We start from the raw sequence: 46,875 nt of genomic DNA on the forward strand, positions 1-46,875 counted from the left end.
ATTATACCGGTGGTTTTGATTTAGAAAGCAAAGCAAGTACAACCAATACCCCATTTAGTTCCATCTTTTCCTATTACGGTATGAGTGTGTTGATGGAGAGGGTTACTGCAACTATGTAACTTGTTATCATGGGCATCGTGAGAAAGTATAGTGTTGGCTAGGTTAGCACCGCCATAACCATAAACTCCCGTCGGTGACCAGTCAGGTGATGCTGGCGGCAATTCAGGTGATAAATTTTTAAATTCATCATTTCCATACACAACCTGTCCGCCCATAATTGTGAGTAATGATTCAAGGTTTTTGATTTCTTCTTCTGGCACAGTAAAGTAGTCAGCAGACAATACAGCAAGATCAGCAAACTGACCTACTGCAAGGGTTCCTTTTTTACCTTCATCACCAGAGAACCACGCACTTCCTTTTGAATATAATTCCAGGGCTACTTTTCTATCCAGTTTATTTTTTCATCGTATATCGAAAGTCCACCAATGGTTTTTCCGGCAACCATCCAATAAAGAGCGACCCAAGGGTTATAGCTGGAAACTCTAGTTGCATCACTACCGGCGCCAACAGGTATACCAAGGTCTAACATACGATAAATCGGAGGAGTACACTTTGCAGCTTCCTTTCCGTATAAATCAACAAAGTATTCACCTTGAAAAGCCATGCGGTCTTGGATGGCAATACCGCCATTTAAAGCCTTAACACGTTCCATGCTACGATCTGAGATTGTTTCTGCATGATCAAACCACCATCGTAGACCATTAAAAGGAATTTCACTGTTAACTTCCTCGAATACATTTAAGAAACGTGTGATTGACTCATCATAAGTTGCATGTAAACGGAAGGGCCAACGGTTTTCCACCAATAGAGAAATTACTTTCTTTAAGTCAGCTTCCATCATCGTAGCTAGTTCAGGCCGTGGCATTTGAAATTTTTCAAAATCGGCTGCTGAGAATACTAACATCTCTCCGGCACCATTCATTTTATACTTATCAGTTCCTTGACCTGGAGAAACAATTTTTGCCCATGAAGCAAAGTCTTCATATTCATGATTTGGATTCTGCGTAAATAGATTATAAGCAATACGCAAAGTTAATTGTTCCTTCTCGGCTAAATGTTCAACAACTTTGTAATCATCAGGATAATTTTGGAATCCACCACCTGCGTCAATAGCACTTGTAATACCTAATCTATTTAATTCGCGCATAAAATGGCGAGTTGAATTAATCTGGTCGTCAAAATTAAGTGCTGGTGCTTTACCCAAACTTGAATAAAGAATAGAAGCGTTAGGATTCGCAATTAAAAGGCCCGTTGGATTACCTCGTTTATCCCGCTCAATTAAGCAGCCTGGAGGGTCTGGTGTATCTTTTGTATATCCCAGTGCATGCAGCCCAGCACGATTTACAAGTGCTCTATCGTAAAGATGTAGCACAAATACAGGAGTGTCTTCAGAAACGGCATTAATTTCTTCCAAAGTTGGCAACCGTCTCTCTTTAAATTGAAATTCAGACCAACCTCCAACTACCCTTACCCACTGAGGAGCAGGTGTACGCCTTGCCTGTTCTTTGAGCATTTCTAGAGCAATAAAAAGTGATGGCACGCCTTCCCAACGTAATTCCATATTATAATGTAGACCACCACGAATAACGTGTATATGAGAGTCATTCAGGCCTGGAATAGCTCTCTTTCTTTTAAGGTCTATTTTCTTTGTTTTTTCCGTGGCACTATTAAGAAGCTCATCTCCACCTACTGCAGTGACTAAACCATCAGTTATGGCGATAGCAGATACCTCAGGCTGAGAAGGGTCAAGGGTAGTAATTTTTCCGTTATATAAGATCATATCCGGTAAAGTCATGTTCACACCTCGTCTACTTTCTATTATTTTGTAACCATGGATGAAATAATTTACCGAAAATCGGCATGACTACCCATGATAGCAAGGACACTGTACATACAGAAACGAAAAAAGCGGACATAATAGGATTCATATGTTTTATAATAGGTCCTATCACTTTAGGAACTAACATGCTAAGAGGCCATACACCCAGAAGGGTAACGATAGACATTTTCCATTTTGGCGGTGGAACTGGCGTTTTCGGAGTAACAAACCAATAAGCCAAACTACTTTCAGTTTTGTAACTTGGATTAGTAGCTTGAAATTGTTCTGCCGTTTTTAACAAATCCCGGCGAATGTCTGATTCTTGCCAAGCACGTAGATGCTCATACGTATCAAATCGAAAAATAACAGTATACTCTCTCGATTCGTTATTTGGAACTATTAGATTTACACCTAAATGCCCTGGGAATTTAGTAGCGGCAGCTTCGATTTCATGTCTCCATGTTTCAAACTGTTTTTCTTTACCTTGTTGAATTTCCCATGTAACAATCGTTGTTACTGGATCAGCAGCATCCATCGTGTTCCCTGTATAAGTCTCTTCGACAGCTACTCCTTCTTGTTTCATATTTTCCTGCTTGGAAGCGCGCCGTGCACCATAGTATATGCGTATTCTACTCCTTGACCATAAGCGCCAGTGTGCTCCTTTACAATTTCCATTACAGCATCATAAGTGTCTTTGTGTGCCCAGTCACGTTGGTATTCAAGTAAAACTTGAATTGCTGTCACTGGAATTGCACCAGCTTGTTCTACACGACGCATAGCAGCGTTATGTGCTGTCAGACTAGTACCACCTGAAGCATCATCAACTGCATACACTTCATAGCCAGCTTTCATTGCTTCAAGCACAGGGAATGCAAGGCAAACTTCAGTCCAAAGTGCTGCAAATATTAATTTCTTTCTACCTGTTGCTTTAACTGCTTCAACAAATTTTGGATCTTCCCAAGAGTTCATTGAACTGCGTTCTATAATTTCATGGTTTGGGAATATATCAAGAATTTGTGGCCAAAAATAACCAGAAAAGCTGCGTGTCTCAACTGTAGTAAGAATAGTAGGTACGTTAAAAGTTTTTGCTGATTTAGCAAGTAGCATAACGTTATTAATTAATGTTTGTCTATCAATACTTGCAACTCCAAAAGTCATTTGAGGTTGAAAATCAATCAAAATTAATGCACTGTTCTCCGGATTTAACAATTCTAAATTACTCATAATAAAACGCTCCTTTTTTAATTGTTTAAAATTGTAATCGTAAAAATAAAATTTTTGCTATACCTTTTAAATTAAAAGAGAGTGCTGATTTAATCAGCACTAAATGTATACTATCCATTTTTTTGAAAGTGATTTAAAGCTATTTCTTTGAAATACATTTATCCCGCATTAACGGGCAGTAAGACCCCCACCTCAAAATTCAGCGGAAGCAAAGAAGTTAGGTGGGGGATCAACTGCCTGTAAAAGCCCGATTGGTTCAACTAATAATCAGTGGGGGATGAACAAAACCCCCACTGATTAAAGTTTCACTTTATGCATTTTGTTTACTAAGATCGCGCTGAGCTCCCATATAGCTTCCAATTATATTTTGATAGCCTGGAAGATTGCTAGCAAGCAAATTGCCAAAACCTTCGACATCGTTGCGCCAATCGCGTTGTAATTCGCAAGCTACGCTAAACCAGTTCATAAGTTGCACACCACTATGTGCCATACGAGTATTGGCAGCATCTGCAACTTGTTTACTGAAAGTTCCTGAAGCATCAGTAACAGCAAATACTTCATATCCAGCTTTTATAGCGGACAGTGCCGGGAAAGCAACACAAACGTCCGTAACTACGCCTGCGATGATAAGTTGTTTTTTTCCAGTGTCTTCGATTGCTTTTACAAAATCATCATTATCCCATGCGTTAATTTGTCCAGGTCGAGCTATTTTTGGTGCATGAGGAAAGAGATCAACCAATTCTTGCATTAAAGGTCCATTAGGCCCGTTTTCAAAACTTGTTGTTAAAATAACTGGTAAATCAAAAAACTTAGCAGTATGAGCAAGAGCTAAAACATTGTTCTTGAATTCATCAACACCATAGTCACGTACTAGTCCAGACATAAGACCAGTTTGATGATCTACTAAAAGCACGACAGCATCATCTTTGTTAATACGAGAATAGAGATCAGTCATTATGTATTCCTCCTAAAAATTAAGTAATCGAAGAAAGTTTTATTATAAGTTTCTTCGTTTATAACTAAGCTGACCAATAATATTGGTTATAGTAGCATTCACAGAACATGAAGTGCTATACAAATTTATAGTATTTGAAAATCGAATCGTTAATCAATTCTAAATTATCTATAATTTGTATAGGTCGTAACTATAGTTGTTTTCACTATAAAATAGATTGGTTTTACCTATACATCCTATAGATAGAACAATATTGATAGTCACCTATTTTTGTTATTATAATTGAATATGAGGAATGTTCAGAAATTATATTGTGGTGAAAAAGGTATTAGAGGGGGAATTGTCCAAAAGGAGAAAATGAATGCATTGGGACAATAGAGTTTCATACTTAGAGTTCACAACATAAACGTGCATGAATAGGTTATGACATTCATCCGGATTATTGAAGAAAAGGATACATATTAGAATATTTTTTGGAGGTAGAAGCATGGCTAAAATTACTGTAGGAACCGAAAATCAAGAACCAATTGAGATATATTATGAGGATTATGGCACAGGAAAACCAGTTGTACTAATTCATGGTTGGCCGTTAAGTGGTCGATCTTGGGAATACCAAGTTCCCGCTCTTGTTGAGGCTGGATACAGAGTTATAACATATGATCGTCGAGGATTTGGAAAATCATCTCAGCCGTGGGAAGGGTATGAATATGATACCTTTACTTCTGATTTACATCAACTATTAGAACATTTAGAGCTTCAAAATGTCACACTTGTTGGTTTTTCTATGGGTGGAGGCGAAGTAGCCCGGTATATTAGTACGTATGGAACAGATCGTATTGAAAAGGCTGTTTTTGCTGGAGCAGTACCTCCATATTTATACAAATCAGAGGATCATCCTGAAGGGGCATTAGATGATGCAACAATTGAAGCGTTCAAAAGTGGTGTGATTAATGACCGCCTTGCATTTCTTGATGAATTTACTAAGGGATTTTTCGCGGCTGGTAATCGAACAGATTTAGTTAGTGAGCCATTCCGTTTATATAATTGGGATATTGCAGCCAGTGCATCACCTAAAGGAACACTTGATTGTATTACCGCCTTTAGTAAGACAGATTTTAGAAAAGACTTGGAGAAGTTTAATATACCTACTCTTATTATTCACGGTGATTCTGATGCAACTGTACCCTATGAATATAGTGGGAAATTAACACATGAAGCAATTCCTAATTCTAAAGTAACGTTAATAAAGGGTGGTCCACATGGGCTAAATGCAACGCATGCCAAAGAATTTAATGAAGCACTCCTATCATTTTTAAAGGACTAATTACAACTATATAATTGTTAATTAATAAATTATAAACAAGTAAAAAATAAAGCTTTATAAAAGATGCTCTTGGATAAATCCAGGAGCATCTTTTTAATGGTGATATTGAGATGTTAGGTTGATAAATCTCCATTAATTTTAGATTGAATACTCTTCTTAACAGCTAAAATATATTGATTAGAGTTTTTTAGATTTCTTAGAAGTATTGTTATATTACTATCAAGATAATATTTTGAATAATCCTCAAAATAAAGAAATGTTTTGTCAGAAAACAATAAAATCTTATTAATTTTTATAATTAGTTGAATTTTTATAGAAATAATTCTCTTAATATATTAAAATAACATCGTATTATGTCAGATTTTAATTAGGGGAGAGAAATTTTATGTTGAAAAAAATCATTCCAGTTGCTTTAGCATTAAGTACAGTTACTTTTACTAGTGTATTTGCTATGCCTTCAGCCCAAGCAAGTACAGAATCAAACCGCTACATAGATGTACAAATGCTCGGTATTAACGATTTTCATGGGCAACTAGACACTGTAAAAAAAATTAACAATAAAGATGCAGGGGGAATTGAGTACTTAGGGGCTTATTTACGTGATCGTGAAAAACAAAATCCGAATACATTAAAGGTACATGCTGGAGATGTTGTTGGAGCAAGTACTCCTGTTTCAGCATTATTACAAGACGAACCTACGATTGAATTTCTAAATGATTTGAAATTCGATGTTGGAACGATAGGGAATCATGAATTTGATGAAGGTGTTGAAGAAATGAACCGCCTTATTTATGGTGGATACCATGAGAAAACAGGGAATTTTAAAGGAGCAAAATTCCCATATGTTGCTGCAAATTTCTATAATAAATCCACCGGTCGTTTATTTTTACCACCATTCACTATAAAAAAGGTACAAGGAGTTCCTGTTGGATTTATCGGAGTCGTAACAACGGATGTTCCTAACCTTGTTATGCCTACTATGCTAAAGAATGTAGAAATTACAGATGAAGTTGAAGCTATTAACAAATCCGTAAAGCAATTAAAAAAACTAGGCGTTAAATCTATCGTTGTTCTTGCACATAACGGAGGTATAACAGATGGGAACGGCGTAACAAATGGTGATATCGTCCGATTAGCAAATGAGACTGATCCAGAAGTCGATGTTATTTTTGGTGGCCATAGCCACACTTATGTAAATGGAACTGTTAATAATAAACTTGTCGTACAAGCAAATTCATATGGTATGGCTTTTGCTGATGTTGATGTAAAGATTGATCGTAAAACACAAGATATTGTTGAGAAAAAAGCAGAAATTGTTACAACTTATCATGAAGGCATAGAGCCTGATAAAAAAATAAAGAAGAAGATGGAGAAATATCAAGCAAAAATCGCACCTCTTGTTAATGAAGTTGTAGGTAAGTCTATTGCGCCACTAGATCGCAAACTCAATACGGCTGGTGAATCTACTCTTGGAAATTTAGTTGCTGATGCCCAGCGTACAACAATGCAATCCCAAATTGCACTTATGAATCCTGGTGGTATTCGTAATGACTTAGATGCTGGTGATATTACATGGGGAGAGATATATGGTATTCAACCATTCGGAAATCAATTAATAAAAGTAAATTTAACAGGTCAAGACATTCGTGATATTTTAAATCAACAATGGCAAAAAGACATAACAAGAATGCTTCAAATTTCAGGAATCCAATACACTTGGGATGCGAACAAGCCCAATGGAGAAAAAGTAACAAGTATTCGCTTAACGAATGGAGAAGAAATTATTCCTTCTAAAACTTACAGCGTCGTTGCTAACGCATTTTTAGCTTCAGGGGGAGATGGATTTGTATCTTTTAAAAACGGTAAAGATGCTGAAACAGGACCAACTGATTTTGAAGCATTAGTAGATTATATAAAAAAATCAAAAGAACCAATTCAGTCTATTATTGATGGAAGAATCCAAAAGATAAATTAGGTTTTTATTAATCTCAAAAACAACTAGATTACCTGTGCGCTATACTCTTTAGTGTGCAGGTAATCTATTTTTTTTGATTTGAAATAGTCTAACTGTGGCCAATGGGTATACCGTCTAGATGCAGAGTGCCGAAAAAAATGAAGTGAACAAAAAATAACCCCTAAATTAACTCTATGATAAAGAGACTACAAACAATCAAAATTTGGAACTTCATATTAACCATATATTAACTACGTTAATAATACATACTGAAATTGAATACTTTAGATAACATCATTTATAACGGATATCTGTACATTATAATGTTATGCAATGAGGAATTTACAATACAATGAATTGAAGCTTATTTAGTTTTATATTTGTATAAGTGAATTAAGAATTTCTTAAGAACCTATTAAGAAATAAGTGAGTTTTAGGAACTAGAATAAATGTATCTTAACAGTAATAAGAAAATGAATGTTTTAAACGGAAGTTGGCAGAGTATGTCAAAAAGCTATAAGTAAATATTTCAGGAGGTTTTTTATGAAAAAGAAAATAATTATTGCAATTGTTGCTTCTGCTATAACAATGACTCATTTTGTAGGAAATACTTATGCAGATTCGAAAACAGAGGTTTCTGTTACAGCTCCCTATAATACAAATCAAATAGCGAAATGGTTAGAAGCACATGCAAAGCCTTTAAAAACAACTAATCCAACTGCATCTCTTAATGATTTGAAACCACTTAAGGATATGGTAGGTTCAGCTTCAATTGTAGGTTTAGGTGAAGCTACGCATGGGGCTCATGAAGTTTTTACGATGAAACACCGCATTGTTAAGTATTTAGTATCTGAAAAGGGCTTTACCAATCTAGTTTTAGAAGAGGGATGGGACAGGGCCTTGGAACTTGATCGATATGTTCTTACTGGTAAGGGAAACCCAAACCAACATCTAACACCTGTATTTAAGACGAAAGAAATGCTAGATTTACTTGATTGGATTCGGCAATATAATGCTAATCCAAAACATAAATCGAAAGTACGTGTCATCGGGATGGACATTCAATCAGTAAACGAAAATGTTTATAATAATATAATAGAATATATTAAAGCGAACAATTCAAAACTGTTGCCTAGAGTAGAAGAGAAGATAAAAGGGCTTATTCCTGTAACAAAGGATATGAATACTTTTGAAAGCCTTACGAAAGAAGAAAAAGAAAAGTATGTTTTAGATGCTAAACAAATTAGTGCTTTATTAGAGGAAAATAAAAGTCATTTAAATGGGAAATCTAAAGAGTTCGTATGGATAAAGCAAAATGCTCGTATTATTGAACAGTTTACTACAATGTTAGCGACACCTCCTGATAAACCAGCGGATTTTTATTTGAAACATGATATTGCATTGTATGAAAATGCGAAGTGGACTGAAGAACATTTAGGAAAAACCATTGTATGGGGACATAATGGACACGTTTCGAAAACAAATATGCTTTCTTTTATATACCCTAAAGTAGCAGGGCAGCATTTAGCAGAATATTACGGAAAACGGTACGTATCTATTGGAACGTCAGTTTATGAAGGACAATACAATGTGAAGAATAGCAATGGTGAATTTGGCCCCTATGGAACATTAAAATCGGATGATCCAAACAGTTATAACTACATTTTTGGACAGGTCAAAAAAGATCAATTTTTTATTGATTTACGTAAGGCGAACGGCGTGACAAAAACTTGGTTAAACGAACAACATCCAATTTTCGCTGGAATAACTACCGAAGGGCCTGATATACCAAAAACTGTTGATATATCATTAGGTAAAGCGTTTGATATACTTGTTCAAATTCAAAAAGTGAGTCCATCTCAAGTACATCAATAAATTTAGAATCATGTGCCGTAATGACAAATTTCATAGTGTGTCATATAACACAATGAAATTTGTTTTATATAACAAGAAGAATAATCGCATTAGAAAAAATCAGCAGTTTAACCTGTTAAGAGTAAAACGAATCTTACAATATGTAAAGCGCAAAAACACTGAAGCGAAAAGCATCGGTGTTTTTTGCGCTTTCGGGCACAGATGCTACTTCAATCCTATTGTAGAAGTGATTTTGTATGTAAGGAATTTGTAAGGAATAGGTAAGAAAAAAGAGATTTTCATTGTGTAGGATAAAAATATAAGGAGGCATGAAGGGGGGAACAAGTACGGCCTACATATAAAACAAATAATCAGTAACAAGAGTGTTTTAAGGAAAAGAAGTAATTTCTATGGTTAATATGTATGTGGAAAAAGAGTGATTTAGAGATTGTTAGAACACAATGGTGTTTGTGAAAATAATGATTAGTACGTTGATTGCAAATTCAGTGTTGACTTTTATCATTGGGAGAGTTGATAGCTGTGTGATTAGTATATGAGACAGCTATCAGCCATCAATACAATTTAAATAGAAAAGAGGAATTTTTTATGAAAACACGCAGTAAAATTACATCTGCAAGTCTAGCACTTTTAATAGGTGGAAGTTCCCTGTTATACATAACACCAACATCAGTTGTAAAAGCAGAATCTACGCAAAATGTATCTAGTTCGTTACAAACAAGTACGCAAAGCGATCGTACTTCCGTTAAGAAAGCAATGCGAGATGAACTGCAACTTGGATACCCGGGAATACTCGCTAAAATTTCTAAGGGGGGTAAAACTTGGAGTTATACAGCTGGGGTAGCGGATCTGAAAACTAAGAAACCAATGAAAGCAGATTTTCGCTTTCGCATTGGCAGTGTGACGAAAACGTTCATTGCAACAGTTCTACTTCAATTATCTGGAGAGAACCGTTTGAATCTAGACGACTCCATTGAAAAATGGTTACCTGGTGTTATTCAAGGAAATGGATATGATGGTAACCAGATTACGATCCGGCAAATATTGAATCATACAAGTGGTATTGCTGACTATATAAATTCAAAAGACTTTGATATTACGGATATAAAAAAATCGTATACGGCTGAAGAATTTGTAAAGATGGGGATTTCACTTCCCCCAGACTTTGCCCCAGGAAAGGGTTGGTCTTATTCAAATACAGGATATGTAATACTAGGAATCCTTATTGAAAAAGTAACAGGAAACAGCTATGCGGAAGAGGTTGAAAATCGGATTATTGAACCGCTTGATTTGTCAAATACATTTCTACCTGGTAATTCAAGCGTGATTCCAGGCACCAAGCATGCCCGTGGCTATTTGCAACTAGACGGAGCGAGTGAGCTAAAAGATGTTACTTATATTAACCCAGGTAGCTCGGATGGAGATGTGATTTCTACTGCTGACGACTTAAACAAATTCTTCTCTTGCTTACTAGGTGGCAAATTACTGAAGGAACAGCAGTTAAAACAAATGCTTACTACAGTTCCTACAAATAGAGAGGGAACCGGATATGGTCTTGGAATACTTGAAATTAAGCTTCCGAACGGTGTCTCGGTATGGGGACACAGGGGGGCCGTTCCAGGGTTTTCCACTTTTGCTGGTGGAACACTTGGAGGTAAACATACACTCGCTATCAATTCGAACAGTTTAAACCTTAATAACCCAGAAGTTTTTAAAAACATTTTACTTGCTGAATTTAGCAAGTAGGAAAAACGGATAAATTTTGTCATTTGTAATTTCTATCGGAATGGATTACCGCTTGAAAGAGTATAGAGGGATTAAGTATCTATAATTGTGTAGGAGCAGCATTTGCAAAATTAGAAATTGAACTAGATTCAACCATCAAAGATAATATTAGCGGGAAAAAATTGAGGGACATTAAGGATTTTGTGAAGAAGACTTCAAAAATGAACTGAAATCTAATAAACAACGTAAAAGCTAAAAGATTTTCACTGTGAGAACATCTCAAAATATTAAATTGATGGTAACTTTGTTGTAGCTCTTTAAACATACCTATATTAAAACCCAAATTTCTCAATTTAATGCTGAGAAATTTGGGTTTTTCTAAAGGAATCAATTTTTTAAAAAATTTTTAGAAATTTAAAGATAAAGTATTGTATACATGTAAGTATGATTAAAAATGCAAAGTTGTAAATGCTAAATTTAATTAAATACGCCTTACTCTCTTTAACATTGGCCTGAATGAATAGTTTATAGGAGATTACACTGGCTAAAGATGCGATAATTGTTCCAAGCCCTCCAATATTTACTCCTAGTAATAAAGCTTTCCAATCAGAAGTAAAGTTTGATAGAAGAATTGAAGTAGGAAAATTGCTAATCAATTGACTCAAAAATATGGAACTAAAGAAGACTGAAGTATCTCCTCTTAAATTAGCGCGAGCAAATGTCCCCAGTGCATCGGAATGGGAAATGTTTCCGATAAAAATAAAAAACAGACAAAGGTTATTAGAAGAAAGTAATCGATCTTAAATAGTAAGTTTCTATCTAACGTAAATGCTGCTATCAGTGTGACTATTAGCGCAATGTAATAATTAATAACACCAAAAATAGATGCAATGATAGTAATAAGTATCAAAATCCAGACGGTAGCTTTTTTTCGATTTTTCACGGTAATAACAGGTAGTTCTATTTTCAAATCTGTTTTTTGAAGTTTTTGAGTAAATATAAATAACAAACTAATTCCAAGTACAGCTAAAAGCAGGATTGAACCTAAAAATGGGATGAGCTTAATTCCATAGTAAGAATATAGGTATAAATTTTGTGGGTTTCCCATAGGCATCAAGCTACTACCGATGTTTGCCGCAATTGTCTGCAGGATGATTGTATCCATCATGTTCATTTGTGTTTTTTTACTAATGACAAGTGTTATTGGTACAAAAGTGAGGAGAGCAACATCATTTGTTACAAACATGGAGCAAATAAAGCATAACAAAATTAGAATAATAGATATTGACCTGCTGTTATTGCATTTATTTAAAATCGCAACGGCAAGTTTGTCTAATATCTTTAGCTGTTCCAAGGCCTTAATGGCTACCATCAGATTAAATAAGCTAATTAACACTTCAAAGTTAATATATTCGATCTTTGGCGAATGTATTAAGCAGCTGACAATTGCTAGTATCAGTGAAATGGTAAGTACTAAATCCTTTTTTAAAAATTCGAATTTCATAAGGAGTCTTTTTTTATTTTGAACAAATACTATTTCTTTCACAATACACCACCTGTAATTTATGTTAGTAAATATACGTTTTTTGGGATAACTCGATATTGCTAGAAAAGAGGGTGACATAAGGTCCTAAATAAGAGTTTTGTAATGTTTCATCCCTTCAACAAAATCCTTTTTTTCTTAGTGTCTTTCATGTTGTAAATATGTGCAATATAGACGAATCCAACTAGGGGGATTAATTGAGAAAACAAATGTTTTTTGTATGATACCATAAATAAATTAAATGTTTTATTTTTTAAATATTCCTATAATATTCCGTTGATTCTTGATTTCAAATAATTTATATGAACTTCTAAAAGAGAAAAAGTATGCATGTTTATATGAAGAAAATAGAGACTTGTCAAAGGATAGATAGAACAAAATCTGCGACGTTTGGATACTGTATAAAATTCACAAAATCTCACTGTTTTTTTAGATGAAAAATCTTAAAAAATTTTTTGTTTTTATAAAAATCTGTACTTTTTCGTAACATTCTGTACTTTTAATTATAAATTAAAGACAAACTTCTCTTAGTTAAAGATTGAAAGCGCTTTATAGATTTTTCGTGAAATTTTTACCTAGCCTATTTTTGAGATTAGTAGTAAGAAAGGAGATATTTCCATGTTCTTAAGAAAATTAACAAAAAACCAGTTAATCACTATTGATTATTATGATTAAAATGTAAATCACCGGTAAACGAAACAAACATAATAGTACAACAACATTAGTGGATAAGAATATTAGTTTTGCAGAAGGGGATAGAGCATCTTGTGTATAAATGGTAAGTTTTTAGAAAATTCAGTTTTGTAGTTGCGTGTTGCGATGTTTGTTTAAACAGGCCAATTCTATTAATATAGAAAATTTTTATCCTTGTTGTATTTGAATATGAATGAGGTATTTATGCCAAGGAATATAGGTGATTTTATATAGATTATGATAGATAAATTTTTGGTATGGAGTGATAATATGGAAAGATTTTTTGTAGAGTTAGTCGGATCAACAAATGATTTTTTATGGTCTAAATTGTTAATTATTATGCTTGTTATTTGCGGAATTTATTTTACATTTAAATTGAATTTTGTACAGTTTCGAATGTTAAAAGAGATGGTCCGTGTATTAATGGAGGGGAAAAGTGGTTCTAAAGATCAAATCTCTCCTTTTCAAGCGTTTTGTATTGGTATGGCAGCCCGCGTTGGAACAGGGAATATCACAGGAATTGCGATTGCAATTGCATTAGGTGGTCCTGGAGCTGTATTTTGGATGTGGATTATTTCTATTATTAGCTCGGCCTCCAGTTTTGTCGAAAGCACATTAGCACAGATATATAAAGTAAAAGATAAAACTGGTTTCCGGGGTGGTCCATCCTATTATATGGAAAAAGGGTTGAATAAACGTTGGATGGGAGTATTATTCTCTATTTTAATCACAATTACTTTTGGTCTTGTATTCAATTCAGTACAATCAAATACAGTTACAATTGCTTTTCAAAACTCATTTGGTACAGATCGTCTAACAGTTGGGATAATCATGGCTATTGCTTTCGCTGCGATTATTTTTGGTGGTGTACAACGTATTGCAAAAATGGCTGAATACAAGGTGGTATTTTTAGCGGTATTATACATTGGAGTTGCATTATTTGTTGTAGTTACCAACATATCAAAAATGCCGGAAGTTCTTTCTCTTATTGTTCAAAACGCATTTGGTTTTAAACAAATAGCAGGCGGTTCAATTGGTGCAGCACTTATGAATGGAGTTAAACGCGGTTTATTCTCAAATGAAGCTGGTATGGGAAGTGCACCAAACGTTGCCGCAACAGCAACAACAAGTCATCCGGTGAAACAAGGACTGATTCAAGCATTTGGTGTATTAACGGATACACTGATCATTTGTACTAGCACTGCCTTTATTATTTTACTGTCTGATGCATATAAACAACCGGGGTTAAATGGTATTGCACTTACACAAGCAGCATTAAGTGAACACATAGGTCCTTGGGCATCAGGTTGTCTTGCTATCTTTGTTTTTTTATTTGGATTTGGTGCGTTGATTGGCAACTATTATTATGGTGAAACAAATATTCGCTTCTTACATACAAGTAAAGTGTGGTTAATGATATACAGAATAAGTGTGTTGGCTATGATTGTATTTGGTTCTGTTGCAAAGATTCAAATTGTATGGGATTTAGCGGACTTATTTATGGGCTTTATGGTTATTATTAATTTAATTGCTATTACCTTACTTTCAAAAGTAGCATTTGCGGCGTTACAAGATTATATAAACCAGAAAAAAGCTGGTAAAGATCCTATTTTTTATAAAGAAAACATTAAAGGGCTTAAAAATATTGAATGTTGGGATAGTTATGAGAAAACTTCAAAAAAGAAAAGTGTGTAATAAGAAGGATATTCAGACTGCAATATGTCTGAATATTTTTCTTGGTTCTAGTGCAAATATTATTGATTATAGTAAAGAAAAAATCATTCTATATAAAGTTAATAGTACGGGGGAATATGATTAAATGATAAAGGATTCTAGCGTTCAAGTTGAGGGTCAAGAAAAAGTTTGCTTAGATCAATGGGTAGCTCATTATCGAGCGTATGCAGCTAAGGGACGAAGCGCCAGTTATATTCCCGCTCTGGGGGAAATAAATGTATCGCAGTTAGGTATTTGTATAGTAAAGCCAGATGGAACAATGATAAAATCAGGAGATTGGGAGATACCTTTCACATTACAAAGTATATCAAAAGTAATCGGTTTTATAGCCGCTTGTTTAAGTCGCGGTATTTCTTATGTATTAGAACGAGTTGACGTAGAGCCAACTGGAGATGCCTTTAATTCAATTATTCGTTTAGAGATACATAAACCAGGAAAACCTTTTAATCCTATGATCAATGCTGGAGCGATTACGATAGCTTCACTTTTGCCAGGGACATCGGTGCAAGAAAAATTAGAATCTCTATACGTATTAATTGAAAAAATGATAGAGAAGCGTCCCGCTATTAATGAAATAGTATTTCAATCAGAATGGGAAACGGCTCATCGTAATAGAGCATTAGCATACTATTTAAAGGAGAATGGTTTTCTAGAATCAGATGTGGAGGAGACACTAGAGGTTTACCTAAAACAATGTTCGATTGAAATAAATACAGAAGATATTGCCTTAATAGGGCTTATACTAGCACATGATGGATATCATCCTATTCGCAAAGAACAAGTGCTCCCTAAAGAAGTAGCTAGGTTAACAAAAGCTTTAATGCTAACTTGTGGAATGTACAATGCTTCTGGAAAATTTGCTGCTTTCATTGGATTACCAGCTAAGAGTGGGGTATCGGGCGGAATTATGACACTTGTTCCCTCAAAATCTAGGAAGGATTTATCGTTCCAAGATGGATGTGGTATTGGTATTTACGGACCAGCCATTGATGAATATGGGAATAGTTTACCAGGAATTATGTTGTTAGAACATATTGCAAAAGAATGGGATTTAAGTATATTTTAAAAAGGAGCACAGATATTTTGGTGTTAGAGCGAGTCCAAAAGTGTTCAGACCTTATATTGTGTCTGAACATTTTTGAGTTATAAAGTATCTTTCTAAAGTAGAAGGGTGTAATGAATACTCACAATCTATAATGCTTTCGTTTATATCTTATTTATCAGTTTTTGAAAAAAATAGAGTAAGTATTGTATTAATGCAAATAGGTTTGTATACTGACTGTTAGGCGAAAGTGAGAAGTGATTATTTTGAATCTTAGTAATTTAGTAAAAAAAGACATCTATATTCTCGTTTTAATGATAGTTACAGTACCCTTAGTAGGTGAAATAAAGTCATTTCCTTTAAATGAAACATTTAGAATGAGCTTTGGCGCACCAACATTTTTCTTTTTTTTGTTATTGTTTCGACGAATTCCAGCATTTTTACCGGGTTTTTTAACAGCGATAGTCGTTGTAGTATTTCGTATCTCAATGGATGTCATTATAAAGGGAAATATGGATTGGCTAGCCGCTTTTCATACTCACTATCCTAGTTTTTTCTTTTATTTTACTTATTCGTATCTCTTTCATTTAGCAAAAATCAAACGTTTTTATCATCAACCACTAATGATTGGTTTTATTGGTTGCATGATTGAAATACTGTCAGACTGTGTGGAATTAATGATTCAATATTTCGTATTAAAAACATCGATCACATCCGAGGCAATAAATGAGATTATTGTTATCGCATGTTCCCATAGTTTTATAGTTCTAAGCTTTTTCAATATGATGAAATTGTATGAAGCGCAATCAAGGGAGAGACATATAAAGAAGCAAAATGAACACATGCTCATGCTTATCTCTAATTTATATGAAGATGCTGTTCATTTAAAAAAAACATTACAAGATGCTGAGAATATAACAAAAAAATCCTATGATTTATATAAAACCTTAGACTCTTTTGAGCACAAACAGATGGATTTTCAGTTTGGGGATTTAAGGCAACAGGCATTACAAATTGCTGGTGAGGTCCATGACGTTAAAAAGGATAACCAACGTATTTTTGCGGGACTTTCAAAACTAATTTCTGATGAAAGTTTTACAGATTATATGTCTGTACATGAACTAGTAAATATCATTATACGGGCAAATACGAAATATGCACGGTTGCTAGAGAAAGACATCCAATTTGTGTGTAAAATTGATGGTGTGCATTCTCATTATCATATTTACACAATCTTATCTATTATAAATAATATCGTTACAAACGCTGTAGAAGCTATCCAAGGTATGGGAACCATCACAATTGACATTAATAAAGACCACCATTTTGTTGAATTTCAAATAGGCGATAATGGTCCTGGTATTTCTTCAAAATATAAAGATTCAATTTTTGAGCCTGGGTTTACTTCTAAATATGATGATTTAGGCAACCCATCGACAGGTATCGGATTATCGTATGTTAAAGAAATGGTCGAACAACTTGAAGGTGATGTTACGCTTGAGGACAGAACCGAAGGAAAAGGATCAATTTTTATAATTAGATTAGGGATTGATCATATAATTTCGAAAGGGTGATTCTATGTATTTTTATATAGTAGATGATGAAAAAGCGGTTCGCTCAATGTTGGCTCAAATTATCGAGGATGAAGACCTTGGGGAGGTTATAGGAGAAGCTGAGGATGGTTTATCTTTAGAGCAACAAATGCTAATCCTTAAAAATATAGACATTTTATTTATCGATTTGTTAATGCCGATTCAAGATGGAATAAAAACAATCCGTCAAATAAAACCTTTGTTTAAAGGGAAAATCATCATGGTCTCTCAAGTAGAATCAAAAGAATTAATTGCTGAAGCTTATTCGCTTGGTGTTGAATACTATATTATTAAGCCAATTAACCGGATTGAAGTATTAACAGTTGTTCGGAAAGTCATTGAACGAATTCGTTTGGAAAAATCGATAAAAAACATTCAAGAATCGCTTAATATGGTACTAAAATTGGATAGTAATTCAAGTGCGCAAGAAAAATACCGTAATGAAAAACATTTAAATACTTTTAATCATTTTCAAAATTCCATTCATTTTCTTTTGTCTGAATTAGGAATAGCCAGTGAAAGTGGAAGTAAAGATTTAATGGATATGCTAGATTATTTATATAAATATGAACAAGATAACACGTTGGAACAAGGCTTTCCCTCACTAAAAGAGATTTTTATGAATTTGGCTCAAAAAAAACTTGGGGATTCAGCTGAAGATGCCGAATTAAAAAGGTTCATAGAAGCTTCCAAACAACGGATTCGGAGAGCAATTTATCAATCATTAAACCATTTAGCATCCCTTGGACTTACTGATTTTTTAAACCCGAAGTTCGAAAATTATGCTTCTAGATTTTTTGATTTTACTACCGTAAGGAGAAAGATGACAGAATTGAATAATGAACCAACATTACCTGCTCGTATTGATACGAAAAAATTTATTCAAGTTCTTTATTTTGAAGCAAAACGAATACACCTGGAATTAAGATGATAAATGCTTGCTAATTATTATTTTCGATTAATAGATTGATAATTGTTTTCATGTTATTGGTTTTATATAGTTTTTCTAAGAGAGGATTTTCCTTTATTTCATATTAGTTTTAAAATCAGAAAATTCCGTATCGATTTGGTAGAAGTGTATGAACTTAGAACAAAAGAATATGTATTTTTTACACATTAATATTCATTTAAAAACGAGTATTTCCAAAATAAAATATAACTACATAGTAAGTTGAATTTAAAAAAAAGATGCTATCTTCTAGCATCTTTTTTTCTTTAAGAGGAAATATCATTGATCCTTATATTATTTGAAATTCAAATGCGGGCATATAAATAAGGGAAAAGGAGATAATATTTAACAAATTATAATTGGAAATGGTATTTTAGGTCAGAAATGTTTTTATACTAACTAGGTTATTGGTGCTAAATAAGCATAATGTCTCGCTTTTCTGCTCTTTAATCTTATAGTTATTTTTTATTAAGTACATATCGTTTTTTAGAAATCTCAATCCTAGCAGAGTATATAAATTGGGTGATAAAAATGTGGAACATAATTACTTCTTATCTTCCAGATTGGAAAGTCTTTGTACAAGCTTTTATCTTGTTTTTAATTCCGTATACTATCTCAAGATTTTTTCATTGGGTTCGTATGTCAGAGAAAGAGTGGGAAGAATGAGTTGGTGGAAGTCAAGAGACAAACAAGTGAAAAAAAATAATATTCAAAGTAAAACGAAACAAGAGCATAAACCATCTCAAAATGCAATCGTTCATTTCACAAATGATTTTGCCTCTAACTTAGAACTTATAAAGCAACAAATCGGACATAATTCTGATGTTCGCTTTCGGAAGTTTAATATTGGACGCACAGATATTCAGGCTGGGATCGTTTTTGTTGATGGCCTATCAGATAAAGAGATAATTGACAAACATATTATGAAATTACTAATGGATGATTTTTCTGATGAATATAAAAATGAATCTTCTTATGTGGAGGGGACTGTTTCAAAAGAATATATTAAAAATAAAGTTCTTACAATTAGTGAAGTAGCAGAAGTCCATTACATAAAAGATTTAATACCCAAAGTATTGATAGGTTCAACAGCTCTTTTAATTGATGGTTTAGCAGATGTGTTTATTCTTGGTACAACAAAAGCAAATAAACGAAATATTGAAGAACCAGTATCGGAGGCATTAGTCAGAGGGCCACGGGTCGGTTTTACTGAAGTATTGAGTGATAATACCTCACTTTTGCGACGACACTGTGCGGATGAGAACTTATCATTAGTAAAGCTACCAGTAGGAGAACGTGCAAAGAAAGAGTTAGTTGTCGCATTTATTAAAGATCTTGCTAGTACAGAATTGGTGGATGAAATAAAAAACAGAATTCAGAAAATTGACATAGACAGTGTACTCGAATCTGGTTATATAGAGCAACTTATTGAAGATAATTATCTCAGTCCTTTTCCGCAGATTCAAAATACAGAACGACCTGATCGTGTTATTAGTGCTTTAATGGAAGGTCGAGTAGCTATTTTGTTAGATGGAACACCATTTGTTTTAATTGCTCCAGTTACATTTAGTATGCTGCTGCAATCACCAGAAGATTATTATGAAAGGTGGCTTCCTGGTACGCTTCTCCGCTTATTACGCTTCATGACAGCTTTTGTTTCATTATTTGCTCCAGCACTGTATATTTCTTTTATTTCATTTCATCTAGGATTAATTCCCACTAAGCTCGCTATTTCTATTATCGGATCGCGAGAAGGAGTCCCTTTTCCCGCTTTAATAGAAGCGTTAATTATGGAAGTAGCTATCGAAGTTTTGCGAGAAGCAGGTTTACGTCTGCCTAAACCAATTGGACCTGCAATGGGAATTGTGGGCGGTTTAATAATTGGTCAGGCTGCCGTAGAAGCAGGAATTGTTAGTCCAATAATGGTTATCGTTGTTGCGGTAACAGCTATTTCTTCTTTTACTATTCCGCAATACAGTGTAGGAATTACGTTACGCATTCTTCGTTTTGTAGCTATGTTTTGTGCTGCGATATTTGGTTTGTATGGAGTTATTCTCTTCTTTCTTTTACTTTGCAGTCATTTAGTGAAACTGAAAAGTTTTGGCGTTCCTTATACCAGTCCTGCTGTTCCATATCAATTCAGTGACTGGAAAGATTTTATGGTTCGCATGCCATTAAAAATAATGAGACGTCGACCGAAAATAATGCATACCAAAAAAAATATCCGCAAAAGGTAGCTGATGACGAAAGGAAGTGGCCTTCAGTGATTACTAAACTTAAAGACCGAATAACAACTTCACAGGCAGTTGTTATTATTGTAAATTACATACTTGGGACAGGAATTCTCACTCTGCCCAGAGCATCTGTGGAAAAAGTGAAAACACCAGATGTATGGATAAGTGTGATATTAGGTGGAATACTGGCAATGGTTTCAGGAGTAATTATGGTCAAATTAAGTCAGCAGTTTCCAGAAAAAACATTTTACCAATACAGTCAAGATATTGTAGGGAAATGGATAGGCAGATTACTTAGTTTTCTTATTATAGGGTATTTTCTTACAACTTCAGCATTTCAAATTCGTTCAATGGCAGAAGTAATAAGCTTTTTTTTGCTCGAAGGAACCCCCACATGGACTATTGTTATGCCTTTTATGTGGATAGGTCTCTATTTGATTATGAGTGGTATTAATTCAATTGCACGGATGTTTGAAATAATATTTCCTATTACTGTTTTTATTTTTTAATCATTTCCTTTATGAGCATCGGAATATTCGAGATAGATAATCTCCGTCCCGTATTAGGTTTGGGAATTAAACCAGTATTAGATGGGATAAAAACAACGTCTCTCGCATATACAGGTCCTGAAATTATGTTAATTCTTTTGGTATTTATGGAACAACGAAATAAAGCAGTAAAAGCTATTTTAGTTGGAATTTCTATTCCGTTAATCTTTTATGTAATAACTGTTGTAATGGTCATTGGTGCATTATCAATTGATGGGGTTGTAACAAGAACATGGCCGACAATTGATCTTATGCGCAGTTTTGAAATTTCTGGATTGATATTTGAACGTTTTGAATCTTTATTGCTTGTAATATGGATTATGCAAATATTTGCTACCTATACGATTAGTTATTATGCAGCTGCATTAGGATTAGCACAACTCTTTAAAAAGAGAATTCATCCGTTTATTTTTGCTTTGATTCCAATCATTTACATCATTGCTATGACTTCGAAAAATATAAATGACTTGCTTAAATTGGGGGATATGCTCGGTAATGCTGCTTTATTTTTATTTGGTTTACTGCCACTGCTTCTTCTTATTATTACGCGATTAAAAGGAGGAGTAGTGTGAAAAATAAATTTAATTATATGCGGTTCTATTTGACTTTGTTATGGACGCTTTTGCTTCTATTTTTAACAGGATGTTGGAGCAGTAAAGAAGTAGAAGAGTTGAGTTTAACTGCAGGTATAGCACTAGATAAAGGGAAGGATTCAACAATTGAGAAAGAGGATGAGGAAGGAGGTTATCCTAAAAGAAATCTTATAACAGCTACTTATCAAATTGTTAGTTCGCAAGCACAAAGTAAAGGAAATGGACAACAAAAACGTTATATAAATGTTTCTGAGACCGGTGATTCCATTCATCAAATTGTTCGTGAGTTTTCATTGAAAAGAGAGAGCACAATGTTCAGCCCACATTTAAAAAACATTGTTATTAGTGATAGTCTTGTACGTACATTCAGTTTAGAACAATTACTTGAACAGTATCTCCGTGACAATGAAGTTCGGCTTAGCTGTATGCTCTTAATTAGCAAGGGTCTAGCGAAGGAGGTACTGGAATCAAACAAAAAAGGAGAAATCCCAGCATTTCGTTTGTCTGGAATTGCAGATAATAGAAATAGAACAACAAGGATTTTACCTCCTGTATCGCTCGCTAAATTGGAAGGAAAGATGCGGTCAGGGTCCAGTTTTCTTTTGCAAAATGTAATCTCGATAAAAGGGGAAACAAAATTTGCAGGAGCTGCTGTAATTAAAGGGAAGACAAAAAAGTTGATGGGCTTTTTAAATGAACAGGAATTGGAAGGAGTAGTATGGATAAACGGAAAAAGGAATGGTGGTGTGGTAAAAACTTTTGATAAAGAATCAAAGAAACTCATTATATACGAAATAAAGTCAATAAAAAGCAAAATCATACCACATGTTAATGGAAATAATATTTCCTTTGATGTAAACATTGAATCAGAAGGACGTTTGTCTGAAAATTGGATGCAATCAGGAAAAAAATTTAAAAATAAATTTTTAAAAAGGGAAGAAAAAGCTATTGAAAAAGAAGTAAAGCACTTAGTACATCATGTTACAAAAAAAATACAAAAAGAATATCAAGTCGATATTGCGGGTTTTGGCAACCAATTAAGAATTAAACACCCGAGAACATGGGAGAAAGTTAAAAAAGATTGGGATCAAACATTTAGTAAAGTACCGATTAAATATCATATAAATGTAACTATACAAGATTATGGAGCGTCAAGTTTAAAACGATGAGATACTTTAATTGAAATTATATTTACATCAAAACAAAAAGTTATAAAAGTTTTAATTTGAAAATTTTTGTAACTTTTTGTTTTTTTATGTCCTTCTTATTATAGATTAAAGAAATGATTTTATCCCGCTATTTGCCGGGCAGTAAGACCCACACCTCAAAATTCAGCGAAAGCAAAGAAGTTATTAGAGGTATATGTAAGCTCTATATAGGAAGGAGAATTTTGAAATTCTATTGATAAACCAAGTAATTGTAATAGCCCTTATTTAGAATAATAATTTCAAAATCAATAAAATTTAGAGTAGAAGGAGCAAGAGCAAATTATTATGAATAAACAAATAGGATTCATCGGATGTGGAAACATGGGTATTGCTATGATAGGTGGGATGATTAAAAAAAATATAGTTTCTCCAGATCAAATAATTTGTTCAGATTTAAATGTCATTAATTTAAAAAATGCTAGTAATGAATATGGCATAACTATAACTACTAACAACAATGAAGTCGCTAACAGCGCTGACATTTTAATTTTATCAATCAAACCAGATTTATACTCATCGGTAATTAACCAAATAAAAGATCAAATAAAAAATGATGTAATCGTTGTAACTATTGCTGCAGGGAAAAGTATTAAGAGCACTGAGAATGAATTTGGTAGAAAGTTAAAAGTTGTTAGAGTAATGCCTAATACACCGGCACTTGTTGGAGAAGGAATGTCTGCGTTATGTTTTAATGAAATGGTTACAGAAAAAGATATAAAAGAGGTACTGAACATATTTAATATTTTCGGCCAGACGGAGGTCATAAATAGAAAAACTAATGGATGTTGTTACATCTATTAGTGGTTCTTCTCCAGCATATGTGTATATGTTTATAGAAGCCATGGCAGATGCTGCTGTACTTGGCGGTATGCCGAGAAAACAAGCTTATAAATTTGCGGCTCAGGCTGTATTAGGTTCTGCAAAAATGGTATTGGAAACAGGAATACATCCAGGTGAATTGAAGGATATGGTTTGTTCTCCAGGTGGAACGACGATAGAGGCTGTAGTAACGCTAGAAGAAAAAGGTTTAAGAACAGCTATCATTTCAGCTATGAAACGTTGTACGCAAAAATCTATGGAAATGTCTAGTTTAACTAGTAAGTGAGAAGCGAATTTATATAATATTTTAAATCTATTTAATGTAAAAGAAATATTATGAGGCTAGTTAATAACTAAGTAAATTTATATACAACACTAACGAGAAGAATAAACCTTATTTTAAAGGGGATACAGAAAATATGAGTAATTTACTAAAAAAGAAATCCGTTACACAATTGTTAGAGCATAATCAAAGCAAGACTTTAACGAAAACATTAGGAGCATTTGATTTAATTATGTTAGGGGTAGGCTCGATAGTTGGAACGGGCGTTCTTGTGTTAACTGGATTAGTAGCAGCAAGAAATGCTGGCCCAGCAGTTGTTTTTTCATTTATACTTGCAGCAATTATATGTGGATTTATAGCATTATGTTACGCGGAAATTGCTTCTACACTCCCGGCGTCTGGTAGTGTATATACATACTCATATGCAACAATTGGTGAGTTTGTTGCTCATCTAGTAGGTTGGTCATTGCTATTGATATATATCGTGGCAACAGCGGCTGTCGCTGCTGGATGGACAGGCTATTTCCACAATTTAATAAAGGGATTTGGATTAGAGATACCTAAAGCTCTAGTAACGATTCCTTCGCATGGTGGTATTGTGAATCTACCAGCAGTAATCATTACATTGATATTAGCATGGATGTTATCCCGTGGTACGAGGGAAAGTAAACGAATCAATAATACAATGGTATTGATTAAAATTGGAATGATTTTGTTGTTTATTACGGTTGGTATATTCTATGTAAAACCAATAAACTGGATACCAATTGCACCATACGGTTTAAGTGGAGTTTTTACGGGTGGAGCAGCTATTTTATTCGCTTTTACGGGTTTTGATATATTAGCAACTTCAGCAGAAGAAGTAAAAGATCCGAAACGTAATCTTCCGATCGGTATTATTGCATCATTAATCATATGTACAATTATTTATGTTATGGTATGTCTTGTTATGACAGGAATGGTTTCCTATAAAGAATTAAATGTTCCTGAGGCGATGGCTTATGTAATGGAAGTTGTAGGACAAGGAAAAGTCGCTGGTGCAATTGCTGCAGGTGCTGTAATTGGCCTTATGGCTGTTATTTTTTCCAATATGTATGCGGCAACACGAGTATTCTTTGCAATGAGTCGTGATGGATTGTTACCGAAATCATTTGCGAAAGTTAATAAGAAAACTGGAGCACCCACTTTTATAACTGGATTGGCAGGAATAGGGAGCTCTATAATAGCTGGGTTTATTGATTTGAAAGAATTAGTTAATTTAGTTAATATCGGTAGTTTGGTGACGTTTGCGTTAGTTTGTCTATCAGTTATTATTCTACGTAAATCACACCCAAATTTAAAACGTGGATTTATGGTACCTTTTGTACCTGTATTACCATGCGTTGCAATTGTATGCTGTGTGTTTTTAATGCTAAATTTACCGTTAAGGACATGGGTGTACTTTAGTATTTGGATTACTATTGGGGTAGTAATATATTTCCTTTATTCGATAAAACACAGTAATTTAAATGAGGAAACGATCTCGAAATTACATGATAAAATTGCGAGATAATAACGATAGAAAATTTTATTAATAATCATATTGATAGTTGAGGAACATAGAAACAGTTTTTTGACATTTAGCAAGAGATAAAATAAGAGATGCTAGGGCAGCTAAGTACTTTTTTAGAAACCTTGCTTGTTTTTTACGATTTAAAACTGCTAAGGAGAGAGAAGTATGAGTGAATTGCATTTTATGAGTATAGAAGAATTAGATAATAAATTGAAAAAATCTGACAGTGGTATTTATTTCATTAAAGATTATAATGACAATATTATTTATGTAGGCAAGGCTTTTAGTATAAAAAGTAGAGTATTAGCTCATTTTAATAGTTATTCCAATATTGAGGAATATGTCCATTTATTTAATAAAGTAGCGTATCTCATTGAAGATAGTTTGTTAAAACGCTCATTGTTACAAGTTACTTATATGATTAAATATAAACCAGTATTAAACAAAGAAGTACAAAAAGAATTCCCAGAGTTGTATACTCAATACATTAAGCAGACAAATAAAAAATCTATGTTGTTAGAAATTGATGAAGCTAAAGAAAAAGGGGATGAGTTAAAGAATAAATTAGTAAAATTAGTGGGTGGAAAAACTATGTTTTATGACATAATTTCTCTGTTAAACAATGGATATAACTATCATGTCCTCGCAAAAGTATTGAACATAGAACTTCAAACTTTAATTATAATAAAAGAACACCGAAATAAATTCCCGATACCACATAATTATAAAAGGACAATAAAACATCAAGATATAATGTATGCTTTATCTGGAAAAAAGAATTTAAGTACTTCAAGGTTAAACACTTAACTTTAAAATAGTAAATTCGTTGCTTTTGTAGCTTTTATTGTTATATTGAAATGCAATGTACATTTGTGTTTCAAATTTAATTGGTGGAATAAGGGGAAGGAAAGGGTTTCTATAAAAATACTGGAATAAATTAGGTTGCTTATGCATAAATAGCATAATTAGGTACATGTTATTTATAAATATTCAAAGATGAGAAAGTAATACAAATGAAATTCTTATTTCTGCTACTACAAGTACTATTGAGCAAATGAAGTATGAAATTGCTTTTGAACTAGGAGCCACACTGGAACCTGATACATCACATCATCTGCAATGGTTCGGATCGGTGGAGAGATTACAAAACGCTTAGTTCGAATGGCTGAAAAACAGTTAACAGGTCAATACAGAGTACACTAAGAAAATAATCCGTATATATATGGATTATTTTTCCTTTAATTTACAAAAAAATAAATTTCGAAATTGAAAAAACCTCTCAGATTCATTTGTAATAAACTTTTTTAGTTGTGTTAATGATATAGGTATCAAAAGATAATAAACACGATACGAACGATATATGAGCCTTTAAAAGAGTTTTGGTGTTATTTGCAATTTTAATTTCATAATACTTAAGCCGATATAATAAAATGTTTTATGTCTAAATTGATATAAAGTAATAATTATTAAGTGATATTTCTTTTTTATAGAATAAGTAAAAACTGATATTGTAGTAATTACTGTTTTGAGGTCAATTTACTGTGCACCTTAATTATTGAAGTTTTTTTGTTGATTAAAAACTATTGTATTTGGAAATTAATAATAAGTTTATCCCGCTATTTGCCGGGCAGTAAGACCTCCACCTAACTTCTTTGCTTCCGCTGAATTTTGAGGTGGAGGTCTTACTGCCCGTAAAAGCCCGATTGGTGAGGGCTAATAATCAGTGGGGATGAACAAAACCCCCACTGATTAAAGTTTCACTTTATGTGATGCGGTAATAAAACTATCTAGTTTGCTATTCTTAGTATTTGTAAAGTCTATATATTTTTTCCTCTTTTGTGGAAAGTAAAACTATTGTTACGACCAGTAATATAGTGTCATTTTTTTGAATATTCCATTCGTTTTTTATTTTTAGTTGATGAAAAGACCTTTCTCTCAATTAAATGTTTAATTGAGTACTTGAATTTCCTCCACCTTGTACTTTTCAAAGCATAGTGCTTCAAAAATAGCCGTATCGCTTTCATCTGTTTCCAATTTCACAACTTCTTTATTATTTTTTTCTAAAATTTGGAGCAAAATAGTTTTTCAGTTTCACATTTAAATTAGCAGTATTTATTTTTTGAATTCAATTTGTATAAATGATTGAATTGGAACTTTGACTGTTGTTTCTTGCGGTGGTACAGTATCTCCTGTTACTTTCGCTTTATTTTAAATCTTTTTCCAGCTTAGTCCTCGCATTGACTACCACTGTATTTTGAAGTACTTCACTGTTTTCTCAAATTCAATAATTATATTTTGTAGAATTAAGAAAAGAACTTAGTGTATTTCCTTTACGTATCTACTCTGATATTTAGATGCTAACTACAATTAAATAATATATGATTTTTATAAAAAAGATATAGTAATATTTTGTTGTGAATTGTACTAATTTGATATTTTATAGTATTATTTGTCGTGAATTATATATAACAAAATATATTTTATGGATCTATAAAGGAGAATGTAATGAATACTTCTATCGATATACAACACTTGTGTGATCTTGCACATAAAGCATTTAATGCCCCTGTACATATTTTATCTGCAGACAGAAAAATTTTATATCATTCTACATCTGATAATGTTTGTAGTCCTTTTTATTCTTCAAAAGAAGAACATCTTAGTGATATTTATCAAGAAAACGATCCCTGTAACTTGCCACTTTTTCGAAGCAACAACTATCTTGAAAATTTTGTTCTAATTCATATAGAAAATCATGATGATATTAAAGGGACTATTATAATCGGTCCTACTATACATTCAAAAGATTCAGATGATATGATCATAAAATTTCAGAAAGAATTTAAATCAAATGATAACATTCAAGAAAGACTTGCCTATTATCAGTGTTTATCTGAGATTAAAAAAACTACATTAATTGATATGGGAATTTTATTACATTACATGATTTTCAATGAAAAGTTAGATGTAGATATTGTCTTGGAAAAAAATAAAGTACTAGAGGAAACTCCTAATAAAAATGTGAAACCTGATTTATATATTTTAAAACGTCGACAAAACAAACCTAAAACGCACAATATGGCATTAGTAAATGATTTCTTTTCGACTATCAAAGAAGGAAATAAAAAAAGTTAATACAGTATATGTATGCGGTTTCGCAAGAAGATGTTGAACTTATGCTAGTAGAGGATCCGCTCAGGAATCAAAAAAACCTTGGAATTATTGCGATTACCTTAGCCACTCGATATGCAATAGAAGGAAATCTGCCACCAGATATTGCTTTTGCCCATAGTATTTTATATATACAAACCCTAGAACAATTAGATAATGTAGAATCTGTAAAGCGATTATCAGGGGACGCTTTACGTACCTTTGCAGATCGTGTGAAAGAATACAATGCAAAAAAGTATTCTTACGCGGTTACTACATGTATAAAACATATTAATAAAAATGTTTACGATGGAATATCTCTGAATGAACTTGCTAATCATTTAGAAATTACGCCTACTTATCTGTCTAAACTATTTAAAAAAGAAATGGGAATTACTTTAAGTGAATATATTCAAAGGGAACGAGTGGAAGAAGCAAAGAAATTATTAACCCTCACTACTTATTCGTTATCAGATATCTGTGCTTGGCTTAACTTTAATGACCAAAGTTATTTTATAAGAGTTTTCAAAAAAATCACTAGCATGACTCCTAGGCAGTACCGTGAAAAATATACAATAATATAAGCTTGTTATTTGCTGTCTCCAATGTAAAGACTTAAACATGGGTGTAAGTATCCCAAAAGATGAAAATACTGGACTTATTACTCTAGAAAGAGTTTGTGATTTGTCTAGAAAAATAATGGAGAAACAAAGTATATCTATTTTTTTAATAACAATCATGTGCTGAATTTATCCCGCTATTTGCCGGGCAGTAAGACCTCCATCTAAAAATTCAGCGAAAGCAAAGAAGTTAGGTGGGGGGACGGGCTGCCCGTAAAAGCCCGATTGGTGTGGGCTAATAATCAGTGGGGATGAACAAAACCCCCACTGATTAAAGTTGCACTTTATCGGTATAGTTCTGAATCAGATAAACTAGTCTGATGTCAGCTCAAACAAATAGCTCTTGAAGACTTTATAAACACATATGTGAGCAAAAGCTCAATGGAAATCTTTGTACCATATTGTTAATTTGAAAAAATACACTAACCGTTATTTTGCTAAAGGAAATAAAAAGACAGAAGGCTGCAAAGTGTTCCAAGGAAGCTTTGCAGCTTTTTTGTAATTTAAAACCTATGTTTATAACGAAGATAAGTTTATAGACTAATATCTTCATACTGGATATTTATTAATAATGATATTAGGATTTTTTTGTGAAAAATCAATAATATAACATATATTACTAAATATATCTACATTTTATGCAATTATACATAACTAAATAAAGGTAAAAAAGTATAAAAAAACCTATTATATTATTCTATAAGTATTTTTTCTAAAATAAAATTTCTTGGTTGAGCTAAAATAGTTATTTTTAACCGTATACACATTAATTTGTAATCATTCCAATTACAGAAATGAAATTTACGAATAACTATATTTATATAATTTTTTCCGGGACATATTTTTATTTAACAGTGAATTATCGAGCTTAATCGACAAAATCTTTCTATTTACGCATTAAAAATTTAATGTTTTAATGAACAACATAACTGGTATGACCAGACAGAAAGGAGAAGGTTACGCTAATAGGAATTATAGTGAAGTTGTAAGTAACATTATGTCTTTAATAATTTTCTAAATAGTCAATTTATTCACAAGAGGTCAAGAATCAAATTGGTAATAAACGTGTTCTAAGTTTCTGCATAACAAAAGTGAAGTTATTCCGCAATAAAAGTATAAGCAATGTACAGTATAATTTCATCTTTTGTTGTCTAGTAAGGAGTTTGCTGACAAAACTAAGAGGGATATTATCAAATTGAAATTAAACAATGTTATGACAAGATTAACTGTAAGCATTGGTTTATTGATCCTCACGATTCTGTAAGTTAAACCGCAACTTTAGGAAAGAATTAATAATTTACTACTCATAGGGTGCCTGATTCAAATATAGTTAATAAATTTTTGTTATTTATATTTTAAAAAATAGAGTATCGAAATGAGAGATAAATAAAATCCTTATATCCTATTAGAAGTAAAAAACAACGATATTAACGTATCTGAAAGATTTCTCCTTCTTATCCAGTTTACAAAGAGAGCGGTCGTACAAGTTATATGAATTAAGTTATAAAAACAATGGTAAAGGAGTGTACGGAATGAAAACTAAAATAATGACAGGATTTTTAATAACATCCATTGTAACTGGAGCAACTATTCCTATCAATACTCTCGCAACACCAATCGTTCAAGCAGAAACTCAACAAGAAAACATGGATATTTCTTCATCATTACGAAAATTAGGTGCGCATTCTAAATTAGTCCAAACGTATATTGATCAATCTTTAATGAGTCCTAATGTACAGCTAGAGGAAGTCCCAGCTTTAAATACCAATCAATTCCTAATCAAACAAGATATGAAGGAATGGTCATCGGAACTCTATCCACAGTTAATTCTATTAAATTCAAAAAGTAAAGGATTTGTAACAAAATTTAATAGTTATTACCCGACATTAAAATCGTTTGTAGACAATAAAGAAGATAGAGAAGGGTTTTCGGATAGACTTGAAGTACTTCAAGAAATGGCTATGACGAATCAAGAAAATGCGCAACGACAAATCAATGAATTAACAGATCTTAAATTACAGCTTGATAAAAAATTAAAAGATTTTGATACTAATGTGGCAACTGCGCAAGGCATACTAAGTACAGATGGAACAGGAAAAATAGATCAGTTAAAAAATGAAATATTAAATACCAAAAAAGCAATTCAAAATGATTTACAGCAAATTGCATTAATACCAGGGGCTTTAAATGAACAGGGATTTGCTATATTCAAAGAAGTTTATAGTCTTTCAAAAGAAATTATTGAACCGGCTGCTCAAGCAGGGGTGGCAGCGTATAACAAAGGAAAAGAAATTAACAACTCTATTTTAGAAGCGGAGAAAAAAGCGGCGCAAGAAGCGACAGAACAAGGTAAAACTGCTCTAGAGATTGAAGCAGCAAAAAAAGCAGCTCGTGAAGCAATTGAGAAAAGCAAACAAGGTGAAATAGCAGCCGCAGCCGCAGCAAAAACACAAGAGTATGACCTGATGAAGGTCATTGATACCGAAAAGATTAAGAAAACATTTGGCGTTTTTGCTGAAGTAAATAAATTAACAGCAGAACAGCGAGCATATTTAGATGATTTAGAGAAACAAAATCAAAAAATATATGATTTAACAACGAAATTATCAATAGCTGATTTACAAAAATCAATGCTTCTTCTTACACAAAATGATTTGCATACGTTTGCAAATCAAGTAGATGTAGAACTTGATCTACTAAAGCGCTATAAAGAAGATTTAAATCTAATAAAAAATAGCATTACAAAATTATCTACTAATGTTGATACAACTAACGAGCAGTCTCAAAAAGATACATTAAGACAATTAAAAAATGTAATAAGTTACCTTGAAGAACAAGTATATAAATTTTAATATTGCGTTTTTTGGGAATTCATAAAGATTATAAGCATTTAGCGAAAGAAGGAGAATAGTCATGAAAAAATTTCCATTCAAAGTACTAACTTTAGCTACATTAGCAACTGTTATAACTGCTACTACCGGTAACACTATTCATGCATTTGCACAAGAAACGACCGCTCAAGAACAAAAAGTAGGCAATTATGCATTGGGCCCCGAAGGACTGAAGAAAGCATTAGCTGAAACAGGGTCTCATATTCTAGTAATGGATTTATACGCAAAAACAATGATTAAGCAACCAAATGTAAATTTATCTAATATCGATTTAGGCTCAGAGGGGGGAGAGTTGCTCAAAAATATTCACCTTAATCAAGAGCTGTCACGAATCAATGCGAATTACTGGTTAGATACAGCGAAGCCACAGATTCAAAAAACTGCTCGTAATATTGTAAATTACGATGAACAATTTCAAAATTATTACGACACATTAGTAGAAACTGTACAAAAGAAAGATAAGGCAGGTCTAAAAGAGGGTATAAATGATTTAATTACTACAATCAATACAAATTCAAAAGAAGTTACAGATGTGATTAAGATGCTACAAGACTTCAAAGGGAAACTATATCAAAATTCTACAGATTTTAAAAATAATGTTGGTGGTCCAGATGGGAAAGGTGGATTAACTGCAATATTAGCAGGTCAACAGGCAACGATTCCACAACTTCAAGCTGAAATTGAACAACTTCGTTCTACTCAGAAAAAACATTTTGATGATGTATTAGCATGGTCAATTGGTGGTGGATTGGGAGCAGCTATTTTAGTTATTGCAGCTATTGGAGGAGCGGTAGTTATTGTTGTAACTGGCGGTACAGCAACACCGGCTGTTGTTGGTGGACTCTCGGCTCTTGGCGCAGCTGGTATCGGTCTAGGAACTGCGGCTGGTGTCACAGCATCTAAGCATATGGACTCCTATAATGAAATTTCTAACAAAATCGGAGAATTAAGTATGAAAGCAGATCGTGCTAATCAAGCAGTTCTTTCGCTTACTAACGCGAAAGAAACATTGGCATATTTATACCAGACTGTAGATCAAGCGATATTGTCTCTAACAAATATTCAAAAGCAATGGAATACAATGGGCGCAAATTATACAGATTTATTGGATAATATCGATTCTATGCAAGACCACAAATTCTCTTTAATACCAGATGATTTAAAAGCCGCTAAAGAAAGTTGGAATGATATTCATAAAGATGCAGAATTCATTTCAAAAGATATTGCTTTTAAACAGGAGTAGAACTGAAATTTAAAACCTAAATTGGAGGAAAATGAAATGATAAAAAAAATCCCTTACAAATTACTCGCTGTATCGACGCTATTAACTATTACAACTGCTAATGTAGTTTCACCAGTAACAACTTTTGCAAGTGAAATTGAACAAACGAATAATGGAGATACGGCTCTTTCTGCAAATGAAGCGAGAATGAAAGAGACCTTGCAAAAGGCTGGATTATTTGCAAAATCTATGAATGCCTATTCTTATATGTTAATTAAGAATCCTGATGTGAATTTTGAGGGAATTACCATTAATGGGTATGTAGATTTACCTGGTAGAATCGTACAAGATCAAAAGAATGCAAGGGCACATGCTGTTACTTGGGATACGAAAGTAAAAAAACAGCTTTTAGATACATTGAATGGTATTGTTGAATACGATACAACATTTGATAATTATTATGAAACAATGGTAGAGGCGATTAATACAGGGGATGGAGAAACTTTAAAAGAAGGGATTACAGATTTACGAGGTGAAATTCAACAAAATCAAAAGTATGCACAACAACTAATAGAAGAATTAACTAAATTAAGAGACTCTATTGGACACGATGTTAGAGCATTTGGAAGTAATAAAGAGCTCTTGCAGTCAATTTTAAAAAATCAAGGTGCAGATGTTGATGCCGATCAAAAGCGTCTAGAAGAAGTATTAGGATCAGTAAACTATTATAAACAATTAGAATCTGATGGGTTTAATGTAATGAAGGGTGCTATTTTGGGTCTACCAATAATTGGCGGTATCATAGTGGGAGTAGCAAGGGATAATTTAGGTAAGTTAGAGCCTTTATTAGCAGAATTACGTCAGACCGTGGATTATAAAGTAACCTTAAATCGTGTAGTTGGAGTTGCTTACAGTAATATTAATGAAATGCACAAGGCGCTTGATGATGCTATTAACGCTCTTACTTATATGTCCACGCAGTGGCATGATTTAGATTCTCAATATTCGGGCGTTCTAGGGCATATTGAGAATGCAGCTCAAAAAGCCGATCAAAATAAATTTAAATTCTTAAAACCTAATTTAAATGCAGCGAAAGACAGTTGGAAAACATTACGAACAGATGCTGTTACATTAAAAGAAGGAATAAAGGAATTAAAAGTGGAAACTGTTACTCCACAAAAATAGGGAAATATTAATTCTGTTGTAAAGTGAACTAAAACATAGAAAGTCTATGATTACACTGTTAAACAGAAAAGTAATAATTAATAAATCCTTATATAACAGAAAGGCGGAGTCTCATTAAAGACTTCGCCTTTCAATTATATATAAGTATGATTCGAATAAAAAATAACCTTGTAGTTTAATTGCTTTTTTAAAATTTGCAACAGAATCGGTTAATTTGAAGCAGATTATATACATTTTCTTTAATAATTAATGATTTGAAGGCTGCTAAAGAAAGTTCAAACGATACTGATAAAAGATGTAGAACTCATTTTGAAAGACATCGCTTTTTAATAAGATTAGAACTTGAAACCATACCTTATATAGGAGGAATACGAAATGATGAAAAAAATCCCTCATAAACTACTCGCTGTATCAGCATTTTTAACTATAACAACTACTTATGCAGTCATACCACTAGAAACTTTTGCAATTGAAATTGAACAAACGAACACTGAAAATATGTCTCTTTCAGCAAATGAAGAACAGATGAAAAAAGCTTTGCAAGATGCTGGTTTATTTGCAAAAGCTATGAATGAATATTCTTATTTGCTAATTAATAATCCAGATGTGAGTTTTGAAGGAATAACTATTAATGGAAATGCAGATTTACCTAGTAAAATTGTACAAGATCAAAAGAATGCAAGAGCACATGCTGTTACATGGAATACACAAGTAAAAAAACAGCTTTTTGATACATTGACAGGCATTATAGAATACGATACAAAATTTGAAAATTATTATGAAACATTAGTAGAGGCGATCAATACTGGAAATGGAGATACTTTAAAAAAGGGATTACAGATTTACAGGGAGGAATTCAACAAAATCAAAAGTCTGCAAAAGCATTAATAGAAGAATTAATTCAATTAAAAAATGCTATTGGAGAAGATGTTAGAACATTTGGAAGTCATAAAGAGACATTGCAATCGATTTTAAAAAACCAAGGTGCTGATGTGGAGGCTGACCAAAAGCGTCTAGAGGACCTTTTAGGACAAGTAAAATATCAGAAAGACATAGAATCTAAGGGCTTAGACATGGTGAAAATCCCCTTTATTCCAACCTTGATTGCTGGTGGCATAATGATAGGTGATGCAAGAGGTAAGTTAGGTTGGCTAGAACCTGAATTAGCAAAATTGCGTCAGACTGTAGATTATAAAATAACATTGAATCGTGTAGTTGGAGTTGCATTTCATAATATTAGTGATATGCATAGTATGCTTGATAGTGCTATCACTGCTCTTACTTATATGTCTACGCAATGGGAGGATTTAGATTCTCAATATTCGGGTGTACTGGGACATATTGATAAAGCTGATCAAAAAGCTGATCAAAATAAATATAAATTCTTAACCCCTAGCTTGAATGCAGCGAAAAACAGTTGGAAAACATTAAAAACAGATGTTGTCACTTTGCAAGAAGGGATAAAAATTGCAGAGAAAAAAGAACAGGATTTTTTGAATCAGCTTCGTCCATCAAACGTTTTCTACTTTTATAAAAAAATTCATAACGCATACACTTTTGAAATAAAGACTGGAACAAATGCGCCAAATGCGTCTTATAAAGTTATGAATTTAACTAAAAACACTGTTCATAATATGTGGAGTGGAGGGGCTAATACTAACATGTGGGCTGATTGGCTTTCATTCAATCCAAATGATGAATTTGCGGTAGTAGCAGTAGTGGATGGTAAAGAATATGTTGTGTATAAAGACAAAGTCCAAAATATAATGAACTGAATCTGAAAGTAACGAAGTAATTGGAGCTGGAGAATAAACTAGACACCAAGTTAATTGAAAAATTGCAATGGCATATATCTCCTTATATCCTAGAATAATTTGCTCAAGAAAAAGAATTTGTTCAGCGAAAAAGTAAATATTGAACCAAGGAGTTAGTTGTCTTATGTGTATGGTTTTACCGAAAGGTTTCAAGTACATTACTCATACAATTATGTAGTTATCCTGAAGCATCTACAGGTGTTCTTATCGACCTTGAAGAACTACTTAGCTTCCTAAGTTGAGTGATTTTATGCAAAATTAAGTAAACGTTTTTGTACATAGATTAGTTGACATTTATATAGTTTTTTTCCATTTTTAAAGATAGTTTTGTTTTTTATGTTATTTTTCAAAAATTACTGCTGAAATTTCTATATTCATCACTCAGCATATAATCATTGTTTGATGAAATGACATACCACGTCCCTTAGAGTTTCAGACATATTACGATAACTTAAAGAAAAAAGATAATAGTAGTCAACGGTTACTATTATCTTTTTTGAACTATTTTTCATTAAAATATCTCATCTGCTGTGCTCCGTATTTACTTTTCTAGATTTTATCCTAGTTTAAAATTTATGCATTTGAACTGTTTATACAATTTGTAGGATTTTTAGTTTTTTTGTCGAATACACTTAATGCAAGGAGGGACATTACATGATTATTAAAGATTATTTCATCAACCTTTCTATTTTTTCTTTATTAGTTAGCGCAGCAATATTTATTCAAGTGTTTACAATTAATTCTAGTCGATATTTTGAAAAGCTCTATGGAGGGATTATTGCAGTTACGTTAATGTTCTTTTCTTTTCCATACATGGGATTTTCCTACGATCTTCGAGTTGTTCCTCTTATTCTATCTTTTATTTACTTTGGTCGTATTGCTGGTTGGATTACGTTAATTAGCATAATTGTAATGCGTATCTTTTACACAGGAGGGTACTGGGAACCTCCTGTGATTGCTTATTTAGGTATGGGGATTCTATTTTCTACCTTTAAAACTTATTTTAAAAAACTACATCCTTTTAAAAGTGCATCGTTATATTTTTCTGTTTTTATTGGAATAAAGTGGTTAGTTGGCGTGTTATTTAATACTACATTACTTTACACAGGAGGCTTATTATATATAGCGTTAGGACTTTTAATTGGGCTATTTCTTATGGAAGCCTACCAGAGATTGTATTATTTAACACAGGACTTATCTAAAATGAATCGAGAATTAAAAAAATCGAAGCAAGAACTTGCAGATACCGTACATGAGCTTCAAGGAGGAATTTTTAAATTTAAAAAAGTGGGTAAGCACTTTATACACACTTTATGTGATGGACAGTTTTATTATCAAAACGGATTTTATTCTGAACAGGTGGTAGGAAAAAGCTTACGTACTATTGATGCTTCTATTGTTCCTCCACATTTAGTTCCACAATTGATGAAGTACTATCTTCAGGCATGGGAAGGAAAAGAAATTATATTTGAATTACCTTGGCCAAATGATAAAACTATTATTCTTATTGCGCTTAGGCCGATTAAACGAAATGGACAAGTTATTGAAGTTGTTGGTTCTACAGTTGATATAACCGAAAGGAAAAAGGTAGAATCAGAATTAAGCGCTACCAAAGAATTATTGGAATCATTTATAAAGCACAATCTAGATGCTATTACCATTTCTGATCGAGAAGGGCATATTTTACAAGCGAATAAAGCTTATGAAAAGATATTTGGGTGGTCATCACAAGAAATCATAGGTAAGAGATTACCTTGTGTACCAGATTTTTTAATGGAAGAATCGCTTAAAAATATTCAGAAAATTCTAACAGGTGAATCTGTGGTTACTAGATTAGAAACTGTTAGACAAAGGAGCGATGGGAGTCTTCTTGATGTCAGTCTGACAGTTTCTCCTATACTAGATGTAAGAGGAAATGTGATAGCTTTATCAGCAATATGTAGAGACATCTCTGAAAGAAAACAAGCAGAAAGAGAACGACATCGATTACACCAGCAATTAAGAGATAGTGAAATGAAGTACCGTGCACTAATTGAACAAGCAACTGATGCGGTATATGTAGTAGAGCTGAATGAAGATAATGCTCCAAGTCGATTTATTGAGGTAAACCCTGTTGGGTGTAGAAGATTTGGATATAGTAGAGAAGAGTTGCTCTCATTATCATTTTCAAATATAGTACCACAAGATTCTCAAATAATCGTAAGGTTATTAGAAAAAATTAAAAAGGGACAAACTTCCTTCACTTTGCAAGATGAATATGTTTTTCCAACAGGAAAAGTAATAACAACTGAGTTTAGTGTTCGTGTTTTTAACTTAAATGGTAAAAAAGTTTTCCTAAGTATTTCTCGTGATATCACTGAACGGCTAAAAACAGAAGAATTATTACGAAAATCTGAAAAACTTGCTGTTGTAGGACAATTAGCGACTGTAATGGCTCATGAGATTAATAATCCATTAACTGCAATGAAAGGGTTCATGCAATTACTAAAATCAACGGAAAATGAAAATAATCAAAGTTATATAAATATAGTATCATCAGAGATTGAGCGTATAGAGAGTATTACAACTGAATTTATGGCGGTAGCCAAACCACAGGTAGTAAAAATGCAACCTAATAACATTAGTGTGCTAATGGATCAAGTTTTAATGCTACTACAACCTCAAGCAATGATGAATAATATAAAAATTAGAATCGATCTTAACCCTGGTATTCCATTGATTTCATGTGAAGGAAATCAATTAAAGCAAGTATTTGTTAATATATTAAAAAATGCAATTGAATCTATGCCGATGGGAGGAGAAATTCTCATTCAATTAAATATACTTGATAATAATCAATTAAGTATTCGTTTTATCGATCAAGGGTGTGGGATTCCAAAAGAACGTATACCATACCTTGGAGAACCTTTTTATAGTATTAAAGAAGAGGGGATTGGCTTAGGGTTAATGATCTGTTATAAAATCATTGAAACACATCAGGGAAAGGTATTTATTGAGAGTGAAGTGAATAAGGGAACTACAGTTGAAGTCACTCTCCCTATTTGTACACTTCAAAATTAATATATTCTTTTTACTGAAATTTTTTAAGAAACCATACAAAATGTAATGCTAATGTTACTTAATGAAATAATAAAGAGAAGAATACTGGTAAATGTACCCTATAGAATAGACACTTGAAAAAACCTGTTATAAAAACATCCTTTCTTTAGAACCAAAAGAAAGGATGTTTTTAATATTGTAATTTTTCTTGGAGGCATTTCAAATTTTTACTTGTAATACATTTTTTAACTAATTTTGGTTAAGTTAGTTAAAAAGGAATTATTTTTAATGAGCATATTGACATATAAATATCCCTCATTTTTAAAATAGAAATTTCTAAAAACTATATATAGGTTCTTTTTGAAAGGAAGGGTATTATCAATTGAAACCACATGAAAAAGTACCTGTTCACTCTATAAAATCTTTGCAGGAATTAATGCAATTACTAAAAAAATCTAAAGATTTTATAACGTTGGAGATCGCTTCAAACAAATCCTCTATAGTCATTTCATATTTTAGAACCTTAATCGATGTAAATATATTTCATGAAGAGGTTTTAACTTATATAAAAGAGAAGAGCTGCGATTCATTACAAGATATTCGGTCTGTCTTACCCTTTGAAAATTCAAAAATAACAAATCAAATTGAAAATATTCAGGATAGTATTTTAAATGGCTATATACTTATTCAGTTTGATACAGATAAATTAAATTGTTTGTTAGTAAATGTGTCAAAGAAAGAAAAAAGGGATATTACAAAAGCTGAAATTGAATACAATATTGTGGGTCCGCAAATCGCATTTGTCGAAGATTTAGATGTAAATTTAAATTTAGTACGTAGAAAGCTTCCAACACCGTATTTACAAATGAAAGAATTGAAAGTAGGATCTCTCTCTAACACAACTGTTGCGATTGTATTTATTGAGGGAATTGTAAATGATCAAAATCTACAAGAAATTATAAAAAGGGTAAGTCAAATAAAAACAGACCATGTTTTGGATAGTACTTATTTGATGCAGTTAATTGCAGACAACCCGAATTCTATATTCCCTCAATTTTTGAATACAGAACGTCCGGACCGTGTGGCAGCTGTATTAGCAGAAGGGAAAATTGCACTTTTTGTAGATGGCTCGCCTTATGCCATCACTCTTCCAACAACATTAATTGATTTTTTTTCTACGACAGAAGATTACACCATGCCTTGGATTATAGCCTCTTTTTTTCGTCTATTAAGGCTTTTTGCTTTTATATTTTCTGTCTTAACGACGCCATTATATGTCTCGATCTTAACATATCATTACGAGCTTATCCCAAAAGAACTTCTTGAAACGTTAATCATATCGAGAAGTAAAGTACCTTTTCCTCCATTAATTGAAGCACTTTTTTTAGAAATAACGATTGAATTACTGAGAGAAGCAGGGGCACGTTTACCAACTAAAGTGGGTTTAACTGTCGGTATCGTAGGTGGTATTGTAATTGGACAAGCATCGGTAGAAGCAAGTCTTACAAGTAACGTACTTATTATCATTGTTGCACTTTCAGCTCTTAGTTCATTTACAGCACCAATATATCGAATTGGTAATACAATTCGAGTAATTCGTTTTCCTTTTATAATATCTGCACACCTATTGGGCTTATTAGGAATTGTTTTAACAAGTTCTTTCCTTTTAGTACGCTTATTACGTACAGAATCATTAAGACGTCCTTATTTGTTCCCTTTTTATCCTACACGTCCTACAGATTGGAAAGACAGCATTATACGTATGCCAATCTCAGCGATGTTTCGACGTCCTATTTTTTCAAGGTCTAAACAGCGTTTTCGCTTTAATCCAGAAGAGGTAGAGAAAAATAAAATCATATCACGAAATGATTTTGATGATTGAATTTAACAGGGAGGAGCATTATGAAACAGATCCCAATTGAGTATCAAGTCTCGCCATATATGGTATTTTTTTTAATTATTACTATACAGTTGGGAGTTGGTATGCTTGGTTTTGAAAGGATTAGTGCAAAATTAGTTGGAAATGATGCGTGGATTAGCACGCTACTTTTTGGAATATCTGTTAATGTTATGATTTGGATCATATATCAGATTTTAAATCAGGGTAATGGAGACATCATTGCAATCAATCAAAACGTACTTGGAAAATGGATTGGTGGATTGCTCAACTTCATTTTTTTATCCTATATTGTATTGTTAGGTGCAACAACACTACATACTTATATCGAAGTAGTACATGTTTGGATGTTTCCTTCAATTTCATCTTGGGTTATAGCAGGGGCTTTTTTGGGTCTATGTTATTACATTGTTACTGGAGGATTTCGTGTAGTTGCCGGAATCGGCTTCTTTGGAATCGTTATCCCAAGCATTCTAATCTTCACATTTTTTTATCCTTTGCAGTATGCAGATTTCCAGAATTTATTTCCAATTGCACAGCATTCATTCCTAGAAATTATGAAAGGAATGAAAGGAAATATGTTTAGTTTTTTTGGATTTGAAATGTTATTGCTGTACTACCCATTTATTAAAAAGGCAAAAACGTCTCAAAAATATGCGCACTATGCAAATTTAGTAACGACTATTGTCTACACATACCTTATGATTTTAACTCTTGCATTTTTTAGTGAAAAACAACTAGCGAGTGCGATATGGGCATATTTAAGCATGATTAAAATTATACAATTTCCCTTTATAGAGCGGTTTGAATACATTATTGTTTCTGTTTGGGCTTTTTTTATATTACCCAATGTTTCCTTTACATTATGGGGAGTAAGTCGTGGTATAAAAGAGGCACTGGGAATAAAGCAAAAATATGTTTTGCCAGTTATCATCCTATTCATCTTTGTTTTATCATTTTTCTTGAATAATCGTAATAAAATTAACTTATTAAATACTTGGACAGGTCAAATGGGCTTTGTATATATATATGTATACCTACCTGTACTATGGCTAATTCAAACGGCCAAAATAAAGTTAAGGAGATAAACATGAAGCGATGGATACTTTTCCTTATATTAAGTGTCTTCTTAATAGGTTGTGCTAAAACGAAAATTGTGGATGACATTGACTTAGTTCAAGTTGCGGCATATGATACCGAAGCAGAAGGTAAGCTAAAAGGAACCTTTGCGATTTCAGCTTATAAAGGAGGCGGGGAAGGTGAAACAAAAATCTATTCAGCATCAGGCCAGACTGGTAGAGAAGTTCTTGCAAGAGCATCCGAAAAATCTTCTGGACCTCTAGAGTTGGGGCAATTGCGTGTTATTATATTTAATGAAAAAATAATTGAAAAGGGAATGCAGGAAATTTTAGAGACTTTGAACCGAAATCCTAGTGTAGGAAATGCAATTTATTTAGCAATTACAAATGTAAAAGGGGAATCACTATTAAAGGGGAACTATTCTAAAGAAAAAGAAATTGCTTCCTATCTATCCTCTTTACTGGAGCAAAATATGGACAATGGAACGCAGCCCAAAACAAATTTTTTTATGTTTTTAAACCAACTTAATGATGATGCGAGAGATTCCTATTTACCGATAATATCTAAAAAAGGTAACGTGTTGGAGTTAGATGGAATAGCACTTTTTAAAAGATGTAAAATGGTTGATAAAGTGAACCCTAAAGATTTATTTGTATTTAAATTGTTGACAGATAATTTTAAACAAGGTACATACCAATTCAAACTACCTGGTTCTTCAAATACTTACGCTACGATAGAGAATATAAAAGCTAGAACAAAATATAAGATGGAGGGGAATAGTAAGCATCCATTCGTAAATGCTCATATTCAAGTTAAAGCTGAAATTCAAGAATTTACAAAAACAAAAAATCTAGATAATCCTAAAGAAATAAAAAAATTAGAAAAAATTATGGAAAAAGAAATAGAAAAAAAAGCAACTACATTGATAAAGAGATTTATTAAAAAAGACACAGATCCTATAGGACTTAGAAAGCTTGGTAGAACTCACGTAAGAAAATGGAACAGTCAAGAATGGGAAGAATCCTATAAAGATTTACGTTTTCGTGTAACAGCTGATGTAAAAGTAACCCAATCTGGTGTCACAGAATAAATCAAATAAGATATGGGAAATTTTAATAAAAAATATAGTCTCGCAGGAGATTAGGGAGAAGAGAAACGATTAACAAAGAATTTCATAAACATTAAGATGCTTTGTTAATCGTTTTTATACCTGTAGCTTTATCACTTATAGTAATCATAATTATAATAAAAGAACAACGAAACAAATTCCCGATACCACATAATTATAAGAGGACAATAAAGCATCAAGATATAATGTATGCTTTGTCTGGAAAAAAGAATTAAGTACTTCAAGGTTAAACACTTAACTTTAAAATAGTAAATTCGTTGCTTGTAGCACTTCAACTAGACTGTGTCCCCGAAAGTTAGAAAGGTCGGTTTGTTAAGTAGCCTCTAGGGAATGAGCCTAGTACAATACTGAATTCATTCCCTTTTATTTTTCCTTGATTCTTTCATGATTATAGTACTTTATATACTTTGCTAATTCTTGTTTGAATTCTGTTATACTTTCAAATTCTCTCGATACAGAAATAGACATACAAAAACGCCATTCTTTCTTATAAATCTACAGAAAGAATGGCGTATTCTTCAAAAGTGAGTTCCTTTATTGAAAAGCTTTAGTTCTATATGACAGATAAAAGGGCAAGCAACGCTAAAATAGCGAGAAGTCCTTGTTTCATGATAATTGATTTATTGGATGTGAGACCTCCGAAAATAGCTGCTACCCCACACAAATGATGAAAAATAATTGAATCATATAACCAATGGGATTGTTTCCAAGTATAAGTCCCCAAATGAGGCCAGCTGCTAAGAATCCATTATATAAACCGTTTACAAATTAATTGTCTAAGTATTTCTAAGTTTAAAGAGTGCAGTGTCTTCGTTTTTTATTGAATTAACTTTTACATGTTGGTTCAATATTTTCTATTCTCTTGGAACTTAGTTCTCGTTTACTTCTCACAAAAGCAATAAAATCTATTATCTCTTCTGTTGACAGTGCTTCTCCATCTACTAAAAGTGTTGCATCTGGATCGTTTAGGAGTCTTGTAATATCAATTACATCTTTGTTTTGATGTGAATGTTCAATTCGACCTAATATATAATCTACAGATGTATCAAATAAATCGGCTATTTTAGATAAAGATTGTAATGAAGGTAATCTATAACCATTTTCATAACCAGCATAGGTGCTTTTCGCAATCCCAAGTCGATCTGCTGTCTCTTGTAAGGACCATTTTTGATTTTTTCTTAATTTAGATAAACGTTCCAGCATTCGTCTCATACCCCATCTAATTTTATTAAATTAATTATAACATAGAAAAAGAATCAAGAATAGAAAAAAAGTACGCGTATTGAATACAAAATCTTGATTAATTCAAATTAAGTTCTATAATGATAAATATAAATACGCATTACGCGAACGATATATCGTTGTTTATTTTATGGAGGGGTTGTGTATGAAGAAAATTTTATTACTTGCAACTGGTGGGACAATTGCATCTGTGGAGGGGAATGAGGGGCTTGTTCCAGGATTGTCCGCTGAGGAATTATTGAATTATTTTTCGAAGTCTTCTCGAAACTTAGAAATAGATTGCAAAATCTTAATGAATATTGATAGTACCAATATGCAACCTGAGCACTGGAAAGAAATAGCTAATGCTGTTTTTAATCACTATGATGACTATGAAGGGTTTGTGATTACACATGGAACGGATACGTTAGCTTATACATCTTCCGCGTTATCTTATATGCTTCAAGGTTTAAGAAAACCAGTTGTTTTAACAGGTTCACAAGTACCTATTAGTTTTAAAAAGACAGACGCAAAGAAAAATGTAGCTGATGCTCTTAGATTTGCCTGTGAGGATGTTGGCGGTGTGTTTATTGTTTTTGATAGTAGGGTGATTATTGGGACGAGAGCAGTTAAAATGCGAACAAAAAGTTATGATGCATTTGAAAGTGTGAATTATCCATATGTTGCTGAGGTAAATGAAGATGAAGTGAAATATCATTGGAAGCCAACGTCCTCCCATAATGAACTTTCAATAAATACTAATTTATGTACGGATGTTTTTCTTATGAAATTGTATCCAGGTACAAAACCAGAGATATTTGATTGTTTAAAAGATTTGTATAAAGGGATTATTATTGAAAGTTTTGGTAACGGTGGATTACCTTTTGAAGGAAGGAACTTGCTTTCGAAAATTCAAGAGTTGACTGAAATGGGGATTGCTGTAGTGATTACTACTCAATGCCTGGAAGAAGGAGAAGACATACTTCTCTATGAAGTAGGACGGAAAGTGGCACAACATCAAGTAATATTGTCTGGAGATATGAATACGGAAGCCATCATAGCAAAATTGATGTGGGCGCTTGGGAAAACTAATAAATTAGAAGAGATTAAAAAAATTATTGAAGAGCCTTTAGCCTACGATTTAACAATAAAATCTGATAAGGATTGGTAATGACTTCATATGATTTATTTAGGTTTTACATTTAATATGGGGGAGAAATTAAAATGGCAATGACAAACAAGAACGTGCGAGTGGAGAATGATTTTTTGGGAGGAAAGGAATTACCTATTGAGGCATATTACGGAATTCAGACTTTACGCGCTGTTGAAAATTTCCCGATTACAGGGTATAAAATTCATGAAAGTTTAATTAGAGCGTTCGCAATTGTAAAAAAAGCAGCAGCGCTTGCGAATACAGATGTGGGAAGATTGGAATTGAACAAGGGCGGCGCAATCGTAGAAGCTGCTCAAGAAATTCTTGATGGAAAATGGCATGATCATTTCATCGTAGATCCAATTCAGGGCGGAGCAGGTACTTCAATGAACATGAATGCAAATGAAGTCATTGCCAATCGTGCTCTTGAATTATTAGGAATGGAAAAGGGAGACTATCATTATATTAGTCCAAATAGTCATGTAAATATGGCCCAATCAACAAATGATGCATTCCCAACGGCGATTCATATCGCAACGTTAAATGCATTAGAAGGCTTATTACAAACGATGGGTTATATGCATGATGTATTTGAATTAAAAGCAGAACAGTTTGACCATGTTATTAAAATGGGTCGTACACATTTACAAGATGCTGTGCCAATTCGCCTTGGACAAGTAGTTAAAGCATACTCACGTGTACTTGAACGTGATATGAAACGCATTCAGCAATCGCGTCAACATTTATATGA

General features: G+C 32.9%; 26 protein-coding genes and 11 pseudogenes. 28 read left to right on the forward strand and 9 right to left on the reverse strand.

Annotated elements, in window-relative coordinates; genetic code table 11:
- Nucleotides 1-20: 20 nt before the first annotated feature.
- From HMPREF1014_RS08985 to ycaC, 4 genes and pseudogenes are all read right to left on the reverse strand, one after another.
- Nucleotides 21-1,855, reverse strand: a pseudogene (locus HMPREF1014_RS08985) (amidohydrolase).
- 13 nt (nucleotides 1,856-1,868) lie between these two features.
- Nucleotides 1,869-2,462, reverse strand: coding sequence for an antibiotic biosynthesis monooxygenase (locus HMPREF1014_RS08990; RefSeq protein WP_000806848.1), 594 nt, complete (start codon nucleotides 2,460-2,462; stop codon nucleotides 1,869-1,871).
- Nucleotides 2,459-3,103 (reverse strand): hydrolase, encoded by a 645-nt coding sequence (locus tag HMPREF1014_RS08995; protein WP_000067163.1) that lies wholly within the window; start codon nucleotides 3,101-3,103, stop codon nucleotides 2,459-2,461. Before HMPREF1014_RS08995 ends, HMPREF1014_RS08990 begins: the two co-directional genes overlap by 4 nt.
- Nucleotides 3,104-3,413: 310 nt before the next feature.
- Nucleotides 3,414-4,058: an isochorismate family cysteine hydrolase YcaC gene (gene ycaC, locus HMPREF1014_RS09005; protein ID WP_000131210.1), complete on the reverse strand. Its 645-nt coding sequence runs from the start codon at nucleotides 4,056-4,058 to the stop codon at nucleotides 3,414-3,416.
- 487 nt (nucleotides 4,059-4,545) lie between these two features.
- On the opposite strand from ycaC, the gene HMPREF1014_RS09010 reads away from it, so the two are divergent.
- The 5 genes and pseudogenes from HMPREF1014_RS09010 to HMPREF1014_RS09030 all read left to right on the forward strand — a co-directional run.
- On the forward strand, nucleotides 4,546-5,382 hold the full coding sequence (locus HMPREF1014_RS09010; RefSeq protein ID WP_001074330.1) for a bromoperoxidase: 837 nt from the start codon (nucleotides 4,546-4,548) through the stop codon (nucleotides 5,380-5,382).
- A 385-nt stretch (nucleotides 5,383-5,767) separates the two neighbouring features.
- Complete coding sequence (locus HMPREF1014_RS09015; RefSeq protein WP_000913791.1) at nucleotides 5,768-7,357, forward strand: bifunctional metallophosphatase/5'-nucleotidase; 1,590 nt, start codon at nucleotides 5,768-5,770, stop codon at nucleotides 7,355-7,357.
- 522 nt (nucleotides 7,358-7,879) lie between these two features.
- A complete protein-coding gene (locus HMPREF1014_RS09020; protein WP_000726831.1) occupies nucleotides 7,880-9,211 on the forward strand; it encodes an erythromycin esterase family protein in 1,332 nt (443 codons plus the stop codon).
- A gap of 585 nt (nucleotides 9,212-9,796) precedes the next feature.
- Complete coding sequence (locus tag HMPREF1014_RS09025; protein WP_000857815.1) at nucleotides 9,797-10,954, forward strand: serine hydrolase domain-containing protein; 1,158 nt, start codon at nucleotides 9,797-9,799, stop codon at nucleotides 10,952-10,954.
- A gap of 110 nt (nucleotides 10,955-11,064) precedes the next feature.
- A pseudogene (locus HMPREF1014_RS09030) lies at nucleotides 11,065-11,163 on the forward strand (cytochrome P450); the annotation flags it as partial.
- A 165-nt stretch (nucleotides 11,164-11,328) separates the two neighbouring features.
- On the opposite strand, the pseudogene HMPREF1014_RS09035 reads toward HMPREF1014_RS09030, so the two are convergent.
- Nucleotides 11,329-12,479, reverse strand: a pseudogene (locus tag HMPREF1014_RS09035) (anion transporter).
- A 960-nt stretch (nucleotides 12,480-13,439) separates the two neighbouring features.
- Here HMPREF1014_RS09035 and HMPREF1014_RS09040 point away from each other — a divergent pair.
- From HMPREF1014_RS09040 to HMPREF1014_RS09090, 11 genes and pseudogenes are all read left to right on the forward strand, one after another.
- Nucleotides 13,440-14,864 (forward strand): alanine/glycine:cation symporter family protein, encoded by a 1,425-nt coding sequence (locus tag HMPREF1014_RS09040; protein ID WP_000439284.1) that lies wholly within the window; start codon nucleotides 13,440-13,442, stop codon nucleotides 14,862-14,864.
- Between the two features lie 124 nt (nucleotides 14,865-14,988).
- Nucleotides 14,989-15,969 (forward strand): glutaminase GlsA, encoded by a 981-nt coding sequence (gene glsA, locus HMPREF1014_RS09045; RefSeq protein WP_000588648.1) that lies wholly within the window; start codon nucleotides 14,989-14,991, stop codon nucleotides 15,967-15,969.
- A 233-nt stretch (nucleotides 15,970-16,202) separates the two neighbouring features.
- Nucleotides 16,203-17,519, forward strand: a complete 1,317-nt coding sequence (locus tag HMPREF1014_RS09050; RefSeq protein ID WP_009326737.1) for a sensor histidine kinase — start codon at nucleotides 16,203-16,205, stop codon at nucleotides 17,517-17,519.
- Between the two features lie 4 nt (nucleotides 17,520-17,523).
- Nucleotides 17,524-18,468, forward strand: a complete 945-nt coding sequence (locus HMPREF1014_RS09055; protein ID WP_000274072.1) for a response regulator — start codon at nucleotides 17,524-17,526, stop codon at nucleotides 18,466-18,468.
- A 680-nt stretch (nucleotides 18,469-19,148) separates the two neighbouring features.
- Nucleotides 19,149-20,723 carry a spore germination protein gene (locus HMPREF1014_RS09060; RefSeq protein WP_000119221.1) on the forward strand — a complete coding sequence of 525 codons (1,575 nt, stop codon included), beginning with the start codon at nucleotides 19,149-19,151 and terminating at the stop codon, nucleotides 20,721-20,723.
- A gap of 26 nt (nucleotides 20,724-20,749) precedes the next feature.
- Nucleotides 20,750-21,840 (forward strand): annotated as a pseudogene (locus tag HMPREF1014_RS09065) (spore germination protein).
- A complete protein-coding gene (locus tag HMPREF1014_RS09070; protein ID WP_000790801.1) occupies nucleotides 21,837-23,030 on the forward strand; it encodes a Ger(x)C family spore germination protein in 1,194 nt (397 codons plus the stop codon). Before HMPREF1014_RS09065 ends, HMPREF1014_RS09070 begins: the two are co-directional and overlap by 4 nt.
- Nucleotides 23,031-23,354: 324 nt before the next feature.
- Nucleotides 23,355-24,174, forward strand: a pseudogene (gene proC / locus HMPREF1014_RS09075) (pyrroline-5-carboxylate reductase).
- Nucleotides 24,175-24,307: 133 nt separating this feature from the next.
- Nucleotides 24,308-25,723, forward strand: coding sequence for an amino acid permease (locus tag HMPREF1014_RS09080; protein WP_000067452.1), 1,416 nt, complete (start codon nucleotides 24,308-24,310; stop codon nucleotides 25,721-25,723).
- A 165-nt stretch (nucleotides 25,724-25,888) separates the two neighbouring features.
- Nucleotides 25,889-26,530 (forward strand): GIY-YIG nuclease family protein, encoded by a 642-nt coding sequence (locus HMPREF1014_RS09085; RefSeq protein WP_001292158.1) that lies wholly within the window; start codon nucleotides 25,889-25,891, stop codon nucleotides 26,528-26,530.
- 211 nt (nucleotides 26,531-26,741) lie between these two features.
- Nucleotides 26,742-26,926, forward strand: a pseudogene (locus HMPREF1014_RS09090) (alpha/beta-type small acid-soluble spore protein).
- Nucleotides 26,927-27,670: 744 nt separating this feature from the next.
- Here the strand turns inward: HMPREF1014_RS09090 and HMPREF1014_RS29745 are convergent.
- Nucleotides 27,671-27,799 (reverse strand): hypothetical protein, encoded by a 129-nt coding sequence (locus tag HMPREF1014_RS29745; protein WP_001986326.1) that lies wholly within the window; start codon nucleotides 27,797-27,799, stop codon nucleotides 27,671-27,673.
- A 429-nt stretch (nucleotides 27,800-28,228) separates the two neighbouring features.
- On the opposite strand from HMPREF1014_RS29745, the pseudogene HMPREF1014_RS31190 reads away from it, so the two are divergent.
- The 10 genes and pseudogenes from HMPREF1014_RS31190 to HMPREF1014_RS29765 all read left to right on the forward strand — a co-directional run.
- Nucleotides 28,229-29,457, forward strand: a pseudogene (locus HMPREF1014_RS31190) (helix-turn-helix domain-containing protein).
- Between the two features lie 1,568 nt (nucleotides 29,458-31,025).
- Nucleotides 31,026-32,345, forward strand: a complete 1,320-nt coding sequence (gene hblC / locus HMPREF1014_RS09100; RefSeq protein ID WP_000850227.1) for a hemolytic enterotoxin HBL lytic component L2 — start codon at nucleotides 31,026-31,028, stop codon at nucleotides 32,343-32,345.
- A gap of 61 nt (nucleotides 32,346-32,406) precedes the next feature.
- Nucleotides 32,407-33,627 (forward strand): hemolytic enterotoxin HBL lytic component L1, encoded by a 1,221-nt coding sequence (hblD, locus tag HMPREF1014_RS09105; RefSeq protein ID WP_000714435.1) that lies wholly within the window; start codon nucleotides 32,407-32,409, stop codon nucleotides 33,625-33,627.
- A 36-nt stretch (nucleotides 33,628-33,663) separates the two neighbouring features.
- A complete protein-coding gene (hblA, locus tag HMPREF1014_RS09110) occupies nucleotides 33,664-34,791 on the forward strand; it encodes a hemolysin BL binding component B (protein ID WP_000591972.1) in 1,128 nt (375 codons plus the stop codon).
- Between the two features lie 375 nt (nucleotides 34,792-35,166).
- Nucleotides 35,167-36,566 (forward strand): annotated as a pseudogene (gene hblB / locus HMPREF1014_RS09115) (hemolysin BL regulatory component HblB).
- Nucleotides 36,567-37,259: 693 nt separating this feature from the next.
- Nucleotides 37,260-39,665, forward strand: a complete 2,406-nt coding sequence (locus HMPREF1014_RS09120) for a PAS domain S-box protein (RefSeq protein ID WP_000584300.1) — start codon at nucleotides 37,260-37,262, stop codon at nucleotides 39,663-39,665.
- A gap of 361 nt (nucleotides 39,666-40,026) precedes the next feature.
- Nucleotides 40,027-41,526, forward strand: coding sequence for a spore germination protein (locus HMPREF1014_RS09125; RefSeq protein ID WP_000802291.1), 1,500 nt, complete (start codon nucleotides 40,027-40,029; stop codon nucleotides 41,524-41,526).
- A gap of 20 nt (nucleotides 41,527-41,546) precedes the next feature.
- The gene (locus tag HMPREF1014_RS09130) at nucleotides 41,547-42,629 is read left to right on the forward strand and encodes a GerAB/ArcD/ProY family transporter (protein ID WP_000809694.1); all 1,083 of its coding nucleotides are present in this window, start codon (nucleotides 41,547-41,549) and stop codon (nucleotides 42,627-42,629) included.
- A 2-nt stretch (nucleotides 42,630-42,631) separates the two neighbouring features.
- The gene (locus HMPREF1014_RS09135) at nucleotides 42,632-43,711 is read left to right on the forward strand and encodes a Ger(x)C family spore germination protein (RefSeq protein ID WP_000832860.1); all 1,080 of its coding nucleotides are present in this window, start codon (nucleotides 42,632-42,634) and stop codon (nucleotides 43,709-43,711) included.
- A gap of 146 nt (nucleotides 43,712-43,857) precedes the next feature.
- Nucleotides 43,858-43,988 (forward strand): annotated as a pseudogene (locus HMPREF1014_RS29765) (excinuclease ABC subunit C); the annotation flags it as partial.
- Between the two features lie 125 nt (nucleotides 43,989-44,113).
- Here the strand turns inward: HMPREF1014_RS29765 and HMPREF1014_RS29770 are convergent.
- The 3 genes and pseudogenes from HMPREF1014_RS29770 to ansR all read right to left on the reverse strand — a co-directional run.
- Nucleotides 44,114-44,200 (reverse strand): annotated as a pseudogene (locus HMPREF1014_RS29770) (IS3 family transposase); the annotation flags it as partial.
- A 103-nt stretch (nucleotides 44,201-44,303) separates the two neighbouring features.
- Nucleotides 44,304-44,509 (reverse strand): annotated as a pseudogene (locus HMPREF1014_RS32060) (DUF1304 domain-containing protein); the annotation flags it as partial.
- 66 nt (nucleotides 44,510-44,575) lie between these two features.
- Nucleotides 44,576-44,953 (reverse strand): HTH-type transcriptional regulator AnsR, encoded by a 378-nt coding sequence (gene ansR / locus HMPREF1014_RS09140; protein ID WP_000893567.1) that lies wholly within the window; start codon nucleotides 44,951-44,953, stop codon nucleotides 44,576-44,578.
- 184 nt (nucleotides 44,954-45,137) lie between these two features.
- Here ansR and ansA point away from each other — a divergent pair, with 184 nt between their 5' ends.
- Nucleotides 45,138-46,142, forward strand: coding sequence for an asparaginase (ansA, locus tag HMPREF1014_RS09145; protein ID WP_000722308.1), 1,005 nt, complete (start codon nucleotides 45,138-45,140; stop codon nucleotides 46,140-46,142).
- Nucleotides 46,143-46,195: 53 nt separating this feature from the next.
- Nucleotides 46,196-46,875: lyase family protein (locus HMPREF1014_RS09150; RefSeq protein ID WP_001251926.1), on the forward strand; the 680-nt coding region annotated here is incomplete at its 3' end.

Source organism: Bacillus sp. 7_6_55CFAA_CT2 (assembly GCF_000238655.1).
GTDB classification, from domain to species: domain Bacteria; phylum Bacillota; class Bacilli; order Bacillales; family Bacillaceae_G; genus Bacillus_A; species Bacillus_A cereus.

What these genes read in the sequence shown, in the direction of transcription:
- HMPREF1014_RS08990 (WP_000806848.1), bottom strand. Translation starts at nt 2,462, where the DNA reads ATGAAACAAGAAGGAGTAGCTGTCGAAGAGACTTATACAGGGAACACG.
- HMPREF1014_RS08995 (WP_000067163.1), bottom strand. Translation starts at nt 3,103, where the DNA reads ATGAGTAATTTAGAATTGTTAAATCCGGAGAACAGTGCATTAATTTTG.
- ycaC (WP_000131210.1), bottom strand. Translation starts at nt 4,058, where the DNA reads ATGACTGATCTCTATTCTCGTATTAACAAAGATGATGCTGTCGTGCTT.
- HMPREF1014_RS09010 (WP_001074330.1), top strand. Translation starts at nt 4,546, where the DNA reads ATGGCTAAAATTACTGTAGGAACCGAAAATCAAGAACCAATTGAGATA.
- HMPREF1014_RS09015 (WP_000913791.1), top strand. Translation starts at nt 5,768, where the DNA reads ATGTTGAAAAAAATCATTCCAGTTGCTTTAGCATTAAGTACAGTTACT.
- HMPREF1014_RS09020 (WP_000726831.1), top strand. Translation starts at nt 7,880, where the DNA reads ATGAAAAAGAAAATAATTATTGCAATTGTTGCTTCTGCTATAACAATG.
- HMPREF1014_RS09025 (WP_000857815.1), top strand. Translation starts at nt 9,797, where the DNA reads ATGAAAACACGCAGTAAAATTACATCTGCAAGTCTAGCACTTTTAATA.
- HMPREF1014_RS09040 (WP_000439284.1), top strand. Translation starts at nt 13,440, where the DNA reads ATGGAAAGATTTTTTGTAGAGTTAGTCGGATCAACAAATGATTTTTTA.
- glsA (WP_000588648.1), top strand. Translation starts at nt 14,989, where the DNA reads ATGATAAAGGATTCTAGCGTTCAAGTTGAGGGTCAAGAAAAAGTTTGC.
- HMPREF1014_RS09055 (WP_000274072.1), top strand. Translation starts at nt 17,524, where the DNA reads ATGTATTTTTATATAGTAGATGATGAAAAAGCGGTTCGCTCAATGTTG.
- HMPREF1014_RS09060 (WP_000119221.1), top strand. Translation starts at nt 19,149, where the DNA reads ATGAGTTGGTGGAAGTCAAGAGACAAACAAGTGAAAAAAAATAATATT.
- HMPREF1014_RS09080 (WP_000067452.1), top strand. Translation starts at nt 24,308, where the DNA reads ATGAGTAATTTACTAAAAAAGAAATCCGTTACACAATTGTTAGAGCAT.
- HMPREF1014_RS09085 (WP_001292158.1), top strand. Translation starts at nt 25,889, where the DNA reads ATGAGTGAATTGCATTTTATGAGTATAGAAGAATTAGATAATAAATTG.
- hblC (WP_000850227.1), top strand. Translation starts at nt 31,026, where the DNA reads ATGAAAACTAAAATAATGACAGGATTTTTAATAACATCCATTGTAACT.
- hblD (WP_000714435.1), top strand. Translation starts at nt 32,407, where the DNA reads ATGAAAAAATTTCCATTCAAAGTACTAACTTTAGCTACATTAGCAACT.
- hblA (WP_000591972.1), top strand. Translation starts at nt 33,664, where the DNA reads ATGATAAAAAAAATCCCTTACAAATTACTCGCTGTATCGACGCTATTA.
- HMPREF1014_RS09120 (WP_000584300.1), top strand. Translation starts at nt 37,260, where the DNA reads ATGATTATTAAAGATTATTTCATCAACCTTTCTATTTTTTCTTTATTA.
- HMPREF1014_RS09130 (WP_000809694.1), top strand. Translation starts at nt 41,547, where the DNA reads ATGAAACAGATCCCAATTGAGTATCAAGTCTCGCCATATATGGTATTT.
- HMPREF1014_RS09135 (WP_000832860.1), top strand. Translation starts at nt 42,632, where the DNA reads ATGAAGCGATGGATACTTTTCCTTATATTAAGTGTCTTCTTAATAGGT.
- ansR (WP_000893567.1), bottom strand. Translation starts at nt 44,953, where the DNA reads ATGCTGGAACGTTTATCTAAATTAAGAAAAAATCAAAAATGGTCCTTA.
- ansA (WP_000722308.1), top strand. Translation starts at nt 45,138, where the DNA reads ATGAAGAAAATTTTATTACTTGCAACTGGTGGGACAATTGCATCTGTG.